The 57,671-nt window shown below is 44.5% G+C and carries 53 protein-coding genes, 1 riboswitch and 1 other annotated feature (2 of these 55 running past the window's edge); of the genes, 39 read left to right on the forward strand and 14 right to left on the reverse strand.

Going from position 1 to position 57,671, the window contains the following annotated elements:
* The 5 genes from M9196_RS06350 to M9196_RS06370 form a co-directional block, all read left to right on the forward strand.
* Positions 1 to 1,458: the final stretch of a DNA translocase FtsK 4TM domain-containing protein gene (locus M9196_RS06350; protein WP_250616684.1), read on the forward strand. The gene continues 1,794 nt to the left of window position 1, outside the view; 1,458 of the gene's 3,252 nt are visible here — the last part of the coding sequence; its start codon lies beyond the left edge, outside the window; the stop codon is at positions 1,456 to 1,458.
* Positions 1,459 to 1,476: 18 nt separating this feature from the next.
* A complete protein-coding gene (gene lolA, locus M9196_RS06355; RefSeq protein ID WP_250616685.1) occupies positions 1,477 to 2,088 on the forward strand; it encodes an outer membrane lipoprotein chaperone LolA in 612 nt (203 codons plus the stop codon).
* Positions 2,089 to 2,096: 8 nt separating this feature from the next.
* Entirely contained in the window at positions 2,097 to 3,446 is a 1,350-nt protein-coding gene (locus tag M9196_RS06360) for a replication-associated recombination protein A (protein WP_250616686.1), read from the forward strand.
* A 102-nt stretch (positions 3,447 to 3,548) separates the two neighbouring features.
* On the forward strand, positions 3,549 to 4,856 hold the full coding sequence (serS, locus tag M9196_RS06365; protein WP_250616687.1) for a serine--tRNA ligase: 1,308 nt from the start codon (positions 3,549 to 3,551) through the stop codon (positions 4,854 to 4,856).
* Positions 4,857 to 5,136: 280 nt separating this feature from the next.
* Complete coding sequence (locus tag M9196_RS06370) at positions 5,137 to 5,403, forward strand: DksA/TraR family C4-type zinc finger protein (RefSeq protein ID WP_250616688.1); 267 nt, start codon at positions 5,137 to 5,139, stop codon at positions 5,401 to 5,403.
* Between the two features lie 105 nt (positions 5,404 to 5,508).
* Here M9196_RS06370 and bioA read toward each other — a convergent pair whose 3' ends face one another.
* Positions 5,509 to 6,786 (reverse strand): adenosylmethionine--8-amino-7-oxononanoate transaminase, encoded by a 1,278-nt coding sequence (gene bioA, locus M9196_RS06375; RefSeq protein ID WP_250616823.1) that lies wholly within the window; start codon positions 6,784 to 6,786, stop codon positions 5,509 to 5,511.
* Between the two features lie 119 nt (positions 6,787 to 6,905).
* Between bioA and bioB the strand changes: the two genes are divergently transcribed.
* From bioB to bioD, 4 genes are read left to right on the forward strand one after another with little or no spacing between them, the layout of a single operon-like run.
* Positions 6,906 to 7,958 carry a biotin synthase BioB gene (gene bioB / locus M9196_RS06380; RefSeq protein ID WP_250616689.1) on the forward strand — a complete coding sequence of 351 codons (1,053 nt, stop codon included), beginning with the start codon at positions 6,906 to 6,908 and terminating at the stop codon, positions 7,956 to 7,958.
* Positions 7,942 to 9,111 (forward strand): 8-amino-7-oxononanoate synthase, encoded by a 1,170-nt coding sequence (locus tag M9196_RS06385; protein ID WP_250616690.1) that lies wholly within the window; start codon positions 7,942 to 7,944, stop codon positions 9,109 to 9,111. Before bioB ends, M9196_RS06385 begins: the two co-directional genes overlap by 17 nt.
* Complete coding sequence (gene bioC / locus M9196_RS06390; protein WP_250616691.1) at positions 9,096 to 9,896, forward strand: malonyl-ACP O-methyltransferase BioC; 801 nt, start codon at positions 9,096 to 9,098, stop codon at positions 9,894 to 9,896. Before M9196_RS06385 ends, bioC begins: the two co-directional genes overlap by 16 nt.
* The gene (bioD, locus tag M9196_RS06395; RefSeq protein WP_250616692.1) at positions 9,893 to 10,576 is read left to right on the forward strand and encodes a dethiobiotin synthase; all 684 of its coding nucleotides are present in this window, start codon (positions 9,893 to 9,895) and stop codon (positions 10,574 to 10,576) included. The genes bioC and bioD overlap by 4 nt, the downstream gene beginning before the upstream one ends.
* Before the next feature lie 77 nt (positions 10,577 to 10,653).
* Here bioD and M9196_RS06400 read toward each other — a convergent pair whose 3' ends face one another.
* Positions 10,654 to 10,821: a hypothetical protein gene (locus M9196_RS06400; RefSeq protein ID WP_250616693.1), complete on the reverse strand. Its 168-nt coding sequence runs from the start codon at positions 10,819 to 10,821 to the stop codon at positions 10,654 to 10,656.
* A gap of 402 nt (positions 10,822 to 11,223) precedes the next feature.
* Here M9196_RS06400 and htpX point away from each other — a divergent pair, with 402 nt between their 5' ends.
* From htpX to M9196_RS06445, 9 genes are all read left to right on the forward strand, one after another.
* Positions 11,224 to 12,096 (forward strand): protease HtpX, encoded by an 873-nt coding sequence (gene htpX / locus M9196_RS06405; RefSeq protein WP_250616694.1) that lies wholly within the window; start codon positions 11,224 to 11,226, stop codon positions 12,094 to 12,096.
* A gap of 221 nt (positions 12,097 to 12,317) precedes the next feature.
* Positions 12,318 to 12,737, forward strand: coding sequence for a nuclear transport factor 2 family protein (locus tag M9196_RS06410; protein WP_250616695.1), 420 nt, complete (start codon positions 12,318 to 12,320; stop codon positions 12,735 to 12,737).
* Positions 12,737 to 13,471, forward strand: coding sequence for an SDR family NAD(P)-dependent oxidoreductase (locus M9196_RS06415; RefSeq protein WP_250616696.1), 735 nt, complete (start codon positions 12,737 to 12,739; stop codon positions 13,469 to 13,471). Before M9196_RS06410 ends, M9196_RS06415 begins: the two co-directional genes overlap by 1 nt.
* A gap of 35 nt (positions 13,472 to 13,506) precedes the next feature.
* Positions 13,507 to 14,787: an NAD(P)/FAD-dependent oxidoreductase gene (locus M9196_RS06420; protein WP_250616697.1), complete on the forward strand. Its 1,281-nt coding sequence runs from the start codon at positions 13,507 to 13,509 to the stop codon at positions 14,785 to 14,787.
* A complete protein-coding gene (locus tag M9196_RS06425) occupies positions 14,784 to 15,572 on the forward strand; it encodes a DUF1365 domain-containing protein (RefSeq protein ID WP_250616698.1) in 789 nt (262 codons plus the stop codon). Before M9196_RS06420 ends, M9196_RS06425 begins: the two co-directional genes overlap by 4 nt.
* A gap of 11 nt (positions 15,573 to 15,583) precedes the next feature.
* Positions 15,584 to 16,837 carry an SAM-dependent methyltransferase gene (locus M9196_RS06430; RefSeq protein ID WP_250616699.1) on the forward strand — a complete coding sequence of 418 codons (1,254 nt, stop codon included), beginning with the start codon at positions 15,584 to 15,586 and terminating at the stop codon, positions 16,835 to 16,837.
* 47 nt (positions 16,838 to 16,884) lie between these two features.
* Complete coding sequence (locus M9196_RS06435; protein ID WP_250616700.1) at positions 16,885 to 17,400, forward strand: DUF2878 domain-containing protein; 516 nt, start codon at positions 16,885 to 16,887, stop codon at positions 17,398 to 17,400.
* Complete coding sequence (locus tag M9196_RS06440) at positions 17,390 to 17,944, forward strand: chalcone isomerase family protein (RefSeq protein ID WP_250616701.1); 555 nt, start codon at positions 17,390 to 17,392, stop codon at positions 17,942 to 17,944. Before M9196_RS06435 ends, M9196_RS06440 begins: the two co-directional genes overlap by 11 nt.
* Positions 17,941 to 18,465 (forward strand): DUF3833 domain-containing protein, encoded by a 525-nt coding sequence (locus tag M9196_RS06445; protein ID WP_250616702.1) that lies wholly within the window; start codon positions 17,941 to 17,943, stop codon positions 18,463 to 18,465. The genes M9196_RS06440 and M9196_RS06445 overlap by 4 nt, the downstream gene beginning before the upstream one ends.
* 219 nt (positions 18,466 to 18,684) lie before the next feature.
* On the opposite strand, the gene purB is transcribed toward M9196_RS06445, so the two are convergent.
* From purB to mnmA, 3 genes are all read right to left on the reverse strand, one after another.
* On the reverse strand, positions 18,685 to 20,055 hold the full coding sequence (gene purB, locus M9196_RS06450; RefSeq protein WP_250616703.1) for an adenylosuccinate lyase: 1,371 nt from the start codon (positions 20,053 to 20,055) through the stop codon (positions 18,685 to 18,687).
* Between the two features lie 295 nt (positions 20,056 to 20,350).
* Positions 20,351 to 20,968, reverse strand: a complete 618-nt coding sequence (hflD, locus tag M9196_RS06455) for a high frequency lysogenization protein HflD (RefSeq protein ID WP_250616704.1) — start codon at positions 20,966 to 20,968, stop codon at positions 20,351 to 20,353.
* Between the two features lie 17 nt (positions 20,969 to 20,985).
* Entirely contained in the window at positions 20,986 to 22,095 is a 1,110-nt protein-coding gene (mnmA, locus tag M9196_RS06460; RefSeq protein WP_250616705.1) for a tRNA 2-thiouridine(34) synthase MnmA, read from the reverse strand.
* 238 nt (positions 22,096 to 22,333) lie between these two features.
* Between mnmA and M9196_RS06465 the strand changes: the two genes are divergently transcribed.
* Positions 22,334 to 23,638, forward strand: a complete 1,305-nt coding sequence (locus M9196_RS06465; RefSeq protein ID WP_250616706.1) for an inosine/guanosine kinase — start codon at positions 22,334 to 22,336, stop codon at positions 23,636 to 23,638.
* A 52-nt stretch (positions 23,639 to 23,690) separates the two neighbouring features.
* Here the strand turns inward: M9196_RS06465 and M9196_RS06470 are convergent, their stop codons facing one another.
* A complete protein-coding gene (locus M9196_RS06470; RefSeq protein WP_250616707.1) occupies positions 23,691 to 24,098 on the reverse strand; it encodes an H-NS family histone-like protein in 408 nt (135 codons plus the stop codon).
* Positions 24,099 to 24,718: 620 nt separating this feature from the next.
* A riboswitch (Lysine riboswitch) is annotated at positions 24,719 to 24,901 on the forward strand.
* 130 nt (positions 24,902 to 25,031) lie between these two features.
* Between M9196_RS06470 and M9196_RS06475 the strand changes: the two genes are divergently transcribed.
* The 11 genes from M9196_RS06475 (at position 25,032) to M9196_RS06525 (ending at position 36,553) form a co-directional block, all read left to right on the forward strand.
* Positions 25,032 to 26,633 carry a Na+/H+ antiporter NhaC family protein gene (locus M9196_RS06475; protein ID WP_250616708.1) on the forward strand — a complete coding sequence of 534 codons (1,602 nt, stop codon included), beginning with the start codon at positions 25,032 to 25,034 and terminating at the stop codon, positions 26,631 to 26,633.
* Between the two features lie 231 nt (positions 26,634 to 26,864).
* Positions 26,865 to 26,999 (forward strand) — a sequence feature (His leader region).
* 42 nt (positions 27,000 to 27,041) lie between these two features.
* Positions 27,042 to 27,938 (forward strand): ATP phosphoribosyltransferase, encoded by an 897-nt coding sequence (hisG, locus tag M9196_RS06480; RefSeq protein ID WP_250616709.1) that lies wholly within the window; start codon positions 27,042 to 27,044, stop codon positions 27,936 to 27,938.
* A 5-nt stretch (positions 27,939 to 27,943) separates the two neighbouring features.
* The gene (hisD, locus tag M9196_RS06485) at positions 27,944 to 29,242 is read left to right on the forward strand and encodes a histidinol dehydrogenase (RefSeq protein ID WP_250616710.1); all 1,299 of its coding nucleotides are present in this window, start codon (positions 27,944 to 27,946) and stop codon (positions 29,240 to 29,242) included.
* A complete protein-coding gene (hisC, locus tag M9196_RS06490; protein WP_250616711.1) occupies positions 29,242 to 30,294 on the forward strand; it encodes a histidinol-phosphate transaminase in 1,053 nt (350 codons plus the stop codon). The genes hisD and hisC overlap by 1 nt, the downstream gene beginning before the upstream one ends.
* A gap of 26 nt (positions 30,295 to 30,320) precedes the next feature.
* Positions 30,321 to 31,394 (forward strand): bifunctional histidinol-phosphatase/imidazoleglycerol-phosphate dehydratase HisB, encoded by a 1,074-nt coding sequence (gene hisB, locus M9196_RS06495; RefSeq protein WP_250616712.1) that lies wholly within the window; start codon positions 30,321 to 30,323, stop codon positions 31,392 to 31,394.
* Positions 31,394 to 32,017 (forward strand): imidazole glycerol phosphate synthase subunit HisH, encoded by a 624-nt coding sequence (hisH, locus tag M9196_RS06500; protein ID WP_250616713.1) that lies wholly within the window; start codon positions 31,394 to 31,396, stop codon positions 32,015 to 32,017. Before hisB ends, hisH begins: the two co-directional genes overlap by 1 nt.
* A gap of 104 nt (positions 32,018 to 32,121) precedes the next feature.
* Positions 32,122 to 32,862 (forward strand): 1-(5-phosphoribosyl)-5-[(5-phosphoribosylamino)methylideneamino]imidazole-4-carboxamide isomerase, encoded by a 741-nt coding sequence (hisA, locus tag M9196_RS06505; RefSeq protein ID WP_250616714.1) that lies wholly within the window; start codon positions 32,122 to 32,124, stop codon positions 32,860 to 32,862.
* A 485-nt stretch (positions 32,863 to 33,347) separates the two neighbouring features.
* Positions 33,348 to 34,118, forward strand: coding sequence for an ABC transporter ATP-binding protein (locus M9196_RS06510; protein WP_250616715.1), 771 nt, complete (start codon positions 33,348 to 33,350; stop codon positions 34,116 to 34,118).
* Positions 34,119 to 34,239: 121 nt separating this feature from the next.
* Complete coding sequence (locus M9196_RS06515; protein ID WP_250616716.1) at positions 34,240 to 35,010, forward strand: ABC transporter substrate-binding protein; 771 nt, start codon at positions 34,240 to 34,242, stop codon at positions 35,008 to 35,010.
* Positions 35,011 to 35,132: 122 nt separating this feature from the next.
* Entirely contained in the window at positions 35,133 to 35,873 is a 741-nt protein-coding gene (locus M9196_RS06520; RefSeq protein ID WP_250616717.1) for an ABC transporter permease, read from the forward strand.
* Between the two features lie 2 nt (positions 35,874 to 35,875).
* Positions 35,876 to 36,553 carry an ABC transporter permease gene (locus M9196_RS06525; protein WP_250616718.1) on the forward strand — a complete coding sequence of 226 codons (678 nt, stop codon included), beginning with the start codon at positions 35,876 to 35,878 and terminating at the stop codon, positions 36,551 to 36,553.
* 156 nt (positions 36,554 to 36,709) lie between these two features.
* Here M9196_RS06525 and xthA read toward each other — a convergent pair whose 3' ends face one another.
* Positions 36,710 to 37,516 carry an exodeoxyribonuclease III gene (xthA, locus tag M9196_RS06530; RefSeq protein ID WP_250616719.1) on the reverse strand — a complete coding sequence of 269 codons (807 nt, stop codon included), beginning with the start codon at positions 37,514 to 37,516 and terminating at the stop codon, positions 36,710 to 36,712.
* A gap of 179 nt (positions 37,517 to 37,695) precedes the next feature.
* Here xthA and M9196_RS06535 point away from each other — a divergent pair, with 179 nt between their 5' ends.
* On the forward strand, positions 37,696 to 39,813 hold the full coding sequence (locus M9196_RS06535; protein WP_250616720.1) for a methyl-accepting chemotaxis protein: 2,118 nt from the start codon (positions 37,696 to 37,698) through the stop codon (positions 39,811 to 39,813).
* Positions 39,814 to 39,950: 137 nt separating this feature from the next.
* Here the strand turns inward: M9196_RS06535 and rsmS are convergent, their stop codons facing one another.
* The 4 genes from rsmS to dinG all read right to left on the reverse strand — a co-directional run bounded on the left by rsmS (position 39,951) and on the right by dinG (position 43,626).
* The gene (gene rsmS, locus M9196_RS06540) at positions 39,951 to 40,121 is read right to left on the reverse strand and encodes a pleiotropic regulatory protein RsmS (protein ID WP_250616721.1); all 171 of its coding nucleotides are present in this window, start codon (positions 40,119 to 40,121) and stop codon (positions 39,951 to 39,953) included.
* Positions 40,121 to 40,627 carry a primosomal replication protein gene (locus M9196_RS06545; protein ID WP_250616722.1) on the reverse strand — a complete coding sequence of 169 codons (507 nt, stop codon included), beginning with the start codon at positions 40,625 to 40,627 and terminating at the stop codon, positions 40,121 to 40,123. Before M9196_RS06545 ends, rsmS begins: the two co-directional genes overlap by 1 nt.
* A gap of 123 nt (positions 40,628 to 40,750) precedes the next feature.
* Positions 40,751 to 41,521 carry a TSUP family transporter gene (locus M9196_RS06550; protein WP_250616723.1) on the reverse strand — a complete coding sequence of 257 codons (771 nt, stop codon included), beginning with the start codon at positions 41,519 to 41,521 and terminating at the stop codon, positions 40,751 to 40,753.
* Positions 41,522 to 41,535: 14 nt separating this feature from the next.
* Positions 41,536 to 43,626, reverse strand: a complete 2,091-nt coding sequence (gene dinG / locus M9196_RS06555) for an ATP-dependent DNA helicase DinG (protein WP_250616724.1) — start codon at positions 43,624 to 43,626, stop codon at positions 41,536 to 41,538.
* A 534-nt stretch (positions 43,627 to 44,160) separates the two neighbouring features.
* Between dinG and M9196_RS06560 the strand changes: the two genes are divergently transcribed.
* The 3 genes from M9196_RS06560 (at position 44,161) to M9196_RS06570 (ending at position 48,865) form a co-directional block, all read left to right on the forward strand.
* A complete protein-coding gene (locus M9196_RS06560; RefSeq protein ID WP_250616725.1) occupies positions 44,161 to 45,207 on the forward strand; it encodes a porin in 1,047 nt (348 codons plus the stop codon).
* A gap of 166 nt (positions 45,208 to 45,373) precedes the next feature.
* Complete coding sequence (locus M9196_RS06565; RefSeq protein WP_250616726.1) at positions 45,374 to 46,087, forward strand: DUF2057 family protein; 714 nt, start codon at positions 45,374 to 45,376, stop codon at positions 46,085 to 46,087.
* A gap of 357 nt (positions 46,088 to 46,444) precedes the next feature.
* Complete coding sequence (locus M9196_RS06570) at positions 46,445 to 48,865, forward strand: MMPL family transporter (RefSeq protein WP_250616727.1); 2,421 nt, start codon at positions 46,445 to 46,447, stop codon at positions 48,863 to 48,865.
* Between the two features lie 68 nt (positions 48,866 to 48,933).
* On the opposite strand, the gene M9196_RS06575 is transcribed toward M9196_RS06570, so the two are convergent.
* Both M9196_RS06575 and M9196_RS06580 read right to left on the reverse strand, forming a co-directional pair.
* Positions 48,934 to 49,782 (reverse strand): TonB-dependent receptor, encoded by an 849-nt coding sequence (locus tag M9196_RS06575; protein WP_250616728.1) that lies wholly within the window; start codon positions 49,780 to 49,782, stop codon positions 48,934 to 48,936.
* 218 nt (positions 49,783 to 50,000) lie between these two features.
* Positions 50,001 to 50,447, reverse strand: coding sequence for a dCMP deaminase family protein (locus tag M9196_RS06580; RefSeq protein ID WP_250616729.1), 447 nt, complete (start codon positions 50,445 to 50,447; stop codon positions 50,001 to 50,003).
* A 295-nt stretch (positions 50,448 to 50,742) separates the two neighbouring features.
* Between M9196_RS06580 and M9196_RS06585 the strand changes: the two genes are divergently transcribed.
* Positions 50,743 to 51,522, forward strand: a complete 780-nt coding sequence (locus M9196_RS06585) for a tetratricopeptide repeat protein (protein ID WP_250616730.1) — start codon at positions 50,743 to 50,745, stop codon at positions 51,520 to 51,522.
* A 134-nt stretch (positions 51,523 to 51,656) separates the two neighbouring features.
* On the opposite strand, the gene M9196_RS06590 is transcribed toward M9196_RS06585, so the two are convergent.
* Complete coding sequence (locus M9196_RS06590; protein ID WP_250616731.1) at positions 51,657 to 52,592, reverse strand: pyridoxal-phosphate dependent enzyme; 936 nt, start codon at positions 52,590 to 52,592, stop codon at positions 51,657 to 51,659.
* Between the two features lie 482 nt (positions 52,593 to 53,074).
* On the opposite strand from M9196_RS06590, the gene M9196_RS06595 reads away from it, so the two are divergent.
* The 4 genes in view from M9196_RS06595 to arnD are tightly spaced (at most 26 nt apart) and all read left to right on the forward strand, a layout consistent with a single transcriptional unit that may run on beyond the window.
* Positions 53,075 to 54,235, forward strand: a complete 1,161-nt coding sequence (locus tag M9196_RS06595) for an aminotransferase class I/II-fold pyridoxal phosphate-dependent enzyme (RefSeq protein WP_250616732.1) — start codon at positions 53,075 to 53,077, stop codon at positions 54,233 to 54,235.
* 3 nt (positions 54,236 to 54,238) lie between these two features.
* Complete coding sequence (gene arnC, locus M9196_RS06600; protein WP_250616733.1) at positions 54,239 to 55,234, forward strand: undecaprenyl-phosphate 4-deoxy-4-formamido-L-arabinose transferase; 996 nt, start codon at positions 54,239 to 54,241, stop codon at positions 55,232 to 55,234.
* 26 nt (positions 55,235 to 55,260) lie between these two features.
* Complete coding sequence (gene arnA / locus M9196_RS06605; protein WP_250616734.1) at positions 55,261 to 57,243, forward strand: bifunctional UDP-4-amino-4-deoxy-L-arabinose formyltransferase/UDP-glucuronic acid oxidase ArnA; 1,983 nt, start codon at positions 55,261 to 55,263, stop codon at positions 57,241 to 57,243.
* Positions 57,243 to 57,671: the beginning of a 4-deoxy-4-formamido-L-arabinose-phosphoundecaprenol deformylase gene (arnD, locus tag M9196_RS06610; RefSeq protein ID WP_250616735.1), read on the forward strand. 486 nt of this gene lie beyond the right edge of the window; 429 of the gene's 915 nt are visible here — the first part of the coding sequence; it begins with the start codon at positions 57,243 to 57,245; its stop codon lies off the right edge, out of view. The genes arnA and arnD overlap by 1 nt, the downstream gene beginning before the upstream one ends.

Genomic DNA, 57,671 nt, shown 5'->3' on the forward strand with positions numbered 1-57,671 from the left:
CCTGAAAAACGTGAAAACTTTATTGATAGAGAAGCATTGGAAAATATCGCTCGTTTGGTTGAGTCCAAGTTGGCAGATTATAAGATTAAGGCTGAAGTCGTCGACATCTTCCCTGGACCTGTGATCACTCGGTTTGAACTCGACTTAGCGCCAGGTGTTAAGGTCAGTCGCATCTCTGGCTTGTCTATGGATTTAGCGCGTTCGTTGTCTGCAATGGCAGTACGTGTGGTTGAGGTCATTCCGGGTAAGCCTTATGTTGGGTTAGAACTGCCTAATATGACGCGTCAGACGGTTTATTTCTCAGATGTTATTGGTAGCCCAGCGTTCACAGAGTCTAAGTCGCCCACTACGGTAGTATTGGGTCAAGATATTGCAGGCGAAGCTGTGGTCGCGGATCTTTCTAAAATGCCTCACGTACTAGTGGCGGGTACAACCGGTTCTGGTAAGTCGGTTGGCGTTAACGTGATGATTCTGAGTATGCTTTACAAAGCGACGCCAGAAGAAGTGCGCTTTATCATGATTGACCCAAAAATGTTGGAGCTTTCGATTTATGAAGGGATCCCGCATTTGTTGTCTGAAGTGGTTACGGATATGAAAGACGCCTCTAACGCACTGCGCTGGTGTGTTGGAGAGATGGAGCGTCGTTACAAGTTAATGTCGGCACTGGGTGTTCGAAACATTAAGGGCTTTAACGACAAACTGAAAATGGCAGCGGAAGCGGGCCACCCCATTCATGATCCACTTTGGAAAGATGGCGATAGCATGGAGCCAGAACCACCATTGCTTGAAAACTTACCTTACATTGTGGTGGTTGTGGATGAATTCGCTGACTTAATCATGGTCGTCGGTAAGAAAGTCGAAGAACTGATTGCACGTTTGGCTCAAAAAGCCCGAGCGGCAGGAATTCATTTAATTTTGGCGACGCAGCGTCCATCAGTGGATGTCATTACCGGTCTGATTAAAGCCAACATTCCAACACGTGTTGCGTTTACGGTTTCAACCAAAACAGATTCACGAACCATTCTTGACCAAGGTGGCGCTGAGTCACTGCTGGGGATGGGTGATATGTTGTATCTGCCACCCGGTTCGAGTCACACGACTCGCGTCCATGGCGCTTTTGCGTCGGATGACGATGTGCATGCGGTGGTGAATAACTGGAAGGCTAGGGGTAAACCTAACTATATTGAAGAGATTACCAACGGAGAGCAAAGTCCAGAAACTTTATTGCCCGGCGAAAAGATGGAAGGCGATGAAGAAATGGACCCATTGTTTGACCAAGTGGTTGAACACGTTGTGCATTCACGTCGAGGCTCTGTATCGGGAGTCCAACGACGCTTTAAAATTGGTTACAACCGAGCGGCTCGAATTGTCGAGCAACTTGAAGCTCAAGGGATAGTTAGTGCACCGGGTCATAATGGTAACCGTGAAGTATTGGCTCCACCCCCAATTAAAGAATAATGGCAGTAAGGAATGAATATGAATAAATGGCTTTCGCTTGTGCTCGTCACCGTTTCTGCATTTAGCTTTACGGCGTCGGCGTCGCCTCAGCAAGAACTGAGTGAACGGTTACAGCTTAATGATGGGTTTAGTGCAAATTTCAAACAAACGGTGACTAGCCCAGATGGTGAGGTTGTCATGGAAGGCGAAGGTAATGTTGAAATTGCCCGCCCGAGTATGTTCCGTTGGGTCACGACTTTACCGGATGAAAATGTACTGGTATCAGATGGCAGCAACCTTTGGTATTACAGTCCGTTTATTGAACAGGTGAGTATTTATAATCAAGAGCAAGCGACGGAACAAACCCCGTTCGTATTGCTGACACGCAACCGCGCAAGTGATTGGGATAACTACAGCGTTGAACAGCGCGGTGACATGTTCATATTGACACCGACTGCGGTTGATTCAACGCAAGGGCAGTTTCAGATCAATATTGACCCGAAAGGGATTGTGCACGGTTTTAATGTGATTGAGCAAGACGGTCAACAAGGCCAATTTGTTTTTGAAACCATTAAGGTCGGTAAACCCTCATCGGAGCGGTTCACTTTTGTGGTTCCTGATGGTGTAGAAATTGATGATCAAAGAAACTAGGGGATTACGTGAGTAATTTTAGTTTTGATTTTTCAGGGGACGAAGATTTTCGTCCCCTGGCTGCGAGAATGCGCCCAGAAACTGTGGAGCAGTATATTGGTCAGCAACATATTCTTGGTGTGGGTAAGCCGCTTCGCCGAGCTTTAGAAGCCGGTCAGCTTCACTCTATGATTTTATGGGGGCCTCCGGGCACCGGAAAAACGACACTGGCTGAAGTCGCGGCAAATTATGCTGATGCTGAAGTTGAGCGAGTATCCGCGGTCACTTCGGGCGTTAAAGATATTCGCGCTGCGATTGAAAGAGCACGAGAAAACAAACTTGCCGGTAAGCGAACTATCTTATTTGTGGATGAGGTGCATCGCTTCAATAAAAGCCAACAAGATGCCTTCTTACCGCATATTGAAGATGGAACGGTGACGTTTATTGGGGCAACGACAGAAAACCCATCGTTTGAACTCAATAATGCCTTATTGTCTCGAGCGCGTGTCTATAAACTGACGTCGCTAGATAAAGCTGACATTTTATTGGTACTTGAGCAAGCGATTCAAGATGAAGCACGCGGTTTAGGTCAGGTGTCGGTGGAGTTTCAGGACAATGTTTTAGATAGATTGGCAGAGCTCGTTAACGGTGATGCGCGCATGTCGCTGAATTATTTAGAGCTGCTTTACGATATGGCAGAGGACAACGCGCAAGGTGAAAAACGGATCACATTGCCTTTGCTTGCGGAAGTCGCCGGTGAGAAAGTCAATCGCTTTGATAATAAAGGCGACATTTGGTACGACCTTATTTCCGCTGTTCACAAATCGATTCGCGGTTCCAATCCAGATGCTGCGCTGTACTGGTCGGCGCGTATGATTGCCGCTGGTTGCGACCCGTTATATATCGCTCGACGTTTGTTGGCGATAGCGTCTGAAGACATTGGTAATGCAGACCCGAGGGCCATGCAAGTTGCTATGTCGGCTTGGGATTGTTTTACTCGCATAGGGCCTGCTGAAGGTGAAAGGGCGATAGCACAGGCTATCGTGTATCTTGCCTGTGCACCAAAAAGTAATGCGGTCTATACGGCTTGGAAGCAAGCGCTAACCGACGCGCACCAACTGCCTGAGTATGAAGTCCCCCATCATTTACGCAATGCCCCGACTTCTTTAATGAAAGATATGGGTTACGGTGAAGGGTATCGTTATGCCCATGACGAACCGGGCGCTTATGCCGCTGGCGAACATTACTTACCCCCTGAAATGAGTGGCACGCGCTACTATCAGCCTACAAATCGCGGTCTTGAAACCAAAATTGGCGAAAAGTTAGATTATCTAGCCGATTTAGACGCAAAAAGCCCACAAAAGCGCTATGAAAAGTAGTGGCTTTTCGTTATCGTTATCCGGTTCAATTATCAAGATTTATGAGCGGTTATAAATTAATCGCTTATAAACGTATTCATAACCTAATGCATAGGATTGGCAATGCTGGATTCTAAATTACTTCGTACAGAGCTGGATGAAACAGCTGCAAAATTGGCGCGTCGTGGCTTTACGCTTGACGTAGAAACTATTCGTAAACTTGAAGAGCAACGTAAGTCGATTCAAGTCGAAGTAGAAAATTTACAATCCACGCGCAATTCCATCTCCAAGCAAATCGGTCAGAAAATGGCGGCTGGCGATAAAGAAGGCGCTGAAGAAATCAAAAAACAGATTGGTACCTTAGGTAGCGATCTTGAAGCAAAGAAAGTTGAGCTAGCGGCGTTAATGACCGAGCTTGACGATATTACGTTGTCAGTCCCAAACATCCCTGCCGATGATGTGCCAGACGGCAAAGACGAAAGCGAAAACGTAGAAGTATCTCGTTGGGGTCAACCGAAGTCTTATGACTTTGACGTGAAAGATCACGTAGATCTCGGTGAAATTGCAGGTGGTCTTGATTTCGCAAGCGCGACTAAAATCACGGGCGCTCGTTTTATCGTTATGAAAGGACAATTTGCGCGTCTTCACCGTGCGATTGCCCAATTCATGCTGGATCTACACACTGACGAGCACGGCTATACAGAAATGTATGTCCCTTACTTAGTGAATGCAGATAGCCTTTACGGTACGGGTCAATTACCTAAGTTTGGTAAAGATCTTTTCCATACTGAGCCGCTTGTTGAGAAAGTAAGTGATGAAGAGCCGCGTAAGCTGTCTCTTATCCCAACAGCAGAAGTGCCAGTGACCAACATGGTTCGCGATACTATTACAGATGAAGCTGACCTGCCTGTTAAAATGACAGCGCATACGCCATGTTTCCGTTCTGAAGCGGGTTCATACGGCCGTGACACTCGTGGTCTAATTCGTATGCACCAATTTGATAAAGTGGAATTAGTACAAATTACTAAGCCTGAAGATTCAATGAACGCGCTTGAAGAACTCACCGGTCACGCAGAGAAAGTTCTACAACTTCTCGAATTGCCTTACCGTAAAGTGGTTCTGTGTACGGGTGATATGGGCTTTGGTGCTCGTAAGACTTACGATCTTGAAGTCTGGGTTCCTGCACAAGAAACGTACCGTGAAATTTCATCTTGTTCAAACATGTGGGATTTCCAATCACGTCGTATGCAAGCTCGTTTCCGTCGTAAAGGTGAGAAGAAGCCAGAGCTTGTTCACACACTCAACGGTTCAGGTTTGGCAGTAGGTCGTACTATGGTTGCTATTCTTGAGAATAACCAAGAAGCCGATGGCCGTATTGCTATCCCAACAGTGCTGCAACCGTATATGCGCGGTGTGACTCACATTGGCTAATTAATACCAATAAAGTTAATGACAAAGCTCAGCACTCGCTGGGCTTTTTTGTGCGCGTAATTCTTAACAGCGCTAAGTTTATGCCTGCCTGGAGATCTATTCTGTGAGCTTACCTAGCACATAGCGTATTATTCAAGACGAATATTATTACACGCTAGTAATAGTGTTTTGGTTATTTACGGTCTTATCTAATAGGTTGTGATCAATATAATGTCACACGTCATCGCAGGGTAGCACTGCGATAAACACGATTTTCTCAACCAATCATCGAGGAGGGCGTATGGCAGTTGGATGGGCAGGAGACGACAGTGTTAGTCAGCAAATTCAGCATAATATTGATGATGAAATTAGTAGAGTAAGACGTCACCTTATCACTGGAGATAGCGCACGATTATGTGATGAGTGTGGGGAAGAGATCCCGCAAGCACGGCGCAATGCTATAAAAGGTGTTCGTTTATGTCTTCATTGCCAGTCATCACTAGAACACACGAATCAGCGCTCGTCATTATTCAATCGCCGAGCGAGCAAGGATAGTCAATTAAGGTAGTGTCATCCATTTAGTGAGTGTAACGTAAACGAGTTAGCGATTCGAATCGTCAAGAAAATCGCTAACTATTCTGGATCATATGTCGCTCTGCTAGCTACAGCGCGGCTAGCTAAAGCACCGCTCGTTGTTGAGAGCAGACTCGATAGAGTGAACTAGTTTGGCAATGTGCTCAGGTTGGCTGATATAAGGCGGCATCATGTAAATCAAGCGACCAAACGGTCGAATCCAAACACCACTATCAACAAAGTGTTGTTGAATTATCTCCATATTAACGGCAGTCGTCACCTCGACCACTCCTATTGCCCCTAACCAGCGTACATCGCTAACACGATCACATTGTAAAAGCGGCGGTAGTAGCTCGGCAAACAAAGACTCAATTAACGAGACTTGCTGTTGCCATTCACCCGTTTCAATAAGTGACAAACTCGCGTCAGCGACGGCGCAGGCGAGAGGGTTCCCCATAAAGGTGGGTCCATGCATAAAACATGCTGCCTCGCCGCCACATACCGTATCGGCGACATGTTTCGACGTCAGGGTTGCTGATAACGTCATGTAGCCGCCAGTGAGTGCCTTACCTACACACATAATATCGGGTTGCACATTCGCATGTTCGCATGCAAAGAGCTTACCTGTACGCCCAAAACCAGTCGCTATTTCATCAAGGATGAGCAATACCCCATATTCATCGCATAGCTGACGCACCTTTTTTAGAAAGGTTGGGTGATAGATACGCATGCCCCCCGCACCCTGAACAATAGGCTCGAGAATGACGGCGGCAATTTGATGGTGGTGGCTGGCAAGTTTGGCTGCGAAGTCTTCGATGTCTGCATCATCCCACTTTTGCCCGAAGCCAATGCTAGGCGAATCGGCAAAGATGTGCTCTGGCAAAAAACCTTTGTACAAACTGTGCATCGAATTATTGGGATCGGTGACCGACATTGCAGCAAAAGTATCACCATGATAGCCATGACTTAGGGTTAAAAATTTTGGGCGGCTTTCACCTTTAGCGTGCCAATATTGCAACGCCATTTTTAAACTCACTTCTACCGCCACGGAACCTGAGTCGGCGAGAAAAACATGCTCAAGGTTACTTGGTGATAGCGCGACAAGCTTTTTACAGGCGTTAATCGCAGGCTCATGAGTGATCCCGCCGAACATAACGTGGGCCATTTTGTCAGTCTGACGTTTTAGAGCGTCGTTAAGTAATGGATGATTATAACCATGTATCGTTGACCACCATGACGACATGCCATCGACGAGTTGGCGTCCATCCTCAAGCTCAATATTGACACCATTGGCCGAGGTGACTGGGTAACAGGTTAACGGGTTTAGCGTTGAAGTGTAAGGGTGCCAAATATGTTGGCGATCAAAGTCGAGATCCATCATAACTCTCTGTTCATTATTTAATCAGATGTCAACGCCGTGGCGTGGTCGGTGTTGACAGTGTAACGGCTGTGGGTACACTAGCCAAGACTAATAATAATGTGAGCAAGGAATTTTCTGTGGAAGTAAGACATAACTGGACGCTAGCGGAAGTCTCGGCCCTGATGGACAAACCCTTCATGGACCTGCTTTTTGAAGCGCAAACATTGCATAGGCAACACCAGCAACCAAACCATGTACAAGTGAGTACGTTGCTGTCTATTAAAACCGGTGCGTGTCCAGAAGATTGTAAATACTGCCCGCAAAGTGCGCGCTACCGTACGGATGTTGAAGCCGAGCGGCTAATGGAAGTCGACCGAGTGTTAGAGGCGGCACAAAAAGCAAAAACGGCAGGCTCGACTCGTTTTTGTATGGGAGCTGCATGGAAAAACCCGAAAGAACGTGACATGCCTTTGCTCAAAGAGATGATCAAAGGCGTAAAGGATATGGGCTTAGAAACCTGTATGACGTTGGGTATGCTGACTCCAGATCAAGCAAGCCACCTTGCGGACGCTGGGCTTGATTATTATAACCATAATCTTGATACGTCACCGGAGTTCTACGGAAAGATCATCACCACACGTACTTATCAAGACCGGTTAGATACGCTTAGCCATGTACGTGATGCGGGTATGAAAATCTGCTCTGGCGGCATCATCGGTATGGGCGAAAGCGCCAGTGACCGCGCCGGCTTACTTATGGAGCTTGCTAACCTTCCAGTTCATCCCGAAAGTGTGCCAATTAACATGTTGGTGAAGGTAAAGGGGACACCAATGGAAGCGGTCGATGATGTCGAGCCGTTTGATTTTATCCGCCTTATCGCCATTGCTCGAATCATGATGCCCCAATCCGCTGTTCGTTTATCAGCTGGACGCGAAAACATGAATGAGCAGATGCAGGCGCTTTGTTTCATGGCGGGTGCCAACTCAGTGTTCTATGGTTGCAAGTTATTAACGACACCAAACCCAGACGAAGACACCGATCTGCAACTATTTAACAAGTTGGGTATCAATCGCGAAGAAACCTCGCAAAAACCTGATGAAGTTCAAGAAAGTGATTTACTAGACCAAGTTGCAATGCGCGTAGCATCTCGTCCTGAAAAAGATGACCTGTTCTATGAAGCCGGCGTTTGATAGCCGCATAGAGAAAGCGATCTCTTTACGGCACCAGCAAGGTTTATTAAGACGTACTCAAGCGATTGGTGATGGTAATCATCGCCAGTTTGCTTTGAACGGTGAGCGCTTCATCAATTTTTCGTCTAACGATTATTTAGGGTTGGCGGCCAGTGAAGAGCTGTCGCTTGCCTACCAACAAGCGATAGCTAAATATGGGTCGGGTAGCGGGGCATCACCTCTAGTGACGGGGTATTCAACGACTCATGCTGATCTTGAAAGTGCGCTGACTGAGTGGCTTGGCTATGACAGTGCGATCTTTTTTTCATCTGGCTTTTCTGCCAATCAAGCCGTGCTGTTTTCATTACTAGAGAAGGGCGATCTTCTGCTGCAAGATCGCCTTAATCATGCCTCGTTAATGGAAGCGGGTATGTTGAGCCCGGCAACGATGAAGCGCTATCGGCATGGAGATCTTACTCATTTATCGTCGCTATTCGTGCCAAGTACTCCTACGTTAGCCGTTACCGAGAGCGTATTTAGTATGGACGGTGATATCGCCCCCGTAGGTGAATTCATCCAGCAATGTCAGATCGCCAATGCGATGACAATGGTCGATGATGCGCATGGTATTGGTGTGCTAGGTGTTGACGGGCGGGGTGCACTGTCGTTGTGCCAAGATAAGCCGGATATATTAGTGGTGACGTTTGGCAAAGCATTTGGGCTTAATGGCGCAGCGGTGTTGTGTTCTAAAGCGATGTCTGAGTACCTAACACAGTTTGCTCGTCACTATATTTATTCTACGGCCTTTTCCGCGGCGCATGCCTCGGCATTATTAACGGCGCTCACTATGATTCAAACGCAACCATGGCGTAGAGAGAAAGTGCGTGAATTGGGAGGGCTGTTTTGCGAAGGAGCGGCTCACCTTCCTGCTTATGTGGATACGCAGACGCCGATAAAACCCTGGGTCGTAGGGGATGAAGCGCATACGTTAACACTTTGCTCAGCGCTGAAATCTAATCGAATATGGACGACTGCGATACGACCGCCAACGGTGGCAAAAGGCAGTGCGCGTTTACGAATCACATTATCAGCCACGCATACACCAACAGACATTCAAGCGTTAGTGGATGCTCTGGAACAGTCGGCAAAGGAATTCTCATGTCAGAAGCGCTAATTATCCAAGAAGAAAGCAATGACAAATTGGCTATCTCTACCGCTTTTAGTCGCGCGGCCGCACACTATGATGAGCATGCTAAGTTTCAGCGGCAAGTCGCAGATAAGTTATTGGCATTATTACCAGATAATTTACATGGCAAAACCATACTTGATTTAGGGTGCGGCACCGGTTATTGCGCCAAAGCGTTACTTCAACGTGGGGCAAGCGTTGTGTGCGCTGACCTGTCTAGCGAGATGCTACATAAAGCACAACAGCGGTGCGGAAATGAAAAAGTCACTTATCAGGTTGAAGATGCGGAGGCGCTTTCATTCTCAAGTGGCAGCTTTGATTACGTGGTATCGAGTCTTGCCTTACAGTGGTGCAATGATTTAGCCGTGCCGTTAGCGGAAATCAAGCGAGTCACGAAGCCCAGCGGTCAGTACGTCTTTTCAACGTTAGTGGCGGGTTCGCTTAAAGAACTAAGTACCGCATGGAGCAAAGTTGATGAATATCAGCATGTGAATCGATTTATCTCGATAAATCAGATAAAAATTGCGTTGGCGCAATCTGGTAGCATGACGTATCAACTAGACTGCCCTGAAATAGTTATGTGGTATCAAACCGCACTTGATTTGATGAAGGACTTGAAAGGGATCGGTGCAACCCATGTAAAGGGGCGCTCCCGTAGCTTTACTGGCAAAAACACGTTGCAAAGGCTAGAAATGGAATACAACAAGTTCTCAAATCCAGTGGGTTTATTACCAGCGAGTTATCAAGTTTGTTTGGGGTTAGTGACATTATGATGAAAGCATTATTTATTGCAGGTACGGATACTGAAGTTGGAAAAACAGTGGTATCGAAAGCGATATTAAGTGCAGTAGGAGACCAAGGGCATGCAACGATAGGCTATAAGCCAGTTGCGGCAGGGTGCGAGCAGACAGAAAGCGGTTGGCGCAATTCGGATGCTTTGCATCTTCAGCAAGCAGCAAACGTTGACGTTGATTATGATTTGGTAAATCCATATGCGATGTCTCTTCCAGCTTCACCACACATCGCGGCGTTAGCTGACGGCGTAAGCGTTGATTATGAGACACTCTCTTCGGTATTACAGCAGCATAAAGATAATAGTGATTTTGTGTTGGTAGAAGGGGCTGGTGGTTGGCGTGTCCCTGTATCTGAAGACGATTGTTTGTCTACATGGGTAAAGCAAGAAGCCTTGCCAGTGGTGCTTGTGGTTGGAATTAAGTTGGGCTGCTTGAGTCATGCGATGTTAACGGCTGAAGCGATAAAAGCAGATGGTCTTGAATTAGTTGGTTGGGTCGCAAACCGCATCAATCCGGGTGTTGAGCACTATGCGGATATCATAAAGATGCTAGAGCACAAAATGGGTGCCCCAAAGCTTGGTGAGATCCCTTACGTTCCTGGTTGTAAGAAAAGAAACATGGGTAAGTACATTAACCTTGATGTATTGAATAATATTTAAAAAAATGCCGCTCATTGAGAGCGGCATTTTTTGTTAACTGTTGGTATGTAATACGAGGTTTAATGCAAATGTAGCGTTTATTTCTCGCTTGCTAAGCCGACGAATGCGGATTGAGTCTCTAGGATATGAGTATCTAGTTCACTTGTGTCACTTATACCTAGTTGCTCTCTTGCTTCATCCTCACTGATACCTAAGTGACAACAAAGTAAGTCAATCGCCATCTGAAAGTTGTTATTTTCTACCATGGAGTTTTCCTTTTCGGCATGGAATGAATAAGTCTTTGGCGACTTTATCGGTATGAACACCAAGACTCAATACGACCAAAGTCTAACGATGTTAGGTTTGTCGTAACAACGTATTGATGTCACAAATGATGGCAACATGTTGCATACATGACGCCATTCTGGGTTGGCGTAACCATTTCAATGGCTTATGTTGTTGTTTTGGATCAATAAATTAACGGTTTGTTTCAATTTAATGCTTAACCTTGATTTTTAAATCTACGACACTATGTATATAGTGAAGTCGAAAAATGATACCCCGATCCCAAAAAATTGTCGAAGTGATGAGGTTTGAGGTCACTATAAAAGAATCAGAGAAACCATTCTTTGATCATAATAAAAGCTTCTTAATCTGGAGAAATGTGAATGAAGCGAGTCTTACTCTTTTTAGCAACTAACCTGGCTGTTGTTTTGGTCTTAAGCGTTGTGCTTAATATCGTCTATGCCGTGACTGGGATGCAACCTGGTAGCCTTTCAGGCTTGTTGGTGATGGCCGCTGTTTTTGGATTTGGTGGTTCTTTTATATCATTAATGATGTCAAAAGGGATGGCTTTACGATCAGTTGGTGGCGCTGCGATTGAAACCCCACGTAATGAAACCGAGCATTGGTTGTTGGAAACTGTAAGTCGTCAAGCGCAAGCAGCTGGTATTGGTATGCCTACTGTGGCGATTTATGATTCTGCCGATATCAACGCATTTGCAACTGGCGCAAAACGTGATGATTCCTTAGTAGCGGTGTCTTCAGGGTTACTGCATAACATGACGCGAGATGAAGCTGAAGCGGTGTTGGCGCACGAAGTGAGCCACATTGCCAATGGTGACATGGTGACCATGACTCTGATGCAAGGTGTTGTGAATACGTTTGTTATTTTCCTATCACGCTTTATCGCCAACATTGTGTCGTCGAACAATAATGACGAAGAAGGCGGAAGTAACATGATGGTTTACTTTGGTGTTTCTATGGTACTGGAACTCGTGTTTGGTTTCCTAGCGAGCTTTATTACTATGTGGTATAGCCGTCATCGAGAGTTTTACGCGGATGCAGGCGCGGCAAAACTTGTGGGCAAGCACAAGATGATTGCAGCACTAGAGCGTTTGAAAATGAGCCAAGAGTCTCAGCTAGAAGGCTCAATGATGGCATTTGGTATTAATGGCAAACGTTCTATGACGGAACTACTCATGAGCCACCCACCGTTAGACAAGCGCATTGATGCATTGCGTCAGCAAAATTACTCCTAGCGGGAAAGATAATATTACAATCATGACACTGGCATAAGTTCACCAGTGCATTAATAAGCATTAACTCATTAAAAAGCTTGGCGAATTCGCCAAGCTTTTTTTTTGATCTTTTTAAATGGCCCTGCGTATGACTTATACAAAAAGTTAAAAAACAAAATCTTGTATAACTTTAAAACAGACTAGATTTAATAGAGCAAAGGCTAATTTTAAAAGGAAGTAATGTGGATATTAACGATGTGAGCCGCCTTTACCAGCAGCTAGACAAGCAGAACCTGCATTTATTAAAGGGTATCTATCATGACCATGTCGTTTTTGAGGATCCAGCTCACAGGGTAGAGGGGAAAACGTCTCTGGTGGCTTACTTTGAGGAACTTTATACCAACGTCATTAAATGTGATTTCGACATAGAGCAGCAACAGCAGTTTGAAAGTCAGGGCTTTCTTACTTGGACGATGAGTCTTCAACATCCAAAGCTAAATCGTGGTCAGCCCATTTCAGTAAAAGGTGCCAGTCACATTCAATTCGAACAAGGATTTGTGATTTACCATCGAGACTATTTTGATCTAGGTGAAATGCTTTATGAGCATATCGTCGTACTTGGTGGATTAATCAAAGGCATTAAAAAAAGGTTGGGTAACTAATGGACGCTTCACATCAGACGGTTTTCATCACGGGTGCTTCTTCTGGTATAGGAAAGCAACTGGCTGATGATTATGCCAATCAAGGTTTTGAGGTATATGCCTGTGGGCGCTCTATACTCAAGTTAGAAGAGCTGAAAGCAGGGCGCGAGAACATTCATTTATTGTCTTTTGATGTGACGAATCGTGACGAAGTCGACCTGACGATAAAAAGCCTACCTGCGACTCCAACACTGTGGATTATCAATGCGGGTGATTGTGAATATATGGATGAAGGTCATATAGATGCTGGTGTCATGAAGCGTGTGTTTGATGTCAATGTTTACGGCGTTATTCATGTTTTAGAAGCGATACAAGGGCGACTTTCGGATAAGCATCATATTGTGGTTGTTGGCTCTATCGCAAGTGAATTGGCATTGCCAAGAGCGGAAGCTTATGGCGCATCAAAGGCGGCCGTGAGTTATTTAATCCGTGCATTGCAGCTTGATTGGAAAAGTAAAGGTGTGCAGCTGTCTTGTGTGTATCCCGGTTTTGTCAGAACCCCTCTCACTGATAAAAACGATTTTGACATGCCGATGATAATAGAAGTAGAAGAAGCATCAGCTGCAATTCAAAAGGGAATAGAAAAACGTCAGTCTCACATCTATTTCCCAGCAAAATTTACGGCCATTATTCGAATAATCTCGTTGCTACCGTATTCATTGCAAAATTACTTAGTTAATAAGCTGCTGCGCTAACAAAATGCTTGGCGGTAAAATAAAAGGACTTCACTATGAAAATTGCGATTATCGGGACAGGAATATCAGGATTAACGTGCGGTTATCACTTACATAACGAGCACGATGTGACGCTTTTCGAAGCAAACAATTATATTGGCGGACACACTGCAACGGTTGATGTCGACGTTGACGGAGAGCAGCACGCTGTAGATACAGGCTTTATCGTATTTAACGATCGAACCTACCCACACTTCATAAAAATGATGGACGAGATTGGTGTCACAAGTACGCCAACACAGATGAGTTTTAGCGTCAAAAACCAAGCAAACGGTCTTGAATATAATGGTCATACGGTATCGACACTATTTGCTCAAAGGAAAAACTGGCTCAGTCCTACCTTCTACCGATTCGTGTTCGAAATATTACGTTTTAATCAACTTGCCAAAGAGTTCGCGCACAATGATATTGCCTCTGTGAAGACACTCGGTTCGTTTTTAAATGAGCATGAATTTAGCGATTACTTTTGCACCAACTATATTCTTCCTATGGGGGCGGCGATTTGGTCCTCGACATTGGCAGACATGCGCGCGTTTCCTTTAGGGTTCTTTTTACGATTCTTCCTTAACCATGGGTTACTTGATGTGGTTAACCGACCGCAATGGTATGTCATTGATGGTGGGTCGCGTGCATACATTGAACCTTTAACGCGTGGTTTTGCCGATAAGATACATCTTAATGCACCGGTGACAAGTGTTAAACGTTACAACCAAGCTGTCGAGGTGATGGTGAATGGTGAGTCGCATTGGTTTGACCAAGTGATCTTCGCTTGTCACAGCGACCAAGCATTAAAAATGCTAGAAGCGCCAACTGATAATGAGCTGAGTATTTTGTCTGACATGGAATATCAATCTAATGAGGTGGTTTTGCATACGGATGTCAGTTTGTTACCGAAGGAGCAACGCGCTTGGGCTTCATGGAACTATGCGTTAAGCGAAGGGTGTGAACAGCAAATGCCTACGCTTACTTACAATATGAATATTCTTCAGCACATTGAATCATCCAGCACACTGTGCGTATCTCTAAACTCTGCGAATTTGGTTGATAGTGACAAGATACTGCGTACTTTTCACTATTCTCATCCCGTGTTTACCTCACAATCCATTCAAGCGCAAAATCGAAGAGAAGAGCTATTTGGCGACAATGAGACTTGGTTTTGTGGAGCGTATTGGTATAACGGGTTCCATGAAGATGGAGTCAGAAGCGCTTTGGATGTGGTTAAAGGGATTCAGGCTCTTAATCGCGAGCAAAGCGATCCCATCAAGGGGGTCGCATGAGCGATACAGTAGCCAACAGCCGATTAATGGTAGGGAGCGTTGACCATCGGCGCTTCACACCTAAAAAACACTATTTGCGCTATCCACTGTTCATGCCTGCTATTGATCTTGATGAGTTGGAACAGTTAAAGCAGACAGTGTGGGGCTTTGGTGATAAGTGGTGGCACTGGGCAAGGTTTCAACGCTCAGATTATTTCGGACAGGGTGACTTAAAACACGCTTTGCAGAACAAAGTGCATGAACTTACCGGAGACAAACTTACAGGGAAAGTGATTGCCGTGTGTCATTTGCGCTACCTAGGGATTTATTTTAGTCCCGTCAATTTTTACTACCTCTACGATAAGCAAGGACAATGGCAATACTTGTTGGCTGAGGTGAGTAATACGCCATGGAATGAACGTCACTATTACGCAGTTAAAGCGCAAAGCGGTAGCCAAGGTGAGAACTGGCAGCATGACAAAGCTTTCCATGTATCGCCGTTTAACCCAATTGAACAGCAATATAAATGGAAACTTAGACCACTTGGAGAGCGGCTGTTTGTCCACTTGGCTTGCCACCGTGATCACAAAGAGTTTGACGCTACTGTATCAATGAAAAGCCAACCTTTTAGATCAAAACAGTTGTTAACACTACTGATCAAAACACCCGTTATGGCAGTAAAAGTGGTAGCTGGTATTTATTGGCATGCCTTTAAATTATGGTGTAAAGGCATGCCCATCTACGATCATCCAGAGAATAAAAGCAGCCCTTCGGAGGCGCTGTCTCAACAAAATTCTAAAGAGTAAGGGAGTGCTTTATGTTGGAAACGACACTGGTCAGTTCTCAAACACTGACAACTATTCAGAAAACAGCCCGATCAGTGGCATTTAATTGTCTTTATAAATTGGATATCGGTAGCTTAACGATTGTAGAAAGTTTTGAGCAAAACGGATTGGCAAACAAACAAGTCAGTGAGCGTTTTGGGCGCCCAGAACATGGCAAACCAAACGCGGTAATAGAAGTAAAGCATCCAGATTTTTATCGTCGCCTACTGAAAGGTGGAAGCATTGCCGCCGGGGAAGCCTATATGGATGGCTGGTGGGATAGCCCAGATTTGACGTGCGTAATGGAATTGATGGCCATAAACATGTCGGCGTTGGATACCATAGAGGCAAAATCCACCCCTTTGACGCGCATACTGTATTGGTTAGGGCATTGGGGAAAGAGAAATACGCTGGATAACTCGCGTGAGAACATTCATGCTCACTATGATTTGGGTAATCCTTTATATGAAACCTTTCTTGATGAGCGCATGCTCTACTCATCGGCTATTTATCACAGTGAGGCAGATTCACTAGAAACTGCCCAATTAAACAAGATGGAACGCCTGTGTCAGCAGCTTCAGCTCTCTCGCGATGATCATGTACTTGAAATTGGTACTGGCTGGGGGGCGATGGCTATCTATATGGCGCAACGCTATGGCTGCCAGGTCACTACGACGACTATTTCTGATGAACAGTTTGATTACGCGCAAAATAAAATCAATGAACTCGGGCTCAATGAACAGATCACGCTATTGAAACAAGATTATCGTTTGCTGGAAGGGCAGTACGACAAGTTGGTTTCAATAGAGATGATAGAAGCCGTTGGCAAACAGTTTCTGACCTCTTACTTGAAAAAGTGCCAATCGTTGTTAAAGCCGAAAGGTCTGATGGCGATTCAAGCGATTACGATTGCGGATCAACGCTACGATAGTTACTCAAAAAATGTCGACTTTATCCAGAAATACATCTTTCCTGGTGGTTTCCTACCTTCAATTACCGCCTTGACCAGTGCCTGCACTAAGCATACTGACTTGGTGACGCGAGATTTATTCGACATTGGATTAGATTATGCAACCACCCTTGCTGATTGGAGAGCAAGGTTCGAACAAGCCCTTCCAACGGTAAAACAACTTGGCTATGACGACCGCTTTATTCGTATGTGGCGTTATTACTTTTGTTACTGCGAAGGGGGGTTTAGAGCGAAAAGTATTAGCACGGTGCATATGACTCTGCAAAGAAACTCGTGAAATGAACCGCGGTAACCAAACTAGGCACAAATGAAGAGGGAAAGACAATGTCACACGTTGCGAAACTTATTTGTGTCAGTACTTGGTTTCAATGTTTATGGTTTCTCTCTGTCGTTGGGCAGGAACGCTTTCAATGGTTTGGCCTAATACTGGCTATATTGACAATCATAACGACCTATCGAGGGTTATCACTCTGCCTAAGAGATGTGGTGGTGATTGCTTTGTTAGGTCTTATCCTAGACAGCCTAAACGTGATGACCAATGTCCTAATCTTTTCGGTTCCCGCTTTGCCGGTTTGGCTGGTGACGTTATGGCTAGCCTTTTCTTGGTATGCCAATTTTTTACGAAGTACTTTGATGCAATACCCAATTCTATACGTATCACTAATAGGAGGCGCGGGTGGCGCGCTGAGTTATTTAGCGGGTAACAAACTGGATGCCGTCGTCATCGGCTATTCATTACCATTAACCATGATGATTTTGTTTGTGGAGTGGTTAGCAATAATCTGGTTTGTTGTCAGTTATCAGCGCTTGACGGAAGGAGTACTGAAACATGATTCGTAAGTTAACAACGCTAGCATTACTGTTCACAGCAGTGTCAGCCCCGGTAAAGGCTGGCTCTGACAAGGCAGTCAGTTACGAAGCCTGGCGTCATTGGAAAGTCGTTGGGGAAGCGCAACTCAGCTGGTTATTTTTTGATGTCTATCGCTCGCAGCTTCTCACGCCTCAAGGTACGTACACGCTGTCGTCTGATGTATCGCCGCATCCTGTTGCGCTTAGAATACAATACCAAAGAGACATCAGCCGCTCACAGCTCTTGGACGCCACCTTAGACCAGTGGGAAAAAATGGGCATTGATAAGGAAACCAGAGCCCAATGGATAGCAAGGCTTTACGATGTGTTTCCCGATATCGAAGAAGGACAGCAATTGATTTATGTGACCGACGGTGCATCGGGGTCTTTCTATTACTTAACTGATGAAAAGCCGCTGCAAGCTGTGGGAAGAATCAACGATGAAGCATTAAATGATGGCTTTCTCGGGATTTGGCTATCACCAAATAGTCAATATCCAAAATTAAGAGCGCAACTGATAGGGATGAATAGATGAAAAAACTTGCTTTGTCATTGTGGCTAATGATGGTTGTGTTGCTCACGTCCTGTAGTGCAAATTTAGATGAATACGAAGATAGTACACCGAGTTTTGACTTGTTCGGTTATTTTGATGGTCAATCTCGGGCTTGGGGAATGGTTCAAGATTACACAGATAAACAAACACGACGTTTTGTTGTCGACATAGTAGGGGAAGTGGAAGGCGACACCTTAACACTGACCGAAGACTTTGTTTTTCATGATGGAGAAACCGATCAAAGAGTTTGGACGATAAAGCGTTTGAAGGATGGCTCATACGAAGGAACGGCAGATGACATCATTGGCGTCGCAACCGGGCAAACGGTTGGGAACGCGCTAAGATGGCAGTATGATTTTGAGTTAGAGCTCGACGGGTCAACCTATACGGTTGCTTTTGATGATTGGTTATACAGACAAGATGAAGACCACCTCTTTAATTTAACGAGTATCAGAAAGTTTGGTAAGGAAGTAGGGACAATTACGTTGTTTTTTCAAAAGTAATTGCGTATCAAAGTAGGCTCAATTACTTATTGGTTTGCAAAAGCTACCTCTCTATCGTCTGTACTACGGCTTAACCTTCTTTGTACTGTTATAACATGTGACAACGCAAACAATACAAAAGGGCTGCATCGCTGCAGCCCTTTTTCGAATATCGAACTTTTATCGCAATGATACCAAATCACAATCTATTGAAAGATGAGTTGGTATCAACAATGGACATTAAAGCTTGTCAGTTAGCTCAATTGCCTGACCGATGTAGTTCGCTGGCGTCATTAATTTTAGGCGTGCTTTTTCATCTTCTGGTAGCTCTAGACCATCGATGAAGTTACGCATAGCTTCGCCATCTACACGCTTACCACGTGTCAATTCTTTAAGCTTTTCGTAAGGCTTTTCGATACCGTAACGACGCATAACCGTTTGCACTGGTTCTGCAAGAACTTCCCAGTTCTTATCAAGTTCTGCAAGCAATGCTTCACGGTTAACTTCAAGTTTGCTAATGCCTTTCAACGTTGACGTATAAGCGATGATCGCGTAACCAACACCAACACCAAGGTTACGAAGAACCGTTGAGTCAGTTAGGTCACGTTGCCAGCGTGAAACTGGAAGTTTTTGCGCTAGGTGAGCAAACACTGCGTTAGCTAGCCCAAGGTTGCCTTCAGAGTTTTCGAAGTCAATTGGGTTTACTTTATGTGGCATAGTTGATGAGCCGATTTCACCAGCAATTGTTTTTTGCTTGAAGTGGCCCAGTGCAATGTAACCCCATACGTCACGATCGAAATCGATTAGAATAGTGTTGAAGCGAGCGATAGCGTCGAAAAGCTCAGCGATATAATCGTGAGGTTCAATTTGCGTTGTGTATGGGTTCCACGTCACGCCAAGAGACTCAGTGATGAATTCTTCACTAAATTTGTGCCAATCTAGGTCTGGGTAAGCAGATAGGTGAGCGTTGTAGTTACCAACGGCACCATTCACCTTGCCTAGGATCTCTACGGCTTCGATTTGCTTGAATTGGCGTTCCATACGGTACGCTACGTTCGCCATTTCTTTACCCATTGTTGATGGAGAAGCAGGCTGACCGTGTGTGCGAGACAGTAATGGGATATCACGATATTCAACAGCAAGTTTGCCGATCGCATCGATGATGTTACGAAGTTCAGGAAGAATAACGGTCTCGCGAGCTTCTTTAAGCATTAGAGCATGAGACGTGTTATTAATATCTTCAGAAGTACACGCAAAATGGATGAATTCATTAACAGCGTGAAGCTCAGGAACGCCGGCTACTTTTTCTTTTAGGAAATACTCAACCGCTTTTACATCGTGGTTGGTTGTGCGCTCGATTTCTTTAATACGAGCGGCATCGTCTTCACTAAAGTTAGCTGCTAATTCATCTAGAAACTGATTTGCTTCTGCACTGAATGCCGGAACTTCTTTGATTGCATCTGTAGCGGCAAGCTTTTGTAGCCAACGGATTTCAACGATAGAGCGGTACTTTAGTAGGCCAAACTCACTAAAGATGCTGCGTAGTGCAGTTGTTTTGCTTCCGTAACGGCCGTCTACTGGTGAAACAGCAGTCAATGCTGACAGTTGCATGGTGTTCTCCTGAATTGGGTTTCTAAATTTCGTGAGCTTTATACCAATAACCGGCGCAATTGTCACGCATATTAAGCAAACGTTTGCGCGAGGGCTGTGTTGGTCTAAATTTGGTGTTTGTCTAAAACCTTTTTCTAATAGGCTCAGTTATTCCAGCAAAACGATGCATCGTCAATAAACGCGATTGTTTGATGAAAGCAATGAACCTTGAGAGCGCAGCTTTAAACAAATAGCTCGCAACAAGGTGCGAGCTTAATGCGATATTCGATCTTAATGCTATATTCGAGTTAACTTATTAGAGTCTAGCTAACAGAATTTTGGCTTGTTCGATCATCTTCTTGCGTCCAAACACTAAGTGACGACGTTTGCCACCGACTTGACGCCACAACACAGCACTACGAATGCCAGATAGCAGTAATGCGCGCACTTTTTGTTGGGTGCCGGTTTGTTGCAAAACAGCAGGTGTACCGGTGACTTGAATCCTTGGACCAATTGGGCTGACGACATCAAGATAAACGCTAGCAAGGTTACTGATCATTTGATCGTCTAATAGATCGTAGTGTTCGAGCTGTCGCTCAACCATTTGGATACGATCCCCAAGCTGAGACATAGCGTCATTACGGCTGCTTAGCTTACGCTCGAGCGCCATTAGACTAATGATATAACGTGTGATTTCACTTCCGGTCGGTGTGCTGTCAATACCGTTAACCAAGCACTCGAGTCCAACTTTTAAGTCAGACTCGCTGCCAAATACGCTAAGGGTATTTGATGGATTAATGTTGGTGATAGCTTTAAGTGAAGTCTCAAACGCGTCTGAATCACAGTGACCGTCTTTTGCCATGTTCTGCACGAGCGCAACTGCCTGGCAGATGCCAGCGAATGCTATGGTACGGTCGTAAAGTGTATTAGCCACGTAGTTCTCCTAATAAATTAAATGCGCTCTTCAATGATACCGCCACCTAGACACACGTTGTCTTTATAGAATACGGCGGATTGCCCAGGTGTAACGGCGACCTGAGGCTCATCAAAGATGACTTTGATGTTGTTATCATCCATCGGAATGATAGTACAAGGGATATCTTGCTGACGATAACGCGTTTTCACTGTGCATGTCATTGGTTCAGTGATGATTTCACGATCAACCCAGTGCAATTGAGACGCACGTAAGCCATTTGACTTCAATAGTGGGTGATCAGCACCCTGTACGGCAATTAAGACATTACGCTTAAGATCTTTTTCAGCAACATACCAAGGGTCTTCATTACCACCGCCGCCTTTTTGGCCACCAATATGTAGACCTTTTCGCTGTCCTAGCGTGTGGTACATTAAACCTTGGTGTTCGCCAATGATAACGCCTTCTGGCGTCTCAATTTTACCTGGCTGTGCAGGTAAATAGCGAGACAAGAAGTCGGTAAATTTGCGCTCACCAATAAAACAAATACCGGTTGAGTCTTTTTTCTTTGCAGTAATCAGATCTTGCTCTTCAGCAATGCGACGGACTTCAGGCTTTTCTAACTCACCCACTGGAAACAGACTGCGTGCTACTTGCTCATGGCTCAATGTATATAGGAAATAGCTTTGGTCTTTGTTGCTATCTAAGCCACGTAGCATTTGTGGCTTTTCGCCGTTTTCTGGGAACGTACGACTGACATAATGGCCCATGGCAATATAGTCTGCATCGAGGACTTCATCGGCAAATTCTAAAAAGGCTTTGAACTTGATTTCTTTGTTACAAAGAATGTCCGGGTTTGGCGTACGACCTGCTTTATACTCCGCTAAGAAGTACTCAAAGACATTATCCCAGTATTCAGCGGCAAAGTTGATAGTATGAAGGTGGATACCTAGCTTGTCACAAACAGCTTGTGCGTCCGCAAGATCTTCTGCAGCCGTGCAGTACTCTTCGTTGTCATCTTCTTCCCAGTTCTTCATGAACAGGCCTTCTACTTGATAGCCCTGTTGCTGTAGAAGATAGGCAGAGACGGATGAGTCCACACCGCCGGACATACCGACGATCACTTTCTTTTGGCTGTTATCAGACATGTTTAAATACCACCTATAGTAATTGGACGCAGATTTTAGCAGAAACAAAACGTGCAATACAGTTCCGCGAACTAAATCACACTTTCTTAAGCACGTTATGTGTGTCTTCAATAAGAGAAATACAAGCCTTTTGACAAAAAAATGAATAGGTAATCGTTTGCCTTAATTGCCTATGTTGCTCTGATGATCTATACAGAGTTAGAATTGCCGCCTTCTTTTTCCCTAAGCAGATTACGTTATGAAATTCCCAGGCCAAAGAAAATCCAAGCACTACTTCCCAGTCCATGCTCGCGATCCATTAGTGAGCCAAGCGCAGAGTAGTAAAAAAATGTCGAAAACGCATATTGTCGGCATTGACCAGACCTTGGTTGATATTGAAGCGAAAGTGGATAGTAGCTTGATTGAAAAATATCGTTTGAGTAAAGGACATTCATTGGTTATTGATGATAAAGCCGCAGAAGCTTTATACACAGAGTTAAAGGAAAAAGAACTCATAACCAATGAATTTGCTGGTGGAACGATAGGGAATACATTACATAACTTTTCTGTGCTTGCTGATGATAAGTCGGTGTTGTTGGGCGTGATGAGCTCGGATATTAAGATTGGTAGCTACGGGTATCGCTATCTCTGTAATACATCGAGTCGTATGGACCTTAACTACTTGCAAGGTGTTGATGGTGCAATTGGGCGTTGCTTTACTCTCATCACTGAAGATGGAGAGCGCACATTTGCAATTAGTGAAGGGAAAATGAACCAGCTGCAACCGGAAAGTATCCCAGAAAATATATTCAAAAAAGCGTCTGCATTAGTATTAACCGCTTATTTAGTGCGTTGTAAGCCTGGCGATCCAATGCCAAAGGCAACAATGCAAGCTATAGAGTATGCCAAAAAATACAACGTGCCAGTGGTACTAACGTTAGGCACCCGATTTGTTATCCAAGATGACCCTGAATATTGGCAGGAATTTTTAAAGCAGCATGTCACTGTTGTTGCAATGAATGAAGACGAAGCGGAAGCGTTGACCGGAGAGAGCGATCCTTTAGCTGCATCGGATAAAGCGTTGGAGTGGGTAGACTTAGTACTATGTACTGCTGGTCCGATAGGGTTATTTATGGGGGGCTATACCGAAAATGATGCTAAGCGAGAAACGTCGCTACCATTACTACCGGGTAGTATTGCGGAATTTAATCGTTACGAGTTTAGTCGTCCTGCTATAAAAGCGGAATGTAATGAACCAATTAAGGTCTATTCACATATCGCACCATATATGGGCGGTCCAGAGAAGATCAAAAATACCAATGGTGCTGGTGATGCCGCACTTTCAGCATTATTGCATGACATGGCAGCCAATAAACATCACAGAGAGAACGTGCCTAATTCCAGCAAACACCAATATCAGTTTTTAACGTATTCATCTTTTTCACAGGTATGCAAGTATTCCAATAGAGCAAGTTATGAGGTGTTGGTTCAACATTCTCCAAGATTATCTAGAGGCTTACCAGAAAGAGAAGACAGCTTGGAAGAAGCGTATTGGGAAAGATAATAAAAAAGCGCCGGAAGGCGCTTTTTTTAAATAACTCTATTGAAACAAGTAATTATAGCTCAAATTCTTCTAGAGATTTACCTGCATCTAGCGCCGCTTGGATTATTGATGGAGTGCGGCCCTGGCCTGTCCATGTTTTCTCTGCGCCATTGCCATCAACATATTTGTACTTTGCTGGGCGTGGTGCACGTTTGCTTTTGGTTTTTGCTTTTGATTCACCAGACAATGCAGCAATAAGGTCTTCAACATCGATGCCGTCTTTAGCGATCATTTGAGCATATTCGCTTAGTTTTGCTTCACGTGCTTCTTTTTCTGCTCTTTCTTCTTCTTCAGATTCTTGACGCTCAGAAACAACCAGCGTTAATTTTTCTAGGGCTTCTTCTAATTGTTCAACCGTTAACTCACGAGCAAATGCACGTAGGCTACGAATATTAAGCAAAGTTTTTGTTAATTCAGACATGACGATTCCCATGATTTATATATTCGGAATTAATAATAAACGTCATTCTTCTAATTGACAATAAATCTGGTGTAACAAAAGTGAAAATTAATTAAATTTTACACAAAATTGATAAAAGGGTGGTGAATAATTCAAAATGTAACGAGAGATTAGATTGAAGTCGAGATTGAATAGTCGATTTATACAAAGGTAATAAGCCCTAAACTTTATAGTTAAGCCTAGTTGCATATTTGCGAGCAACCTACTGGTATTGACGGTGTAAAGTAAGTAATAGTAAAAGTTGGAACAACGTAAATAATGATGCGGAATTTAAGCTATTAATAGAAAACGTTTTGATTGTAGTGGATCTCATTTCTCATTATTAAAATAGGAAAATTTGGTTTCATTTGATGAAGATGATTATCATCGTATAAGTCGAATGCAGCTTTGTCGTAATAGTTGGCGTATTTTGGTACTGAGTTCAACAGCGCAAAATTTTTCATAATGTCTATATTTATAACAGCTTGTTCACAATATTGATGTTGCAATTGAGTATTCAGTAAGTACAATGGCGCGCACCTAATGCAAAAGTAAGCATTTTCCTCTGATACTACGGATGTAGTCTAGGATGATAAACTTATTTTTGATGTAGAGGTGCGATTGCGAAAAGTACTTGTCGTTGGGGTGATGCCAATGAACGACAACAAAAGGCGCAGTCGCCGAAGTGAGAACAGAAGATCACGCTTTCTCGCTGGGGTTGTCTCTGAAAGGAACAACACTGCCATAGTCTATTATTTGTTAAACTATGGAGCGCTACTGTAGGGGTTGGGAAAGCATTCGCTTTTCTTTCGCTTATTCAACATTTAGTTGAAATCTGTGTGTACACCTAAATTGGGTGTTTACACATGTCTGCAGTAGATCTCTAACCATAATTAAAACTGGTTTTTGAAGATCATGAACTTAATCGATTTTGCTTCCTCCCCATTGTCATTGCTACCGCCGATCGTAGCATTGAGTTTGGCTATTATCACACGTCGCGTTTTACTCTCTTTAGGAGTAGGTATTGTTCTCGGTGCCTTCCTTCTTAATGATTACTCTGTTGCCAATGCTGCAGGTTACGTCTTTGATACTGTTTCTGGTGTCATCATTGAAGACGGTGGCTTGAACCTTTGGAATATGAGTATCGTCGGCTTCTTACTATTACTGGGTATGATGACGGCACTTCTCACCTTATCTGGTGGTACAAAAGCATTTGCTGAATGGGCCCAGTCTCGCGTAAAAAGTAAACGTGGCTCTAAATTACTGGCAGCGTGCCTTGGCGTTTTCATTTTTGTTGATGACTACTTTAACAGCCTTGCGGTTGGCGCCATTTCACGTCCGGTGACGGATCGTTTTTATGTATCACGCGCTAAGCTTGCCTACATTTTGGACTCAACAGCCGCTCCAATGTGTGTATTGATGCCAGCATCTAGCTGGGGCGCTTATATTATGACTATTGTCAGCGGTATCTTAATTAGCCATGGTATTACTGAATACTCAGCAATTGGTGCTTATGTTCGACTCATACCAATGAACTTTTACGCCGTATTCGCTTTGTTAATGGTATTTGCCGTAGCATGGTTCCAGCTTGATGTGGGTCCAATGCGCAAACATGAAATGCGCGCTAAACAAGGCATTGGCTTTGACCACGACAAAGAAAATGATGCCAAAGAAGCCCATGAACTAAACGAAGAGCTTGATATTAAAGAAAGTGATTTCGGCTCAGTGTCTGATCTTGTGCTTCCTATTGTCGTGCTTATCTTTGCCATGGTCGGTGCGATGCTATTTACTGGTAGCCAAGCTCTAGCCGCTGATGGTTTAGCATTTAATGTGCTAGGGGCATTTGAAAATACTGACGTAGGTATGTCATTGATTTACGGTGGTAGTGCTGGTCTTGCCATGGCCGTTTATACGGTAGCGAAACAAAAGTTAGCCGTAAAAGATATCGCATTGACGATGTGGATTGGTGCTAAATCGATGTTTGGAGCGATCCTGATTTTGTTCTTTGCATGGTCTATTGGTTCTGTAATTGGTGACATGAAGACTGGCGCTTATTTATCGTCTACGGTTCAGGGCAGTATTGATGTTCATTGGTTACCCGTGATTTTATTCCTATTGGCAGGTTTGATGGCCTTTTCAACGGGTACATCATGGGGTACGTTTGGCATTATGTTACCTATTGCTGGTGACATGGCTGGTGCAACGGATATCGCAATGATGTTGCCAATGTTAGGTGCAGTGCTTGCTGGCTCGGTATTTGGTGACCACTGCTCACCGATTTCTGATACGACAATTTTGTCGTCAACGGGTGCTCGTTGTAATCACATTGACCACGTATCAACGCAGTTGCCATACGCATTGTCAGTCGCGGTTGTATCGTGTGTCGGTTTCATCGCGCTAGGTATGACAAACTCTGTTTGGATTTCATTCGCTGCAGCTAGCGTAACCTTTGTATTAGTCTGTTGCCTTCTGTCAATGTTATCACGTGCTCGCGTGGCAAAAGATGTGAAAGCGTAACTCACGTCTTTTGTTGTGATGAGTCGAGTGAAAGAGCCCTAATTAGGGCTCTTTTTTTGACCCGTTAGAACGAGAATGACACCCAAAGTAAGCCCGAAAGGGGTCGAGCTAGGTTAATTTTTAAAAAACTGCAAATTAGTGGTTGAAAATTTAACTGAGCTTAGTTAGTGTGAAGTCACAGCTTAAAAGGAATCGCCAAATAACTATGCGTAATAACGATATGAACATTCATCATCACCATCATCACCCAATCTAGTCTTTCGGGAGATGCACGCATACCTGAGAGCTAAAATAACTCTCGGTGGTTCGAAGCAATATTTAAGAATTTAACCCTCGGGAGACTAAAGCTCCCGAGGGTTTTTCCGTTTTATCATTCAAGAAATCAATAATTTGCACAGGGATACAGCAATGCAATCACAACGCCTAAGAATCGCAATTCAAAAGAAAGGTCGTCTTAGCCGAGACAGCCAAGACCTGTTAAAAAAATGTGGAGTAAAATTCAATGTAATGGGTGAACGCCTTGTGGTTCATTCACTAAATATGCCAATTGATTTGTTATTGGTTCGTGATGATGACATTCCTGGACTCATTATGGATGGTGTCGTCGATCTCGGCTTCATTGGTGAAAATGAACTAGAAGAAGTGCGTTTAGACCGTATTGCACTGGGTGAGCCTAACGAGTTCCTAACACTGCGCCGCCTAGATTTCGGTGGGTGTCGTTTATCGATCGCGATTGATAAAGACGAAACGTATAACGGACCGCAAGATTTGGCAGGCAAGCGCATCGCCACAACGTACCCGCAGCTACTTAAATCCTATATGGATGAGCAAGGTGTCAACTTCAGTGCTTGTATGCTAACGGGCTCAGTAGAAGTCGCGCCACGAGCAGGGCTTGCAGATGCGATTGCTGATTTGGTCTCAACAGGTGCAACGCTAGAAGCTAATGGCTTAAAAGAAGCGGAAGTGATCTTCCGTTCTAAAGCGACACTCATTCAGCGTAAAGGCGAGTTTGACGCGGATAAGCAGGCGTTGATTGAAAAGCTACTCACTCGTATGCAAGGGGTGCAGCAAGCGAAAGAGTCTAAGTATATTATGCTGCATGCCCCAGTTGAAAAACTCGAGCAGATTAAAGCATTGTTGCCTGGTGCCGAAGATCCAACAGTATTGCCACTATCGACTGATAAAGAGCGTGTTGCGGTTCACTTAGTGAGTACCGAAAATCTATTCTGGGAAACCATGGAGGGCTTAAAAGAGCTAGGCGCTAGTTCAATTCTTGTGTTGCCAATTGAAAAAATGATGGGGTAATGACTATGAGAACCGTTGTATGGCGCTCATTGAGCCAACCTCAGCAGGAATCAATTTTGGAGCGTCCCGCGATCGCTGATGGAGCGAGCATTACCGCTGCTGTGTCTTCAGTGATTGATCAAGTGCGTCAAGGCGGCGACAGCGCGGTACTAGCGTTGACCGAAAAATTTGATAAGGTTCGTCCGGACTCAATTCGAGTATCTAGTGATGAGATTGACGCGGCCTCAGATCGTCTCTCGGCGAAAATGAAGCAAGCACTAGAACAGGCGTATGCCAATATTTCGACGTTTCATAAAGCGCAAAAGCCACAACCACTTAAGGTAGAGACACAACCTGGCGTAGTTTGTGAGCAAGTGACTCGTCCAATTAATAAAGTGGGCTTGTATATTCCTGGTGGGAGTGCGCCTCTGCCGTCAACGGTATTGATGTTGGGTGTGCCAGCACAAATTGCGGGGTGCCGAAAAGTTGTGTTGTGTTCGCCGCCACCTATTGCTGATGAAATCTTGTATGTAGCAAAGCTATGTAAGATTGATGAAGTGTATAACATTGGTGGGGGTCAGGCAGTTGCTGCCATGGCTTATGGGACAGAAACGGTCGCTAAAGTGGATAAAATCTTTGGTCCGGGCAACGCCTATGTCACAGAAGCTAAGCGCCAGGTGAGTAATGATTTTCGTGGTGCCGCAATCGACATGCCTGCGGGTCCTTCTGAAGTGTTGGTCATCGCTGATGATAGTGCCGACCCAGAATTCATCGCAGCGGATCTGCTGAGCCAAGCCGAGCATGGTCCGGATTCTCAGGTTGTTCTCGTGACACCGTCTGCAGTACTGGCAGACCAAGTTACAGAAGCGGTACGTAACCAATTAAAAACGTTGTCGCGTGCCGATATTGCAGAGAAAGCGTTAGGATCGAGTTTGGTTATCATTGCTGATTCGCTGACTCAGTGTGTCTCCATTTCTAATTATTACGGTCCAGAGCATCTCATTGTTCAGACTAAGAATCCGCGTGAACTGCTTTCATTACTCGACAATGCAGGTTCTATATTCTTAGGTGACTGGTCGCCGGAATCGGTTGGAGATTATGCGTCTGGAACGAACCACGTACTGCCAACTTACGGTTATACAAGAACGCACTCGAGCCTAGGTTTAGCTGATTTTTCTAAGCGTATGACTGTACAAGAACTGTCAAAGCAAGGGTTACAGTTACTTGCACCAACCGTAGTAACAATGGCAGAAGCGGAAGGGTTAGATGCACACAAGCGTGCAGTGACAATACGAGTAGAAAAGCTAATGCAGGAGCAGAAGTAATGGAAAAATTGGCTCGTAAACAAGTTCAAGCATTAACGCCTTACATGTCAGCAAGGCGCATTGGTGGCACTGGCGACATTTGGTTGAACGCCAACGAATCCCCATTTGACAATGAATACAAAACAGATTTTGCTCGTCTTAATCGGTACAGCGAATGCCAGCCAAAAGCGCTTATCGAAGCCTACGCTTCTTATGCTGGTGTTGAGGCGAGTCAAACATTAACTTCACGTGGTGCAGATGAAGGCATTGAGCTATTGATTCGTGCTTTTTGCGAGCCCGGTGAAGACAGCATTTTATATTGTCCGCCGACCTATGGAATGTATGCCATTAGCGCAGAAACCATTGGCGTTGAGAGAAAAATTGTACCATTGACGACAGAGTGGCAACTCGATCTTCCCGCGATCGAAGCAAACTTGGACTCAGTAAAGTTGGTATTTGTTTGTAGCCCTAACAACCCAACAGGTAACTTGGTCAACCGAGATGATATTATTGCCTTACTCGAAATGACCAAAGATAAAGCCATTGTCGTGATGGACGAGGCGTATATCGATTTCTGTCCTGAGGCATCAACGGTCGATTTACTTAAAAAATACCCTAATCTGGCGATCTTACGTACTTTATCTAAGGCGTTTGCGCTTGCTGGGTTGCGTTGCGGCTTTACCCTAGCAAATGAATCGCTTATTAATGTACTTCTCAAGGTGATTGCGCCTTATCCAGTACCAGTCCCTGTCGCTGATATTGCGATTCAAGCGTTATCTGAACAGGGCTTGGCCCGCACTAAATACCAAGTATTGGATCTCAATGCCAACCGAGCTTATCTACAAGCGGGCTTATCGCTCTTGCCAGGTGTCGTGGTTCATGAAGGGTGGGGGAATTATCTGCTCGTTGAATTCAACGATGGTGAGGATGTATTCAAAGCTACGTGGGAAAACGGTATTATTTTACGCAATTCACCCATCGAAAACTGTGTACGTATCAGTGTTGGTAATCGTGAAGAGTGCGAAAAAACGTTGGCATTTATCCGCAATCAAATTAATCAAAGCGCTGCCTAAAAGAGCATACTGACAAGGAATTTATAGTGAGCAATCAACAAAAAATCTTATTTATCGACCGCGATGGCACGCTGATCGTCGAGCCACCGGTTGACTTTCAAGTCGATCGTTTGGACAAGCTGAAATTAGAGCCGTATGTCATCCCAAGCTTGCTAGCGTTGCAAAATGCGGGTTACCGACTTGTGATGGTAACCAACCAAGATGGACTGGGTACGGACAGCTATCCTCAAGCTGATTTTGATGCACCTCAAGATATGATGATGGAAATCTTTGAGTCACAAGGTGTTAAATTTGACGATGTACTTATTTGTCCGCACTTTGATGAAGATAATTGTTCGTGCCGTAAGCCCAAGCTGGGCATGGTGAAAGAATATTTACAAAGCGGCAAGGTAGACTTTAAAACATCGGTTGTTATCGGTGATCGAGAGACCGATTTGCAGCTTGCCGAAAACATGGCCATTCGCGGTATCCAATATCATCCGCAAAAGATGGGTTGGAGAGAAATTCTCAAAGATCTCACGGTTAACGCTCGTACCGCAGAAGTCATAAGAACAACAAAAGAAACGGATATTAAGGTGTTGGTTAATCTTGATGAAGCCGGCGGTAACGAGATTTCTACCGGAATGGGTTTCTTTGACCATATGTTGGATCAAATTGCCACACATGGTGGTTTTCAAATGAAAATTGACGTGAAAGGTGATCTCCATATCGATGATCATCACACGATTGAAGACACAGCGTTGGCACTCGGTCAGGCACTGAAAGAAGCATTAGGTGATAAGCGCGGTATTGGACGATTTGGATTCAGCTTACCAATGGACGAATGTTTAGCACAATGTGGACTGGATTTATCCGGACGCCCATATCTGAAGTTTGAAGCGGAATTTTCCCGCGAACAAGTTGGTGATCTGTCCACGGAGATGGTCGTGCACTTTTTCCGTTCATTGACAGATACCTTAGCGTGCACGCTGCACCTTTCGTCATCAGGTCACAATGATCACCACATTATTGAAAGCCTCTTTAAAGCGTTTGGTCGAACCTTACGTCAGGCGATAAAAGTGGAAGGTAACGAGCTCCCGAGCAGTAAAGGGGTGCTGTAATGGCTAAAACAGAACAAAAGGTTGTCATTATTGATACCGGCTGTGCCAATGTGTCATCCGTTAAGTTTGCTATTGAACGCCTTGGTTACAAGGTCACGATATCAAAAGACGCAGATATTGTACTCGCCGCGGATAAATTGTTTTTACCCGGTGTAGGCACAGCGAGTGAGGCGATGAAAAACCTCGAAGAGCGAGATCTAATTGAGCTTGTGAAAAAAGTCGAACAGCCACTACTTGGAATTTGTCTGGGTATGCAGTTGTTAGGAAAACTGTCTCAAGAGAAAGGGCAAAAAGCTGACGAGATAGTCGATTGCCTTGGTCTTTGTGCTGGCGAAGTTAAAAAGCTAGAAACGGGCGACTTACCATTGCCACACATGGGCTGGAATACTGTGAAGGCGGATGACGGAAATCCCTTATTTTCGGGTATTGAAGATTCGGAGTATTTCTACTTTGTACATAGCTTTGGTATGCCGGTGGGTGACTATACCATTGCACAGTGTGATTATGGGTCTCCTTTTAGTGCGGCTATCCAAAGTGGCCATTACTATGGGGTTCAATTTCACCCAGAGCGTTCGTCGAAAGCTGGGTCAAAGCTAATCCAGAATTTTCTTGAGTTGGTATAACGCATTTTTATCAATGACAAACCAATGAATCAGCATCACGATGGTGTGTTGATAGCTAACACAACAGATAGCCATTTATAAATATTAGTGAAAGGGACTTAACGGTGATAATTCCAGCGCTCGATTTAATCGAAGGACAAGTTGTTCGACTTTACCAAGGTGACTACGGTCAAGTCACCGAGTATAAGGTGGATCCTGCTCAGCAGTTCAACCTTTACCATCAAGCGGGTGCAGATTGGCTGCATCTTGTTGATCTCACTGGCGCGAAAGACACGACAGCACGCCAATTGGATTTAATTGCGACCTTGCTAGCGAGTACGCCTGCCCACATACAGATTGGTGGAGGGGTACGTAGTGAACAAGACGTGGTCGACTTATTAGAAGCGGGTGCTCAGCGCGTGGTCGTCGGTTCGACAGCGGTCAAGGAGCCTGAATTAGTGAAGGGATGGATGGAAAAATATGGTCCTGAAAAAATTGTCCTTGCACTTGATATTAACATTGATGCCAATGGTGTCAGAAATGTCGCCATCTCTGGTTGGCAAGAAGATTCTGGGGTGACCATCGAAGCGCTAATTGATGATTACTTGACGGTTGGTTTAACTCATGTGTTATGTACCGATATTTCACGAGACGGAACGCTTAAAGGCAGTAATGTAGAGCTTTACGTCGATTTATGTCAGCAATACCCACAAGTCCAGTTTCAATCGTCAGGCGGTATTGGCAGTTTGGATGATATTGCTGCTTTGAAGGGCAGTGGTGTGTCTGGAGTCATTGTTGGGCGAGCACTACTGGATGGTAAGTTTACTGCCGAGCAGGCGTTTTCGCTATGGGATACGCCAGCGTAACGGACAATACGTCCTTGGAAACCGATTATGAAAAGAAAAAACAGCACGCTCAGCGTGCTGTTTTTTTATGCGCTCTGGTGAGCAGATATTAGAAAATCATTACTCAACTCTCATTTCTATCAATAACCCCAACAGAAATAAGTATCGCTAATGACATATAAGTTGGACTTATAAACTACACATTGGCATTTTTAATAGGTGTAAATTCTAGTATTAAGCGGATGTATGTAACAAGTTGGAAATATATCGAATTGATTTTTGTAACGAGCAGCAAGTGACTAAATTTGCATCTATTGGCTACTATTATTCATAAAGGCGAGGTTAAAGCACTTTAACATGCATATTTTCTCAGTTATAATCTCTGAATTCGCGGGTATATTAGGTTAATAATTTGTTGCAAGCCACACGCTGTAGTGCTAGCTTGTATCGAATATCAAAAGGTCGGAGTACCTTCGCAGTCAATAAAATACAGGGAGCACAAGCGCATGAATGATGTACCAGCGCTGGACATAAAAGAACTGCACAAGACATTTGGTCAAAATGAAGTTTTAAAGGGGATCTCCCTTACCGCTCATAAAGGTGATGTCATCTCAATAATTGGCTCATCAGGTTCTGGTAAAAGTACATTTCTTCGCTGCATTAATCTTCTAGAAACACCGACTCAAGGCGAGATCTGGGTCAACGGTGAACTGATTCAGATGAAAAATAACCGATCTGGTGAATCCGTGCCGGTTAACGAAAAGCAGGTACAGCGTATTCGTTCACGTCTAGCGATGGTGTTCCAAGGGTTCAATTTGTGGTCTCACATGACAGTACTAGAAAACGTCATTGAAGCACCTATTCACGTACTCGGAGTCCCTAAAGCTCAAGCGATTGAAAACGCAGAACTACTCTTGAAAAAAGTCGGTCTTTACGAACGCAAGGATTACTACCCCGGTCATTTGTCTGGTGGTCAGCAGCAACGAGCGGCCATCGCTCGAGCACTTGCCGTTGACCCTGAAGTCATGTTGTTTGACGAACCGACATCTGCACTGGACCCAGAATTGGTAGGGGAAGTGTTAGGTGTGATGCGTGATCTAGCGGAAGAAGGGCGAACCATGCTCGTGGTCACCCATGAAATGGCATTTGCACGTGATGTGTCTAACCACGTCATGTTTCTTCATCAAGGGTTGGTGGAAGAGCAGGGCGACCCAGCACTGCTTTTTACTGCGCCGAAATCAGAACGTTTAAAACAATTTATTTCTTCGATATATTAGTTTAAGAGCATCTCTATTTTGAGTGCTATTGAATTAACGATAAAAAGCAACACAACACAAAATCAAAACAACACAAAAATAATGTTAAGTTAGACATAATGTCAATCACAGGAGTATGGAAATGAAAAAGTGGTTATTAGCTGCAGCGATTGTTGCAACAGCAGCGACTGGAGTAGCACAAGCAAAGGAATGGAAAACAGTGCGCTTTGGCATTGAAGGTGCGTACCCTCCGTTCAGCTGGACTGAAGCAGATGGGTCTTTGAAAGGTTTTGACGTTGACATGGCGAATGCGCTTTGTGAAGAGTTGAAAGCAAAATGTGTCATCGTTCCTCAAGATTGGGATGGCATTATTCCTTCGTTATTAGCTCGTAAATATGACGCAATCATTGCCGCGATGTCGATTACGGAAGAACGTAAAAAGAAAATTGATTTCACTGGTAAATACGCACTGATCCCGAACAAATTTATTGCTAAGAAAGATGCGGGTATCGATTTTGAAAATCTAAATGGTGTGAAAATCGGCGTACAACGTGCAACGACTCATGACAAATATCTAACCGACAACTTCGGCGATAGCGTTGAAATCGTACGTTATGGCTCATTCGATGAAGCTTATCTAGACCTAGGTAACGGTCGTATTGCTGCGGTACTTGGTGATGCGTCAGCATTGGAAGACGGGGTACTTAAGAAAGACGGCGGAGAAGCATACGAATTCGTTGGTCCTTCTTTAACGGATCCAAAATGGTTTGGTGACGGCTTCGGTATTGCAGTGCGTAAACAAGATAAAGATCTTACTAAGCAATTGGATGCGGCAATCCTGTCACTTCGTGAGAAAGGTATCTATCAAGATATCGCTGCAAAATACTTTAACTACGACGTATACGGTGAGTAATTTACTCATCTAGTTACGCTTTGATAAGGCTTGAGTGTTATCTCAAGCCTTTTTACCAAATAGGGCTCGATAACGTATTTGGTAAGTTTATCAATATTTAAGTTTCGCTGTTGGAAGAAGCTATGCTCGATTTACAAGGATATGAAGCCTCAATTTTAAAAGGGGCGGTGTTGACGATAGAAGTCGCGGTGTTGTCGCTCATTCTTGCCATGCTTTTGGGCATGTTAGGTGCGTTGGCTAAACTTGCGCCTTATCGTTGGGCACGTGCGATAGCCACGCTATATACAACCGTTATTCGCGGCATACCAGACTTGGTGCTGATGATGTTGATCTTCTTTGGCGGCCAGATTCTACTTAATAATAGCCTGTATGCGGCCAATGAATGGCTCAATAACTGGTTTACATCCAGTGATCCTAATCATGAGTGGACATCTTATTTACCGGATTATATTGATGTTTCACCGTTCATTGCCGGTGTTCTGACCATAGGTTTCATCTTTGGTGCGTATATGGCCGAGACCTTTCGAGGCGCCATTATGGCAGTTGACAAAGGTGAGATGGAAGCGGCTAAAGCCTACGGTATGAGCGGCCCCATGGCTTTTCGACGTATCTTATTACCGCAGATGATCAGACATGCCTTGCCTGGCTTCGGTAACAACTGGTTAGTCTTATTGAAAACAACGGCGCTTGTCTCCATCATTGGTTTGGAAGACATGGTACGAGTAAGCTCGTTAGCGGCAGGGTCTACCAAGATGCCATTTACGTTTTACATGACGGTTGCGCTAATCTTTTTGTTTTTTACTGCGGTATCGACAGGCTTGCTCAAGCTAGTTGAACGCAAATTCAGTATTCATACGAGGTAGATATGGACTTTTCTATCATTATCGACAGTTTTCCTGTTTACCTTGACGGACTATGGACGACAGCATGGCTAGTATCACTGGCGCTTGTGATCGGTTTGTGTGTCGCCATACCGCTGGCAATTGCTCGAAATAGTAACAACTACTTTGCGATCGCACCTTCGTGGGCTTTTATCTATTTCTTCCGTGGCACACCGCTACTTGTCCAGCTTTATCTTATTTATTATGGTATGGATCAATTTTTCCCAGTCAAAGACACCTTGTGGGAGAATGCATGGTTCTGTGCGCTTGTCGCATTCGTACTAAACACGTCTGCGTATACGGCAGAGATTATCCGCGGTGCGATTAATGGTTTACCAAAAGGCGAAGTCGAAGCTGCCAAAGCGTATGGAATGGGGTATTGGAAAACCTATCGCCGAATCATTTTGCCAAGTGCGCTACGTCGTGCACTTCCGGCGTATAGTAACGAAGTGATCTTCATGTTACATGGTTCTGCCGTAGCAGGGATTGTGACTATTATGGACTTAACAGGTGCAGCAAGGTTGGTAAACGCTCGCTACTATGCGCCTTTTGAGTCTTTCTTGGCGGCTGGCTTATTTTATATGGCGTTGACGTTTATTATTCTTTGGGTATTTAAAAACGCAGAAAAACGCTTCCTGGCGTATTTACGACCGTTAAGCTAGTGAGTGTTAATGTGAGTGGCTGTAAAGAGATGATGGTCAATAAGTAATTGATAATAAAAAGCGCCGTGGTTGAAACTCACGGCGCTTTTTTATTTTGGCACATGCCTATTCATGAGCGCTGTCTAGTCTTTGATAATTAAATATCCGCGTTTCGTCTTACTTAAACGTTGACCAAATAGGTGCATGGTCAGAAGGTTTCTCTATGCCACGTAGTTCGTAGTCAATACCCGCTTCGACACATCGAGTTGATAGCGGTGGGGTGGCGAGAACAACATCGATTCGCAGCCCGCGGTTGTCAACAAATCCTTTTGAACGGTAGTCAAACCATGAAAATTGATCATCAACATTGGGGTGTAATTGACGGAAAGTATCAATAAAGCCCCAGTCAAGTAGGCGCTTTAGCCACTCTCGCTCTTCTGGTTGAAATGAGCATTTGCCCGTTTTGAGCCAGCGCTTTTGGTTAGGAGCACCAATGCCAATATCTAAGTCTATCGGGCTGATATTTATATCGCCCATAATGATGACCTCGTCTTCAGGCGTGTGGTGTTCATCTAAATAAGTCATTAGGTCGTTGTAAAATTCACGTTTATACGGGAATTTAGTTTCATGAGCGATGTTGTCACCCTGAGGAAAGTAGCCGTTGAGCACCGTGACTTTTTTACCCTCTTCATTATCAAACGTTGCCATGATCATGCGTTTTTGATGGTCGTCGTTATCGGTAGGGAACCCGTACTGCACAGATGTTGGTTTGTGCTTACATAGCATCGCTACGCCATAGTGTGCTTTTTGGCCATGAAAATAAACGTGATAGCCCATGGCTTCGACGTCTTCAATTGGAAAGGCATCATTATGTACTTTGATTTCCTGTAGTCCGATCACATCGGGCTGGTGTTTATCAATGACGGCTTGCAACTGATGCAGTCTGGCTCTGAGTCCATTGATGTTAAAACTGATGACTTTCATGGGAGATGGTCCTGTATTTTTCCGATCCGATTACAGAAATACTAGCATTGTCATAGAGATGGGTATACTTCAAATTATTGAGCTAGAGGTGTAATCATGTTGTAATAAAAAGCTCAATAAAAAGGATGTTCTGTCGATAACATCTCTATATGGATAACCGTTTGCGAAAAGGATGTATTATGCGAACTCTCTCCGTTCAGTGGAAAATTACGATTTTAGCCGGCTGTTGTTTATTATTTACTTCTCTCGCGCTGATTAGTTTTTCACTTTACAACGCCACCAATAATCAAAAAGCCACACAGCAACTTAGTTCTCAGTCTGTCGTAGATAAATCGGAGGCGTTATTAGAAGCGCGGGCCGAAATTAATGCTCGGGAAGTCAAAGACTATTTCAGCGAAGCGATTTTTCGAGCAGAGATGCTTATTTCTAACGCAGTATTTCAAAAGTCGAACGCGGAAGAGAACTTTGTGCCAAGCGAAGACTTACGTACCGCGTTAGATGAAATGCTTCGTAAAGCCGTTATTCAGTTTCCTTCAATTGAAGGGGCGTACTTAGTCTTTAAACCAAATCGACTCGATGGCGAAGACTCAAATTATGAAGGGGCGGATTATGTCGGCTCCAATGAACGCGGTCAGTTTGCCACTTACTGGAAAATTACGGAGACGGGTGAAAATGCCAATCGCCAGGTATTGAGTCAGGCTGATCTCGATAATCTTGCAGACGCGGAACGATTCTACTGTCCGTTGGCGACAGAATCTGCCTGTGTAAGTACACCCAAGGCAACGCAAATAGGGGGCAGCACGCACTTAAGTTCCTCGTTATCGCTGCCAATTGAAGTTGATAACATGATTATTGGCTTTTTAGGTATTGATTTACGTCTAACGCAACTAGCACAAACTGTCACGCAGTCGGATACGAGTTTGTTTGGGGGAGATGGTCAGGTCAACATTGTCAGTTTAAATGAGTCAGTGATTGCCAGTGATAACCCTGAGATAAAAGCAGGTACGCCATTTGTCAGCTCTGTTTTGTCAAACGATCAAGTAACGGACTTGATGTTTGGAGAAGAAGCGGTAATCCAATGGAGTGCCGATGGTGAATGGTTAACCGTGTTTAACCCAATCTCTATTGCCAATCAAACTTGGGGCGTATTTTTTGATATGCCAAGAAGTTCGGTATTAAGCGATGCGATTCGCCTAGATCAAACGCTGTCATCTCAATTAGAAGAGGGGATCGTTAGTGAGATCATAGTTGGTGCTGGATTCGTGATTATTGGCTTAGTTATTATCGGTGTTATGTCTCATAGCTTGGTAAAACCCATTCGTGAAGTTGTATCGAGACTAGAGGATATTGCCACAGGTGAGGGAGACTTAACGCAGCGATTAGACGTTAAGTCTGGAGATGAGATAGGTCAGCTAGCCACGCAGTTTAATGCCTTTTTAGAGAAGCTACAGTCAACTATTTCACAGGTTGCCACGACGTCAAAACAAGTCATTGAAACGGCGGAGCAGGCGAAGTCGACGGCTGCATCGAGTCGAGTGAGTTGTGACTCTCAGTTTAGAGAGGTGGATTTAGTCGCGACAGCGTCGGAAGAAATGACACAAACGGCGTCGTTAGTGGTACAAAATGCGGAAACAGCAGTCCAAGCTGCCGCCTCCGCTAATGACTCAGCTAGCCAAGGGCAAGAAGTCGCTGAACTGTCTGCCGCTGAAATGGTCAGATTGGTTGAGCAAATGAAAGCCACCGTACCAATTGTCGAAGAGTTGGCACAGAATAACGCCAATATCACCGCTATTTTGGCCGTCATTGAGGGGATTTCTGAGCAAACCAATCTACTTGCGCTTAACGCAGCGATAGAAGCTGCTCGTGCAGGAGAGCAGGGACGGGGTTTTGCTGTCGTTGCGGATGAAGTGCGTAATTTAGCTAGCCGCACACATGATTCGGTCGGCGAGATCCGTGAAGTGATCGAGCGTGTGCAAACTGGCACAAAAGATGTGGTGAATGCCATCCAACAAGGATCTCAATTAGCGGATTCCACAGCAACACATGTCCAACAGGCAGTGACATCGCTGAGTAGGATCTTTGAATCTATTTCTGCGATTAATGATATGAACTCACAAATCGTTAAAGCGGCGGAAGAGCAGCAGTCGGTGTCAACGGAAGTGAATCAAAATGTCACTAATATCCGTGATTTGAGTGCTAAGATCTTGCAGCAAGCGGGTGAGTCAGAAAATGTCGGTAACGATATTTACAAATTGTCATCGCAGCAGCAGACGTTGATGAATCAATTTAAGGTGTAGCGGCGATACGCTAGAGCGGCTATTGGTGGAGAAAGAGATGCAGCGTAGTTGAGCCTACGCCTTTTCTTTGCTTATGCTTTTTAAGCCACTTAGCGTTTCATTTTGAAGCGCTAAGTTTTAACTGGGCGAATGACAAATCAGATTGATGATTGATCTTGCTCGATCTGACGTAGTAAATCCGCGCGCACCATATCAAGCGCTTTGAGCGCGACTTCTGGAGAGATGTCATTGCTCTCTAATAAATAAATAAGATCAACCGCCAGTTTAACGTCTTCAGGCGCATGCTCTAAACCTTGATTTGTTGTCATTATAGAAACTTCTCACTTTCATTAATTTGATGTTCGATGTTGAGCAAAGCTGCTCGACAACGTTGCAATCGCTGTTCAGCCACTTGCCATTCTTGTTCAAGCTCGTCCTTATTTCCCCCAGATCCTAACAGACTTTCTTTATGCCTGACCAATGCACATAATCGGGCTTCCCATTCTTTGTGCTGACGCAATTGGCTATGCAGGTCTTGCGACTCTTGGGCGTTAGGATTGGACTGAGCAAATGGCGCAAGGGCTCTTTCTAACGCTTCGAGTTGAGCCACTAGGCGATCCGCTAAGTACTGGGCTTTAGTTAGAGAAATTGAAGGAGACGAAAGCTGCCTTAGGTTATCTTTTGCTTCATGAACGCACGGTGAAAGAAAACGAGAGGATGCATTGAAAAGTTGATCATCGAATAACAGCACGGTGCTCTTTTTCCGCTCCGCATCATAGGCGGCGGCCGATTGACGTAGTTTTTCTAAACGAGTATGCAAATCCTTGAGTTTCATCTTTCTGTCTCAGTGGTCAGTCGCACAGTAATTATAGAGTGCTTGATATTGGTGCGGGTGTTCAAAGCGAAGCCTTGCCATTAAAACCTAAGCTTTGCCATTCAAGCCTATAAAATCAGGTATCTAAAACCAGGCATCGTAAGCCAGTTTAATGGCAAGAATACTTACCACGGTGACAAAAATAGGGCGAATGAACTTACCGCCAAATTTAATTGCCGAATGGGCTCCGATATAAGCACCAGCCATGAGACAAACACCCATGGTGAGTCCTAGTACCCAGTTAATATGGCCGAGGAACGCAAACGTCACTAACGATGTAAAATTACTGGTGAAGTTCATGGCTTTCGCCAACCCAGAAGCAAGGAGAATATTTAACCGATATAACGCCATTGAACTTACCGTCCAAAATGCGCCAGTTCCAGGGCCAGCTACACCGTCATAGAAGCCAAGTGACAAGCCTTGTAGGTATTGCTTACGGTTGAATTTAGGGCAGCCTTTGTTAACACCATTGCCATCGGCACTCGGTGATTTATGAAAAACGGTATACAGAGCCGCGGCAAGAATGACGAGAGGTAATACTTTTTCCAACCACTCTGTTGAAATCATATCCACGACAAATGTACCCAAGGTGGCACCAATCAGCGTGGCGATAAACGCTCTTTTCCAGCACTCTGGGTTAAACAGCCGTTTACGATAGTAAGTAAACGCCGCCGTGGATGAGGCGAACGTCGCCGCTAATTTGTTGGTGCCAAGGGCAATATGAGGAGGTAGCCCAAGAGAAAGCAAGGCGGGCACCGTGAGCATACCGCCACCGCCGGCAACCGCATCGATAAAGCCTGCCACAAATGCGACGAGCGCAAGCACCACTAACATGCTTGGTTCAATAAATTCCATGGAGACCTGTCACCTTAGTATTCGATAGTTCTTTTAAATGGGGGTAGGGAATCGAGAAGTGACTTGCCATACCTTTTTGTTACGATGCGCCTGTCTAGAATATACAAGGTACCGCAATCTCTTTCTTTACGTAATAGACGTCCGGCTGATTGTATCAGCTTTTTACTGGCCTCAGGAACTGTAATCTGTAGAAATGGATTGCCGCCTTTACGTTCGATATATTCGGCATGCGCTTGTTCAATCGGTGAAGTCGGTACTCCAAATGGTATTTTGGTAATAATGAGGTTTTCAAGTAACTCTCCAGGCAGATCTAGCCCTTCAGAAAAGCTGCCGGTGCCAAAAAGTACACTGGTTTTACCGCATTGAGTCAGTGTTTTATGTTTATTTAGAATTTCTGTGCGTGATGTTTCGCCCTGGATCTGCAGGTGCCAGCCTTTTAAGGCAAATTTGCCTTTAATGTCGTTAGCGACTTGGTTCATCTGCCAATAGGAAGAAAACAGCACCAGATTACTTTTACCATGGGCGATGTACTGCATCAGTTTTTCTTTCAGCTCATCGGTAAACGGCGTGGCCTGTGGTTCATATTTCATTTTTGGCACAATAAGTTCAGCTTGATTAGCGTAATCAAACGGTGACGCCAGCGCCAAAAATTGCACGCCATCTTCTTCTTTTTGACTAATGCCACTTTGGTGGCAAAAGAAAGAAAATGAATTTAACGCTCGCATGGTGGCCGAGACCAACACCGCGCCAATGCAACGAGACCAGATCTGCTGGTCGAGCTGCCAACCCACTTCTAAAGGCGACACGCTAATAATATGGTCGTTATCGCGCTCTTTACTCTGTTCAATCCAGCGCGCAAGTGGCGCGCCTTTTTCTTTCTTAGGCTCACTCATGAGCCGCCATACGGCCGCGAGGTTCTCAAACCTTTGAATATAAAAGCCCAGCTCTGCTAGTGCTGGCTCGGCGAGTTTAGCGGCAATTTCGCCATCTTTGAGGCGTTCTGAAATCAAATCCGCTATTTTACCTGAGGCTTGTGCGCCTTTTTGAGTGATAGATTTTAGATCTTTCGCTTGTGTTTCAAGCCACGTCGGCAATTCCCCATCTTCAAACCGGCAATAGCTTTCTTCAAAGGTAAGGGATGAACAGAAGGTATTCACTTCCCCCAGTATTGGTATAAGTTGCTGAATCGAATCTTGCAATTCATTGCGAAAACGACCAACGCGCTTTTCATCGGCCAGTCCAGAGAACTTCGATACCGCTTGGTTTAGCCGCTCTAACCAACTCACTGCCCCTTTTAATGTCGATGAGGCTGAAGCGTGGTCTCGGGCGACATGGGGTAAGTGATGGGCTTCATCAAAGATAAAAATGGTATTTTCCGGTTCAGGCAAAATCACGCCACCGCCTAGATCGGCGTCGGCCATGACTAAGCTATGGTTAGCAATAATGACATCATTTTTGTCTAGCTCTGAACGTGCTTTGGCAAAAGGGCACTGTCGATGGGCCGGTAGACCGCTATTACAGCTATGCTTTTCACTCACAATAGTTTGCCAAATAGCGTCATCAATGGGCGCTGGCCAAGAGTCTCGGTCACCATTCCACTTATTGTTCGACAATTTTTCGTACATATCATGAAGTTGTTTGATATCACTTTTCTTGGGCTTGGACTCAAACATGGCAAGCTGGCTGTTATCAGTATCCCCTTGGCCAGCGCCGCACGCTACGGCTAACTTTTCTGCGCAGCAATAGCGCTGACGACCTTTGGCAATGATAAAAGAGAAATTTTGGTCAGTAATACGTCGAAACAAAGGTAAATCTTTATCAAGTAACTGCTCTTGCAGTGCCACCGTCGCAGTAGAGATGACTATTTTGCGATTGTTTTGCACGGCGATAGGAATCGCTGCCATTAAATAAGACAGACTTTTGCCAATGCCTGTCCCTGCCTCCGCGACAATAATACGCGTCGACTTGTGGTATTGACCAAGTAACGTCTTGGCAATTTCAGACACGAGGTAGTTTTGTGCACGTCTAGGGACGAAGTTATCCAGTTGATGTTGCAGGTTTTGATAACTTTGGCGAATTGATGATTGTATTTTACTGGTTGTCATACTGTGATCCAAATTGCAGTGCGGCGATGATAGCACACTTCGATTGGTGACATTCAGAGATTCTCATCACCATTTTACGGCGATAGTTTTGATCAATGTCACAAAAATTGAGTGAACTTTCATGGGTCTAGATATCTTTCGTTAGTCAAAAAATATAAACCTCCAAAAAACATATATCGTCAGGTGTTTATTCTGCTTTTTGCGGTTTTTGTCGACTCTATGAAGAGGTTAGCTCTGTATTGTATGGCTGTTTTAATAGGTGCATTGCATGGTTAGAGGCATTCTAAACTTTGCGACGCATCACGCATGTTTGGTTAAGTGCCTGTATTTAATGGGTTTATATAATTTGACATATTTACTTTAGAGGGTTTGACATTGTCTTATAACTTTTGCATTCTTGATTTCGAGATTTAACGACGCTGAAACGACTTAAGAGCAAAAGGTTGTTGTTCTAAAAAATGATTTTGGCGCGATATATATTAAAAAAGGGAACCGAAAGGGAATTCCCATCTAATGAAAAGGCAGTGGATTATCATGAAAAAGACTCTAGTAGCTCTAGCAGTATTGGCAGCGGGTTCTGCGCAAGCAGGTATCGAAATTTATAACGCAAACAACGTAACTGTTGACCTTAAAGGCGACATCGAAGTTGTTTACAAGAAAGGTTTCGAAGACGATGCAACAACTAAACAAGAAATCCAAGATGCGGATTTTGGTTTTGATGTTCGTTACGCAATTAACGATGACCTACAATTCGGCGCTTACTGGGAATTCGACGGCAGTGCAGATAATGGACTAACTAACAGTGCGGTTAAAGCTGGTAACACTTACGTAGGTATCTACTCTCAAGCAGCAGGCTCTCTAATCGTTGGTCGCCTAGATTCTATCCTAGATGACGCAGGTATCGGTTCTGACTACCAATTTGGTCTAAACTCTTTCTTCTCAAATGGCTCTCCATTTGGCGCTGATGAATCGCTACGTTATGACCTTGATAAAGGCAACTTCTACGGTGGTGTTGCTTACAAGCAAGATAAGAATATGAACTCTGGTCTTGGTGAAAATGGTAACATGGTCGATGCGAAAATTGGTTACCGCGTAGCAGATTTTGACTTCACTGCTTTCTACGGCCAAGCTGAATTCAAAGGTGCTGGTATAGGTGCTGCAATGACTGAAGGCGACAAAGAGTCACTTTACGCAATCGAAGGTCGTTGGGCTGGTGTAGAAAACCTTAACCTTGAGCTAGGTTACTACAACATGGAAATGTCTCCTAAAGCTGGTGATTCAGTAACAGCACAAACTTACGGTTTTGCTGCTGACTATACTCTGAACCAATGGATTTTTGCTGGTGGTGTAAGCCAAGTGAGCGTAGATGGCGACCAGACAGTTAAGATTTCTGCAACAGAAACAGCTAACAATGACAGCGAGACTAACTGGTTCGTGAATGCTGGCTACAAAGTAGCGCCGTCAGCAACAGTTTATGCTGAAGTAGGTGGAAGCAACGGTTACTCAGAAGTTGATTCTACAAACAACTACTACGCGCAAAACGGTGTTGGTTTTGCAATTGGTGCAAAAGCAGAGTTCTAATCTAGCTTTAAGCTAAAAGAATACTCTAAAAGCCACCCTAGGGTGGCTTTTTTACGTTTGTGAATGAGTGATTTAGGTGTCAATTTATCTAAAAAATCCTTTTTTGCAGGAGTTCTCTGTGTCATGCTGTTTGTAAGTTAGTAGGCAGCAGTAAAGGAAGCCGATCGTGAAAAATAGTATGGTTGTTCTCGCCACATTAGGGCTGGCGTTTAGTGTAAATGCGGCGACGCTTGTGCCAATGAAGGGTGTCTCGGTTTACTTTATTAACGGTCAAGAAGCCGAAGAAAGAATTGGTAAAAACGAGCTCGATCAAGGCGAAAACCAAGTTGTGGTTCGCATGGATAAAAAACTAGGCAAAGGCAGCAGCTCGAATGTTTACACGTCTGCACCCTATGTCCTCACGGTGAATGTGACTGGGGAAGAGGTGAAGATTAATCACCCAGTGGCGCGTAGCGAGCAAGAAGCGAAAGTGGCCTTTCGTGGTGACACGCCGCAGTGGCGCGTGACGCAAGATGGTTATGCCCTAGCGTATGAGCAGGAAAAGCTGAAAGGTAAAGATGGGTTTATGCCGTACATGCAAATGGACGAGCTCATCGCCGCGCATAATGCTGAGCGAGGTATTAGCTTTACCTCCGGTGAAATGGTGGTCGCGAAGTCTGCTGCCCCTGTTGCCACTGCGGCTGTCGCAACGACAGCAGTAGCAACGTCGGTAGCTGCCACGACAGGAGCCAGTGCTTCTAAAGCGTCAGCTAGCGCAGCGTCTAAAGAAGTGGTTGCATCGCAAGCATCAGATAATGTTGGCCAGCTGCAGGCTTGGTATTTAAAAGCTTCCAAACAAGAGCGCAAAGAATTCCGTAAGTGGATGATTGATCAAGAATAGCTAGAGCTGGCTCGAGTGATTATGATCGGATGAAAGTAGAACAAAAAGGAGCCTCGGCTCCTTTTTTGATGGAGATTCTTGCCAAGACGGTTATTGGAAGGGCTATATAAGCCGCCTTTAAAGACAGGTTGATATAAACTCGTGAAAAAGTAAAAGTGGCAAGAAAGCAAGTCGTACTAACAATAATCTGACTGGACTTTTACGTTTTTGAGTTAAACTTAACGTCTTATCGCTACTTACTGTCAATTTATCGTGAATCAACTTATTACCTTTATTCAACGCTTCCCGAAGTGTGTTCTCTTTTTAGTACTTTCGCTGACTGCAGCTAGTGCTTGGTACGGGCAACAGCATTTCAAAATGAACGCTGACCTTTCCTCTTTAGTGAAACAAGATGGAGCGTGGGTTGATAATCTCGCTCACCTTGAAAAGGCATTTCCTGAAACGGGCAATGTGGTGGTGTTAGTCACCAGCCAAGATGGTGAGCGTGCTAAGCAAAGCGTTGAATCACTCGCTAATGAGTTGACCTCGTCTTCTGTCATTAAAGATGTCTTTGCCCCTTCAACTTTGTCTTGGTTCCAGCAACATGCTTTAGGTTTTATCTCCGACAGTGACTATCAAACCCTTAAAGCGGTTGCCAGCCAACAGGTTGCGCCTTTGGTTGCGGGCGCTAATGCCCAGCGCTTGGATGTGTATTTAGGGCAATTGGCTGATCGAACTAGTGCCACGGTTGATAGTTCTCTAAATTTAGATAGTTCTCTACAGGCAGATAAAGCTAACGAGAATATACTTGAGCCTTTATTGTCCGCAGCCAGCGGTCAGAAATTTGATTGGGCAAGTGAGCTAAGTGGGCATATTAAACCGCCAAGCGCCTATGCTATTACGCTGGTTGCGCAGCCAGATGATAGCGTCAAAGAGCCAAACAGAGCCATTATCGAGGCGATTCATCATGCAGTAACGGCTGCGGGTGTACCATCCAATGTTGATGTTCAGGTGACAGGTCAAGCGGCGTTAGATTTCGACGAAATCGTTGATGCCAACAATAGCATCGCCATTGCGGGTAGTGCGTCATTGATTGGCTTAGTGTTGATCCTTGCCATCGGCATTCGCTCGCTTCGCGTCATCGTTGCATGCTATTTGACGGTCATCATTGGCTTGGTGTGGACATTCGCCGCCGGTCTGTTTGTGGTGGGGTCTTATAACACCATTTCTATTGTGTTTATGGTGATGTTTATTGGTCTGGCCGTCGACTTTTCCATTCATCTTTGTCTTCATATCCAAGAGCTCAGGGTGAAAGGCGAAGATAACCGTCATAGTCTAGCGCATGCCGCCGCTCATTCGTTTCGCCCGCTAGCTCTGTGCGCGCTTTCTTCTGGTATCGGTTTTCTTAGCTTTTATCCCACGGCTTATACGGGGCTGGGTGAGCTAGGTATTGTTTCCGCTTTAGGTATGCTCCTCGGATTATTAGCCACATTTGTGGTTATCCCACTGTTTTTCACCTTATTTGGTTACCCTACGGTAAAACACAAAGCTGACACACGTTATTTTTCTTCTTTTGGTCGTGGGCTTTCTAACTATAAGCGAGCGATCACCTTGTTAATGGTTTGCGTGTCATTGGTGATGGGTTATGGCGCGACTCAATTTAAGTTTGATTTTTCTACGTTAGTATTGAAAAACCCGCAATCGGAGTCGGTGTTAGGGTTGTACGCCCTGCAACAACATGGGCTCGGCTCCAGCTATCAGTTATACGCTGTCGCCAAAAACAAGCAAGAAGCCCAGCAATGGAAGTCCCAGTTACTTAACGAACCCACGGTTAGCCAAGTCATCATAGCCAGTGATTTTATGCCGACACAATTGAATCAACGTGCGCAGCAATTGTCTGAAACTTTGCAGCCCAATATGACAGCCAAGCCATTGTCATTAAGTGAATTTAAGCGGTTGGCAGTGGAAAAGGGCTGGCCACATGCCGAGCGTATTCCGAGTCTTGCTAATGATAATACTGCTGAGCTTGAGTCACTGACGCAAACGCTATTTTCTAGCCTAGACAGTGATACTTTATCTGCATTTGGTTCTACTAGCGCGCCACTTAGTATTGTTAAAGATTTGCCTCGCTCGTTATATCAACGTTATATCAGTGAGCAAGGTGAGTGGTTGGTGGCCGTCACGCCGCAAGGCGACATGAGTAATGTGGTAGAACTAAACCAGTTTATTAGCGATGTGCAGTTTATTGCTCCGAACGCGACAGGGCGTGCCGTCGCGGAAAAAGAAGTGGGCGTTATTGTTGTTGATGCCTTTAAAGCGGCGATTTTGATGTCGATCCTGGCGATCGCGTTGATCCTGATATGGACCGTGAACAAAAAACGCGACATTGTGTTGATCTTTATTCCGTTAGGCTTAGCGACCATCACCACGTTGGGGATGATGTATTGGCTCAATTTATCGATGAACATGGCGAATATTATCGTGGTACCGCTGATTTTTGGCTTGGGAGTGGATAATGGCATTCATATCGTTAAGCGTTTTCGCGCGGTGGGCAGTTTGGAGGCGTTTTTTAAGACCTCTACACCTAAGGCGTCCCTAATCAGCTGCTTAACGACACTTGCGACGTTTGGCGCATTAATTGTCGCTAAGCATCAAGGGATGCACTCTATCGGACTGGTGTTAACGATCGCCTTGTCGAGCATTCTTGTCTACAGTTTGGTACTGCTGCCAATTATGCTAGAGGCAACGAAGAAATCGCAGAAAATCAGCGAAGTGGAAACGAGTAGTAAAGAAAGTTAAGCGGTGTATAAAGTGAGCCACTCATCCAGTGTTGAGTGGCTGCTAGTATCGAGGACTGCTATTTGTGATTAGAATCTGGCATCTAATGTCATGAAGAAACTTTTTCTTTGTCCAAAACCAATTTCACTGATTAGCACCCAGTTAGGGGTGAATTCGTATTGAGCGCCGACTAAAGAGTTCCAATTGTTAGCTAAGCTCTGGTTTACGGTAAATTTAGCGTTGTCTGGTAAGGAAATGCCGCCTAAAGGCAATTCATTAATACTACCGGATAAGGTTTGTTCTATATTTTGATATTGTGCGCCAACCCAAGCTCTGATCGGCCAATCACTATTTCTTGAAAAATCATACCCTATACGTGGAGAGATAACGATTGAATCGATTTCTCCATCTATGACAGTCAAGCTTGTTTTGGTATAGCTGGCATCAACGAGGGCAAAAACACTCTCATAGCCTCCAGCAATAACCGTGCCTGCGCCATAAGTATAGCCATCTAAATCAAGTCGAAAAGGCTCGTTTATTGCAATACCATCCCCAGGGAGGTTAGGGATCAGCTTAACGTGGCTAATGGTCGTTTCTGAGTAGCCATCTAATTTGCCACCTATCGCATAAAAATTCAAAAAAGGTAGTACCCATACATCTGCTTTAAAAGTGATAACTTGGCTCTCTTGATAGCCGCCTTTAGTTTTAATGCCGATATCATCTAGTGGACCTAGACCTGCTAATGTAATGGAATCTACATTAATCCCTTGAGAAACGTTCATATAGCCAAAACTCAGACCAATGGCTTCAGGTAACGTATAACCACGCTCTTCTGCCTCCGCTTTAAATAGAGGGAGCTCAAAGGCTTGTAGGGTTGGGGAAATAGCCCCGCTAATCAATGCGATAAGTGCAATCGACAGCGAACGGAATTTGACCATGAAGTTACTCTGCTAGTGATGTGACTCGGTCACATAAATAAGGATGGCGGATTCTAAAGGATAGCATAATGGTTGAAAAGTGATATATATCACTTTCTTTATGAGACTGGTTTGGGAGTAGACAGTTGAAAGCGCAATGGGTTGAGGAATTTGTGGTATCAAGTAGGCGATAGTTGCATTAAATGGCATCGCAAACTTAATACCACAGCTGACATTGCTTACGCGTCGTCTTGTTCTAAAGTCAGCCAGTTGATACGTACATTGGCTTGCTCGAACATGTCTTGGCTGAGCGAGATTTTATCCCCCCAACGAGACAGAAAATCTTCAGATTGTGCAGGGCAATGGACTACTGAAATGCCTGTTTGAATGATCTTAGCGGCGCAGTTAGGGCAGGGGAAGTGCGTCACCCAAATTTCACAGCCGTCTAAATCTCGTTTAGCAAAGAGGATCGCGTTCTCCTCTGCGTGTAACGTTTTCAGGTATTTAGTTTCTCTCTCATCACTTTCAGCACTGTCAGAGATGCCGTGTGGGTAGCCATTAAAGCCCACAGAAACAATGCGATTGTTTTTAGTAATTACAGCGCCAACTTGTGTCGAAGGGTCTTTACTCCACGACCCAACAAGCTCAGCCATTTGAATAAATCGTTTTGCCCATTTCGAAGCCATGTGGTTCCCATCATTTAAGTCAATTTGCAATAAAGTTTACAAAAATTAATGACGTAACACGAGAGCTAATTGCAAACGATTACATATTTACTGACACTTTTTGGTCAACCGTCGTAGATTTTATTTTTGTTCTGAGTGAGTGGCTGTCAGGGATGGGGCGGTAAAACGATGTACGGCTGATTTTGTGACTTGAACGAAATTCTTTGTCAGAGTATTGCGAATTCTGTTTAAAATGGCTAAAACTTCCATGAACATATGGCAGTATCCGACGAGTTCTTCAAAAAGGGAAAGGAAAATGCGAAAAACACTGTTAGCGGTTTCACTATGTAGTCTGTGTTTTAGCGCAGGGAGCTTAGCATTTACAAAAGATTGGTCAGCATCAAGTGTTAAGGCGGTAACTCAAGGGGCAAAACAAGGGGACTTGTTTGCTCAGATTGAGTTAGGGGACCGATACGCGGTGGGTAATGGCATTAAAGAAGACGATAAAATTGCTGTTGAATGGTATTTCAAAGCGGCTCAACAGGGCAGTGAGACAGCAATGTATAAGTTGGGCATGATGTATGACAATGGACACGGTGTGCACTACGATGCGAAGGAAGCCGCGTCTTGGTTCGAAAAAGCATCAAATATAGGTCATGACCAAGCACAATATTATCTTGCGGGTATGTACAAGTGGGGCAGAGGTGTTCCTAAAAGTAATGCCAAAGCTGTAGAGTATTATCGCTTAGCGGCTGAGCGCGGCTACGATGTGGCGCAAAACAGCTTAGGGGTAATGTACGCAAAAGGATTAGGCATTGAGCAAAATGATACCGAAGCAGTAAGTTGGTATCGAAAAGCGGCGGAAAATGGCTATGCTTATGGCCAGCGCAATTTAGCCTTCAAGTATTCATTGGGTGAGGGCGTTGAGCTCGATAACGTTCAAGCGTTAGCGTGGGCGTCGGTTGCTTCCACAAATGGTTATCAAAGCGCTGAGAAATTGCGTGATGAATTGGCAGGTAAGCTCTCAAGTGAAGAGATTGATAAAGCGAATGTTTTCGCAAAGCAATATTTAGCGGCGTATTCATCTCATAAGTAAATCTGCCTGATAGAGCCATCAGTCATGTAGTAAAAAGGGAAGCTAGGCTTCCTTTTTTGTCTTTTCGGCACTTATTATGTTAACCATAGAACCATAGAACCATAGAACCATAGAACCATAGAACCATAGAACCATTACCAACTTGCTTTCGAGTTATCTCTCGCCCCAAACTTTCGCTCATATCTCGGTAACATGGTCTCATTCCCCAATAACCCACCTTGGTGTACATAAAGTACCGTGGCATCTGAGTTTACCTCTAACCAAGGGAGCAAACAGCGCCACATTAATGGGTCATACAGCAGGTCAAATTCTATATCGGTTTGTTCCTGCAATAAGCGCCATATAGCATAGTCTTCTTGATACAACTTACCAAAATGGTGCTTTGTGTCTGGCTGTAAAATGGTTGGATGGACATCAAACTCGTCTAATTCATGAAACTGTTTTACTAAATAGTCTCGTCCGCCAACGCAAGGGCAGGTGAGAACTTCAATACCTTCTGAGTGCAGTGCTTTGGCAAGATACAAGGCTGTGGTGCCAGTACCCGAAGGCAAGGCTACTTTTAGGTTGGGGTTTTTCTCAAATCGTGCCCATGCCAAAATTTCTCTGGCAAGAGTGCGGATGCCAACTTCTGCACGTTGAAATCGACCGCCTTCCGGTACAATGAGGCAGGTATCATCATGACTATGTTGACGTTGAATAAATTCACTAGGGTGAGACTTTTCAGGGTTATCGGGATGATCAGAGAGTGAAACAATATTCGCACCAAGCTCTAATGCCATTCGATAATTTCCCATTGGTTTCTCATCTAACCAAGTCGGTTTATGATCAACATAGTACGTCAGTTGCCACCCTTTAATCTTTGCCAAAGCCGCAAGTGAAGTAAGCGAGTTTGCTTGGGCAGAGCCCCATCCAATTAAGCGAGAAATAGTTGGGTTGTTGTGTTCTAGTAATGTGGCAAATTTTCGCGCTTTATTACCATTAAAGTGGCTGTGCAGTAAATCATCACGTTTTAAATAAAACGAGCGGCCTTCTACATTATGCTGAGTGACAGGGCTGTCTTTAAGTTTCACTAGAAAAACCGTCTGAATTGGAAAAGCTGAATTCTAACGCTAACTATGTACAGAGACAAATGACACGCTTTACAAATGCATACATTTGCAATTATCTAGATATGCGATAATTATCCGAAAATGAGTGCAGAGTCATTTCACTAAGTGACGATACATCCCGAGTTTTGCTGATAGTAGATTTCAGGCTATTTTTAACAGAAATCTGACGTTGGCGATGTTTACCTAATTGCAACGACTCTGAACGTATACTACGCCTAGCAGTAGCGTTTAGAGGGTGAATTTATGTCACCTATCGATTGTTAAGTTTTTTCACGTTTTGCCGACAATACAATATACTCAGTGAATGTTTGGTTTAATAGTGTTCTAAAAGGTCAATAAATTAGACATTTGGACACGTTAAACCCTTTTAATTCGTTGAATGCCCTAGTAGACTTTGTTGTTCTTCGTGCCAACGAGCACGTGTTATCTGTGAGTTTAAATATATGAGCCAGTCTTTTCTCCCTTTGTGTCGCCCTGCGGTCGATGAAAAAGATATTCAAGCTGTCGTCGATGTGCTGCGTTCTGGATGGATTACTACCGGTCCGAAAAATGCGGATTTAGAACGTAAAATCACTGAACATACCGGTGCCCCACATGCTGTTGCTTTAAGTAGTGCGACAGCAGGCATGCATTTAGTCCTATTGGCACTTGGTATTGGTCCTGGGGATGAAGTCATTACGCCCTCTCTAACGTGGGTGTCAACAATCAATATGATCACTCTAGTTGGTGCCAAACCAGTGTTTGTTGATGTTGATGTTGATACATTAATGACGGATGCAGAAAAGATTGAACCGCTTATCACCGATAAAACCAAACTAATTATCCCGGTTCACTATGCGGGTGCTTCACTGGATCTAGACCCAATTTATGCGCTTGGTGAACGTTTCGGTATTCCTGTCGTTGAAGATGCAGCTCATGCTCTTGGGGCGGAGTATAAAGGCCAGCCTATTGGCGCTCGTGGTACTTGTCTATTCTCTATGCATGCTATTAAGAACGTCACTACCGCAGAAGGTGGTGTTTTCACTACGTTTGATGCAGAGCTAGCGGACAAAATTCGCCGTTTGAAGTTTCATGGTTTAGGGGTTGATGCTTTCGACCGTGAAACGCAAGGTCGCGCTCCGCAAGCAGAGGTCATTGAACCTGGCTTTAAATACAATATGCCAGACATTTGCGCTGTATTAGCACTCGGTCAAATGGATCGTATTACCGATATTACGCAAGCTCGTACCGAATTAGCGTTAAGTTATCGTGACAAGCTAAGTGCAATTAAGGGTGTGACGCCATTAGGTCTTGCTGGACATGATCACAAGCACTGTTGGCATTTAATGATCGTACGTATTGACCCTGCGCAAGCGGGTATTACTCGTGACGACTTGATCGCTCAACTAAAAGAAAAAGGAATAGGCGCTGGAATTCACTTTAAAGCGTGCCATACCCAGAAGTACTATCGAGAAAATTACGCAGAGCGTTTTGGCGCGATAACGCCAAACCTAGAAAATACAGAGCGTAATAGCCAGCAAATTTGTTCACTACCGCTTTTTCCTGATATGACTCAGGACGACGTTGCGCGAGTAGTGAATGCCGTGTCAGAAATAATTGGATAACCCATGAAACAGAATGAACCTATCAATTTTGTGTCTATCGTCATACCGGTATACAACGAAGAAAGTTGCTTACAAGAACTCATTGAACGGACGACGAAGGCAGCAGACAGCCTTGGAAAAGACTACGAGTTAGTGTTGGTTGATGACGGTAGTCGAGATCGCAGTGTTGAAATCATTGAGGCCGCTTCTGCGAAAGAAGGCAGTCACGTTGTTGGTGTCATCCTTAACCGTAACTACGGTCAGCACAACGCAATCATGGCCGGCTTTGAACAGGTTCGTGGCGATTTGATTATCACTCTAGATGCTGATCTTCAAAACCCACCAGAAGAAATCCCGAATCTGGTTGCTAAAGCAGAAGAAGGTTTTGATTCGGTAGGCACGGTACGCCAAAACCGTCAAGATAGCGCACTACGTCGCTACCCATCTAAAGTAATCAATAAGCTGGTTAAGCGCTCTACAGGCGTAGAGATGAATGATTACGGCTGTATGTTACGTGCTTATCGCCGACATGTTGTTGATGCAATGCTAGAATGTCACGAGCGTAGTACATTTATTCCCGTACTGGCGAATGGCTTCTCTCGTCATACGACTGAAATCCCGGTTCACCACGACGAACGCGCCGATGGTGAGTCTAAGTATAGCTTTATGAAGTTGATCAGCTTAATGTTCGACTTGATTACGAGTATGACAACAGCGCCGTTACGTTTACTTAGCATCGTGGGCGGTATGACTGCTGCGGCAGGTATCGCGTTCGGTATCATATTAATGCTAATGCGCATTTTATTTGGCTCAGAATGGGCCGGCGACGGTTTGTTTACGTTATTTGCGATTCTATTTGTATTTGTTGGTGGGCAGTTTATCGGCTTAGGCTTGTTAGGAGAGTATATCGGACGAATTTACTCTGATGTGCGAGCAAGGCCGCGTTACTACGTACAGGATGTTTTGGTGGGCGAGGCAACTCGCAGTGCACGTGAAACTGACGAATCAAAGAACAAATAATAAGATTTATATTAGAGGAATATTCCATGAAAGTAGTCGTGTTTGCCTACCACAATATCGGTTGTACGGGCGTTCGTAGTTTGCTTGAAGCAGGCGTTGAAATCGAAGCGGTATTTACCCATGTTGATGACAGCAATGAAAACGTATTTTTTGAATCTGTAGCGAAACTTGCGGCGAAAAACGGTATCCCAGTTTATGCGCCAGAAGACGTAAATCACCCACTTTGGGTTGAAAAAATTCGCCAGATGAAACCTGACGCGTTGTTCTCGTTCTACTACCGCAACATGATCAGCCAAGAAGTTCTGGATCTAGCGCCAAAAGGTGGCTTTAACCTGCATGGCTCTTTACTTCCTACTTACCGTGGTCGTGCACCAATTAACTGGGCACTGGTTAACGGCGAGACAGAGACAGGCGTGACGCTGCACAAGATGGTGCAAAAAGCAGACGCTGGTGACATCGTTGGTCAAGAAAAAATTGCCATTACTGACGAAGATTCAGCCGAAACTCTGCATAAACGTCTTGCAGTAGCATCAAGCGATCTCCTTGCTAAAGTATTGCCAACCATCGTTGATGGCAGCGCAGTAGCGACTGCACAAGACGAAACGAAAGCAACGTACTTTGGTCGTCGCACGCCAGCTGATGGTGAAATCAAATGGTCTACAGATTCTCGCACCGTATTTAACTTAGTGCGCGCGGTTACTGAACCATTCCCAGGTGCGTTTACTTTCCTAGGTGAGCGTAAGCTGACAATCTGGAGTGTCACACCAAGCGAAAAAACATTTGATGCGACGCCTGGTACGATTGTTGCCACTTCTCCACTCACCATTGCCTGTGCTCAAGGTTCAGTAGTTGTAAACTCTGGTGAAGCGGAAAACGGTCTATACCTTGGTGGTGAGCAACTTGCAGCAGAGCTTCACTTGATTGAAGGGATGCGTTTTGGTCCTCAAGCAAGCGCGATCATCAATGCTAAGAAACGTCAAAAAGTACTGATCCTTGGTGCAAATGGCTTTATCGGTACTCACCTAACTAAGCGTCTTCTTGATGATGGCGGTTACGAAGTTTACGCGATGGACATGAGCTCAAACCAGATTTCTGATCACTTGGGCCACCCTGACTTCCATTTCGTTGAAGGTGATATCACGATTCATAACGAATGGATTGAGTACCACATTAAGAAGTGTGACATCGTACTACCATTGGTTGCTATCGCGACTCCAATTGAATACACGCGTAACCCGCTAAAAGTATTTGAGCTGGATTTTGAAGAAAACCTGAAGATTGTTCGTGGCTGTGTGAAATACAACAAGCGCATCATCTTCCCATCGACTTCAGAAGTTTACGGTATGTCTACGGATTCTGAGTTTAACGAAGATACGTCGCCACTTATCGTCGGTCCTATCAACCGTCAGCGTTGGATCTACTCAGTGTCTAAGCAATTGCTTGACCGTGTAATCTGGGCTTATGGTAAAAAAGATGGCCTTAACTTCACACTGTTCCGTCCATTTAACTGGATGGGTCCTCGCCTTGATAGCTTAAACTCAGCTCGTGTTGGTTCTAGCCGTGCGATTACTCAGCTTATCTTAAACCTTGTTGAAGGTACGCCAATCAAGCTGATTGATGGTGGTGAGCAGAAGCGTTGTTTCACTGATATCTCTGAAGCGATTGAAGCACTATTCCGCATCATCGAAAACAAAGATGGTCTGTGTGACGGTCAAATCATCAACATTGGTGCACCAGAGAACGAAGCGAGCATCAAAGAGCTAGCTGAAACATTGGTAGAGAAGTTTGAAAACCACCCATTACGTGGCAACTTCCCTCCATTTGCGGGCTACAACTTAGTAGAAAGCAAAGCGTTTTACGGCGACGGTTACCAAGACGTTCAACACCGTAAACCAAGCATTGCTAACGCGAAGAAACTTCTGGATTGGGAACCACAGGTTCACATGAACGATACTATCGAAGAGACGCTAGATTTCTTCCTTAAAGGTGCAGTAGCAGAAGATAAGTAATGAATCAGAATGAAGTCACTAAGGTCGGTCTTAGGATCGACGTAGACACGTTTCGAGGAACGAAACTCGGCGTGCCTAAGCTGCTCGAAATTTTCGAAAAGCATGGAGTGATGGCTTCATTCTTCTTTACTGTTGGACCTGATAACATGGGGCGCCATATATGGCGCCTTTTGCGTCCTGCATTTTTGAAGAAGATGCTTCGCTCAAAAGCCGCAAGCCTTTATGGTTACGACATTCTCATCCGTGGTACGCTGTGGCCGGGTCCAATCATTGGTAAGAAGTTACGTCCTATCATTGAAGCCGCCGATCGCGCAGGTCATGAAATTGGCCTCCATGCGTGGGATCACCACAAATGGCAAATGAAAACAGACACCATGTCTGCCGAAGAATTGCGCAGTCAAATCACCCAAGGTTATGATTTGCTTAAA

Source organism: Vibrio methylphosphonaticus, assembly GCF_023634655.1.
Lineage (GTDB): Bacteria > Pseudomonadota > Gammaproteobacteria > Enterobacterales > Vibrionaceae > Vibrio > Vibrio methylphosphonaticus.

What these genes read in the sequence shown, in the direction of transcription:
- lolA (WP_250616685.1), top strand. Translation starts at nt 1,477, where the DNA reads ATGAATAAATGGCTTTCGCTTGTGCTCGTCACCGTTTCTGCATTTAGC.
- serS (WP_250616687.1), top strand. Translation starts at nt 3,549, where the DNA reads ATGCTGGATTCTAAATTACTTCGTACAGAGCTGGATGAAACAGCTGCA.
- M9196_RS06370 (WP_250616688.1), top strand. Translation starts at nt 5,137, where the DNA reads ATGGCAGTTGGATGGGCAGGAGACGACAGTGTTAGTCAGCAAATTCAG.
- bioA (WP_250616823.1), bottom strand. Translation starts at nt 6,786, where the DNA reads ATGGATCTCGACTTTGATCGCCAACATATTTGGCACCCTTACACTTCA.
- M9196_RS06385 (WP_250616690.1), top strand. Translation starts at nt 7,942, where the DNA reads ATGAAGCCGGCGTTTGATAGCCGCATAGAGAAAGCGATCTCTTTACGG.
- bioC (WP_250616691.1), top strand. Translation starts at nt 9,096, where the DNA reads ATGTCAGAAGCGCTAATTATCCAAGAAGAAAGCAATGACAAATTGGCT.
- bioD (WP_250616692.1), top strand. Translation starts at nt 9,893, where the DNA reads ATGATGAAAGCATTATTTATTGCAGGTACGGATACTGAAGTTGGAAAA.
- M9196_RS06400 (WP_250616693.1), bottom strand. Translation starts at nt 10,821, where the DNA reads ATGGTAGAAAATAACAACTTTCAGATGGCGATTGACTTACTTTGTTGT.
- htpX (WP_250616694.1), top strand. Translation starts at nt 11,224, where the DNA reads ATGAAGCGAGTCTTACTCTTTTTAGCAACTAACCTGGCTGTTGTTTTG.
- M9196_RS06415 (WP_250616696.1), top strand. Translation starts at nt 12,737, where the DNA reads ATGGACGCTTCACATCAGACGGTTTTCATCACGGGTGCTTCTTCTGGT.
- M9196_RS06420 (WP_250616697.1), top strand. Translation starts at nt 13,507, where the DNA reads ATGAAAATTGCGATTATCGGGACAGGAATATCAGGATTAACGTGCGGT.
- M9196_RS06425 (WP_250616698.1), top strand. Translation starts at nt 14,784, where the DNA reads ATGAGCGATACAGTAGCCAACAGCCGATTAATGGTAGGGAGCGTTGAC.
- M9196_RS06430 (WP_250616699.1), top strand. Translation starts at nt 15,584, where the DNA reads ATGTTGGAAACGACACTGGTCAGTTCTCAAACACTGACAACTATTCAG.
- M9196_RS06435 (WP_250616700.1), top strand. Translation starts at nt 16,885, where the DNA reads ATGTCACACGTTGCGAAACTTATTTGTGTCAGTACTTGGTTTCAATGT.
- M9196_RS06440 (WP_250616701.1), top strand. Translation starts at nt 17,390, where the DNA reads ATGATTCGTAAGTTAACAACGCTAGCATTACTGTTCACAGCAGTGTCA.
- M9196_RS06445 (WP_250616702.1), top strand. Translation starts at nt 17,941, where the DNA reads ATGAAAAAACTTGCTTTGTCATTGTGGCTAATGATGGTTGTGTTGCTC.
- purB (WP_250616703.1), bottom strand. Translation starts at nt 20,055, where the DNA reads ATGCAACTGTCAGCATTGACTGCTGTTTCACCAGTAGACGGCCGTTAC.
- mnmA (WP_250616705.1), bottom strand. Translation starts at nt 22,095, where the DNA reads ATGTCTGATAACAGCCAAAAGAAAGTGATCGTCGGTATGTCCGGCGGT.
- M9196_RS06465 (WP_250616706.1), top strand. Translation starts at nt 22,334, where the DNA reads ATGAAATTCCCAGGCCAAAGAAAATCCAAGCACTACTTCCCAGTCCAT.
- M9196_RS06470 (WP_250616707.1), bottom strand. Translation starts at nt 24,098, where the DNA reads ATGTCTGAATTAACAAAAACTTTGCTTAATATTCGTAGCCTACGTGCA.
- M9196_RS06475 (WP_250616708.1), top strand. Translation starts at nt 25,032, where the DNA reads ATGAACTTAATCGATTTTGCTTCCTCCCCATTGTCATTGCTACCGCCG.
- hisG (WP_250616709.1), top strand. Translation starts at nt 27,042, where the DNA reads ATGCAATCACAACGCCTAAGAATCGCAATTCAAAAGAAAGGTCGTCTT.
- hisD (WP_250616710.1), top strand. Translation starts at nt 27,944, where the DNA reads ATGAGAACCGTTGTATGGCGCTCATTGAGCCAACCTCAGCAGGAATCA.
- hisC (WP_250616711.1), top strand. Translation starts at nt 29,242, where the DNA reads ATGGAAAAATTGGCTCGTAAACAAGTTCAAGCATTAACGCCTTACATG.
- hisH (WP_250616713.1), top strand. Translation starts at nt 31,394, where the DNA reads ATGGCTAAAACAGAACAAAAGGTTGTCATTATTGATACCGGCTGTGCC.
- M9196_RS06510 (WP_250616715.1), top strand. Translation starts at nt 33,348, where the DNA reads ATGAATGATGTACCAGCGCTGGACATAAAAGAACTGCACAAGACATTT.
- M9196_RS06515 (WP_250616716.1), top strand. Translation starts at nt 34,240, where the DNA reads ATGAAAAAGTGGTTATTAGCTGCAGCGATTGTTGCAACAGCAGCGACT.
- M9196_RS06520 (WP_250616717.1), top strand. Translation starts at nt 35,133, where the DNA reads ATGCTCGATTTACAAGGATATGAAGCCTCAATTTTAAAAGGGGCGGTG.
- M9196_RS06525 (WP_250616718.1), top strand. Translation starts at nt 35,876, where the DNA reads ATGGACTTTTCTATCATTATCGACAGTTTTCCTGTTTACCTTGACGGA.
- xthA (WP_250616719.1), bottom strand. Translation starts at nt 37,516, where the DNA reads ATGAAAGTCATCAGTTTTAACATCAATGGACTCAGAGCCAGACTGCAT.
- M9196_RS06535 (WP_250616720.1), top strand. Translation starts at nt 37,696, where the DNA reads ATGCGAACTCTCTCCGTTCAGTGGAAAATTACGATTTTAGCCGGCTGT.
- rsmS (WP_250616721.1), bottom strand. Translation starts at nt 40,121, where the DNA reads ATGACAACAAATCAAGGTTTAGAGCATGCGCCTGAAGACGTTAAACTG.
- M9196_RS06545 (WP_250616722.1), bottom strand. Translation starts at nt 40,627, where the DNA reads ATGAAACTCAAGGATTTGCATACTCGTTTAGAAAAACTACGTCAATCG.
- M9196_RS06550 (WP_250616723.1), bottom strand. Translation starts at nt 41,521, where the DNA reads ATGGAATTTATTGAACCAAGCATGTTAGTGGTGCTTGCGCTCGTCGCA.
- dinG (WP_250616724.1), bottom strand. Translation starts at nt 43,626, where the DNA reads ATGACAACCAGTAAAATACAATCATCAATTCGCCAAAGTTATCAAAAC.
- M9196_RS06560 (WP_250616725.1), top strand. Translation starts at nt 44,161, where the DNA reads ATGAAAAAGACTCTAGTAGCTCTAGCAGTATTGGCAGCGGGTTCTGCG.
- M9196_RS06570 (WP_250616727.1), top strand. Translation starts at nt 46,445, where the DNA reads ATGAACGCTGACCTTTCCTCTTTAGTGAAACAAGATGGAGCGTGGGTT.
- M9196_RS06575 (WP_250616728.1), bottom strand. Translation starts at nt 49,782, where the DNA reads ATGGTCAAATTCCGTTCGCTGTCGATTGCACTTATCGCATTGATTAGC.
- M9196_RS06580 (WP_250616729.1), bottom strand. Translation starts at nt 50,447, where the DNA reads ATGGCTTCGAAATGGGCAAAACGATTTATTCAAATGGCTGAGCTTGTT.
- M9196_RS06585 (WP_250616730.1), top strand. Translation starts at nt 50,743, where the DNA reads ATGCGAAAAACACTGTTAGCGGTTTCACTATGTAGTCTGTGTTTTAGC.
- M9196_RS06595 (WP_250616732.1), top strand. Translation starts at nt 53,075, where the DNA reads ATGAGCCAGTCTTTTCTCCCTTTGTGTCGCCCTGCGGTCGATGAAAAA.
- arnC (WP_250616733.1), top strand. Translation starts at nt 54,239, where the DNA reads ATGAAACAGAATGAACCTATCAATTTTGTGTCTATCGTCATACCGGTA.
- arnA (WP_250616734.1), top strand. Translation starts at nt 55,261, where the DNA reads ATGAAAGTAGTCGTGTTTGCCTACCACAATATCGGTTGTACGGGCGTT.